The following is a 57,671-nucleotide window of genomic DNA, read 5'->3' on the forward strand; positions in this document are numbered from 1 at the left end:
GGGCGTCCAGTAGCTACGTCGTAAAGCGACAAGCCAATAAAATAAGTACCCTCAGGAAGTAGTCCGTTATAAGTCGCCTCATTAATACCGTAGAGGTTTTCGTAGCGCAGTAGGGTTTTGAAATCTATATTGGTAAGTGTGCGTCGTACGCCTGGGGATAGGTTTACCAAATAGGGGGTAATATAATCAGGTGTTTGGGCAATGACTTGTCCTTGGAAGTCCTCTAACGAGAACCGAAGCACAAAAGGGCGTCCGCCGGTAGAGAGGTCTTTAAGCAAAAAGTGTGCTTGTATCTTCTGTTCAAAGGTGTCGGCATACCCTCTCAGACTCTGTGGATAGGGCGGAGTGACAAACACTTGCACGTCCACAGGGTATTGCTGAGCTTGCAGAGTGAAACTCAGAAACGTTAAGAAAAAGAGTATGTAACGACGTAAGAACATTATTTTTAATGATTAACAATCATCTTCTGCACCATCACATCGCCACCTGCTTCTAAAATAACCAAATACTGTCCTGCTGATATTCTTCTGTTTTCAATAGGAATGTCGAAAGTTGTACCTTCTGGTTGCTCAATGGCAGGGAAAGCCTCTCTGCCTAAAATATCTATACAATACACCTTTATTGCAGAAGCTCTCTTGAGATTTACCTTTATACGGAAAGTTCCATTGTTAGGATTACTAAAAATACCAAAATCATCTATGAGTACTTCTTTAGATGTATTTTCCTTACCAATACCCAATCGATCTTTTTCTACCCAAAGCGTTTTGTATACGGTCTTCTCACAACCGTCCAAAAAGCCTTTTAAGCCTATGGTATAAGTTCCTTCGTTAGGAAAACGCACTTCTGCAGCTCCATTTTCTTCTTTGATAAGAGTCACTTCTCGAGGTAATACCCACTGGGTAGTGATACTGTGAGATAAGCTTACCAATTTTACTGTATAGTTGTAATATGAATTGGTAGCAGCCAAAAAGTCTACTTCTAATATCTTATCACTTTGTGAAACTTCAAAGGTTGTCGCCTCTTTACAGCCTTTCTGGTCAGTAATTTCTACTTTATAATTACCTTTTGTCGATACGGTAAAGGTAGGTTCGGTACTAAGGAGGCTACCTGTGCTATCTGTCCAACGGAAAGTAGCCGAAGGAAAAGCTGTACTTAAATCGAATGACCGACTGTCACCTTGGCATATCGTGATTTGTGAAGGAATATTAATAACCGTTTTTTCAGGTTGCAATACTTCGTAAAACTGCTCTAACGCCGGACAGTCGCTTTGGTCACGGAATACTGCTTTGTATTTACCTGCTTTTAACCCACTGATAGTTTTACCTCCATTAGTAGTGCCTTGTGTAATGAGAGTACCCTCAGCATCATACCACAAAACATTAACAGCTCCTTTTCCTCCTGAGAGTGTAAGAGCTATCTTACCATCATTCCCCTCATAGCAGGTTACGGGAGTGATGATAGTGCTTACTACCTCCACTTCCTCAGGATAAGAAAGCACCACCTTTTCTTGCACGGAACAACCACGACTATCACTTACGGTTACGAAATACTTCCCAGCCGATAGTTCTGTGATATGAGCGCCTGTATGCCCTGTATTCCAAAGATAGGTATAAGGAGGCGTACCTCCAGAGGCTATAGCTGTTGCTTGCCCCCCATTAGGAGCACTACAGGTCATTTCTGATTTAGTAACCTTCAAGTAAAGAGGGTCAGGATAAGTAAGAGTATAAGTTCCGACAGCTTTATTTTCATTAGCATCTATAACTTCTACCTGATAGATACCATCTACAAGATCTGTAATAGTCTTATTTCTTGTTTCAGTATATGGCTTGTTAAATCTTTTCCATACATATCTGTAAGTAGGTACTCCTCCTTTAGCATTTACCGTCAGCGTACCATTACTATTGATGCTCGAATTATTATTGGGGTCACTATTACGAGGGTTACAACTGATAGGCGTAGCTTCAATGCTATTTATAATAAGTTCATCAGGCTCAGTAATGGTAATTTTCTTAGTAAGCGTACAACCATTTCTATCTTTAATAGTAAGCGTATAAGTATCTGCCCCTAAAAAATAGTAAAGAGCTAAAAACTCCCCCTTTTTTTCTCCTGTCCCCATATGAAGAGTGTTAATAAATTCTCCATTACTTGCTTGCAACTGAGTTGTATATCTATAACTATCGATCGGAGTCCCTCCGGTAATAATTGCTGAGATCATACCATCTTTACGCTTATAGCCCTTAGCATGTGTGATGAAGTTTACTTTCCCTTCATTAACAATAGTAATAGGCTTTGCAGGCCCTCCTATTTTTACAACCACAGGAGATACTACCCCATTTTTAAGAATCTGGCAATCGTTCTTATCGGTAATAGTAAAGGTATATGTTCCAGAGGGTAGATTTGAAAGATAGAGAAAATTATCATCATAGACAAAATTATCATCAACGAGCACAGGTTCTTCTCCATTTTTAATATATTTATAAGGGGGTGTACCACCTGAAATTTCAAGAGTTATCACACCCTTAGACTCTCCGAAACATTGATTATCATTCTTATAATACAAAAAAGAATTTAAAGGTTCTGGGACAGCAACTGTAAATCTACCTTTATGTTGTGCATCATCTGTATATAAGGGAATATCTTTTCTTTGCCCATTATTATTTAGGTAGTAAAATTTTCCCATTATATCTATCTGATAATTAGTAGTTACAGAAGCAGTACGAAGTACTACATTATCTATGTGGTCGTGTTGTAAGAAATATTCTGTTAAATCTTTAGGCAGACCATCAATATCTCCTCCTTTTTCATTCTCCCCTGCTTTTATGAAAGAAAAACCATTGAATACTTCACCTAAATAAGCATCTCTATTTTTCTTATATTGTTCTAAACTACCTAATAATTTCCTACTGAGCTGGATAGTAACAGTAGCAGTAGTTTCATTACTATTACATAAAGGAGATTGGATATTTTTTATCGTAATGAAGGGAGCTGCTTGTGTGACAGTAAGAGGTAATACCTCAGAAGAAGAACATACTAAACCAGTATCTTTATCATAAGATACTACTCTGAAGTAAATAGGTTTACCTATCATCTCTTCTGCTTTGGTTTTACTCTCTAAAACATCTTCAGCAGAGACTTCTATGCTTTGTTTTTGTTGGAATTTTGCAGGAAGAGGTTTCCAATTATAATCATCTAACCAACTAAACCACCACCTCTTTTTCTCTGTTGCATATTCATAATGATATAAATCATTATCAAAAACTTCCTTAGCTATAAGAGGAACTTTGACATCAATAGGGAGAAATTTAGCACTATTGTTATCAGAGGTTTTCAAAGTATGAAGGGGAACGACATAAAAATCATAAGAGTAACTTAAAGATGCTCCATGTCCATCCCCTTCTTTGCTATCATGCAATATCTTACAAAAAACAACATTAATAGGCACATTAAAGTCCTCATCATCTCCATCACAATCATATCTATTCCAACCAAGTCTTTGTATGTGACCTTGATACCTTATTGTTAAGGGCTTTTCATTATAAAAATATTTAAGTGGGTTATAAAAGTTATTTTCAGTAGAAAAGTTTTTCTCTCGCTCATTTATAAAAATCCTATTCCATTTACCACACAACTTTCTTCCTCCTCCACTCCCGTAGAAGCCAACTCCCCCCGATATATAATAATTATTATTTTTTTTGATATTTAAATCTATATCAATTGTTCTGTCTTGAGCAAAAACACTTATACTGGCAACAAGAAATGATATAAAGTAAAGTAATTTATAAGCCATTGTCTCAGATCTTTAAGTTTTTTTCAATAAGGTAATCCTAATATTTGAAAAACAAAGGAACATTATTCCTTCACATAGACTCTTTTTTCAATTTCAGTTCCATTTCCCATATCATTTTTTTCACTATGAATTAGAGTTAATTTATTTTCTACAATTGAAAAAGTATAAGTATATGTCTTTTTTTCAGTATCAGATAATATAAGTTTATTATTAGATATAACATAGCTAAATGCATTAGAACTCTCTTTACATTCATCTATCTCTTTATTAAAATTAGTATTTACGTATTGCTTTTCTGTAAAGAGAATGTAACTTTTCTTTCTGCACTCATTTAAAACTATTTCTTCCCCTTCATCAGTTATAGATTCAATTTTCCACGTTCCAATTAATGCTTTTTTACCATCATCCTGAGGGTTAGGGTTGTCGTTATTGCTTTTTCCGCACGCCGTGGCTAATAATAATGTTAAGGCTACAAAAGCCAAAGTAAAGATTTTTTTCATCGTACATTTTTTTAAGCGTTATTAATGCGACAAAGGTAAGCTGTTTTTGTGAGATGTGCAAATAATATGTGAGATATTTTTCTTACAAATCTACTTATTCCCTTTCTGCATTAGAAAACTTATCTAAAAAAAATACTCTCTCCTTCTCTACTTTGTTTTTCTTTCGCTTTATTTCTCTAAAATCACTGTTAATTCTTCACTCTTAGTTATTCATTATCAAGTCTTTATACACCCTTTCTATACCAATCTTCCAAGATTCGTATAAGCTTCCTATAAGCTCTCTATAAGCTAAGCATAAGATTCCTTCAAGCAAGAAGTACCTTTCCCATTTATTTATATTTTCGTTTTCTTATCTTTTAAAAGTGATAAAGCTACTAAGTATTCTCTTTTGGCTTTCTGTTGGTTGTAAATTTAGTGATGACTGCATTTTGTTCAGGGCTATAGGTAGAAAGGTCGCCAAACTCGTTTTCTGTGGGCAAAGTGCCGTTTTTGAGTTGGTCGCTAATATCAAAAGGTTTTTCAATATGTCAAGGAACATTATTTGTTTTTTCAGAATTTTATAGCGTTAGACATCGTATCCATCTGTTTAGTGAGAAAGTCCCCGTAAAATTTATTAGAAACAGTCGTCAAATCATTTATATCACGAAAGCCATAGTTATCATTTGAGTGAATTAAAGTATCTATCATCTTGTCACAATCAAACTGAGCTATGATATAAGGATATTTTTTTTCTCTATCTCTTTCCTCATTAAAAAGCATTAAATGTTGAACTAAAAGAGCAATATTATTCTTTTTATCATAGATTCCAGAAAAATAATATAGATCTGGTGATACTTTTTTTATATCAACAGAATCTGTTTTTACAAATATACAATATCTATTCCCACTAATTTCTATAATTTTAAATATCTGACCTGATATATAATAAGAAGTATTTTCTTTATATGTATTCCAACTATTTTGTTCTTTTTCAGAATTATAACAACTTTCATAAAACATCAAAAAACATATTATCCCAAAAAAGGTTGCCATTATTATATTAGCTGTCTTACTTGTTTGTATTACCATAATTTTAAAACTCTATTCCATTAGGAATTGTGTCCATTTGTTGAAGTAAATATTGTGCTATAGTTGTTTTTTTATCAGTATCCCACATATCTTCATCCAATTCTAATTTATTATCAGAAAATGTAAAACCATATTTACCTATTTTAGGATTGCACGTATATGTTAGATAGGGAAGTGTATTGTTGTCTGTTTTAGCAATTCCTAATCGTGACTTAGATCTTGATAGAAAAATGGCTATTTTTCTATCTTCATCAAACACTCCCGAAATTCTATCTCTTCTTTTTTCTGATCTTAAAATGTTTACAGAATCTGTTTTGACAAAAAGAGCATAAGAAAAGTTCCCTATTTTTTCAATTTTAAAGACTTGACCTGATATATAAAAAAATGTATTCTTTCTATAAAAGTCTCTTCGCTCATTTTCGTACGTAGCGTCATTTATTGAGGCTAAAAAATTATTTACAAAGATAAAAAGAACACTAAGCATTATCAAACCTCCTATGAAAAATAATATAAACTTACGCATATTTCAGAATTTTATAGCGTTAGACATCGTATCCATTTGTTTAGTAAGAAAATCTCCGTAAAACTTATTAGAAACATAAATTAAATTGTTTACACCACGAAACCCATAGTCATCATTTGAGTGAATAAAAGTATCTATTTTTTTATCACTATCAAACTGAGCTATAATATAAGGATATTTTTCATTTTTGTATTGATGTTTTTTATCTATAAAAGCTAAATGGGCAACTACAAGAACAATATGATTCTTTTTATCATAAACTCCTGAAAAATAATATAGATCTGGTGAGATTTTTCCTATATTGATAGAATCAGGTCTTACATAAAGACAATATCTTTCTGATGAGATTTCAGTTGTTTTTAAGACTTGACCTGATATATAATAAGAAGTATTTTCTTCATATATACGCCTACTATTCTGTTCTTTTTCAGAATTATAACAACTTTCATAAAACATTAGAAAACACATTATCCCAAAAAAGGTTGCCATTATTATATTAGTTGTCTTACTTGTTTTTATTACCATAATTTTAAAACTCTATTCCATTAGGAATTGTATCCATTTGTTGAAGTAAATATTGTGCTATAGTTTTTTTAACACTTGCGTTCCATATTCCTTCATATAATTCTAATTTATTATCAGAAAATGTAAAACCATATTTACCTATTTTAGGATTGCACGTATATGTTAGATAAGGAAGTGTATTGTTGTCTGTTTCTGCAATTCCTAATCGTGACTTAGATCTCGATAGAAGAATGGCTATTTTTTTATCTTCATCAAAAACTCCCGAAATTCTATCTCTTCTTTTTTCTGATTTTAAAATGTTTACAGAATCTGTTTTGACAAAAAGAGCATAAGAAAAGTTCCCTATTTTTTCAATTTTAAAGACTTGGCCTGATATATAAAAAAAAGAGTTTTCTTTATAAAGATTACTTTGCTCACTTTCATATATAGTGTTATTTCTCGTCTCTATAAAATTATTTACAAAGATAAAAAGAACACTAAGCATTATCAAACCTCCTGTGAGAAATAATATAATTTTTCGTAACATTTTTAGTGGGGTATTATAAATTTAATGTAACTCTTCAATTTTTCCCATTTAGTTTTGGGAGTGTCAACAGCTTTTTTGTTAATAAAAGCTGTCTTTCCTATTCCTGCTGTAACACTTGGCGTTACTGGGGAAAGACCTCCTCCTACACCAACAGATGTAGAATATGACAAAACATTCCAACTCACCTCTTTTTCTTTTCCCTCTTCACTTTCTACTTCTCCTTGCGCATAAGTATAAGCTGTCCCTACTGAAATATCTAATCCTCCTAAAAGGAGTCCTGTACCAACACCAACACCTCCTCTTCCATATTTATATTTACCTTCAAAATTAATATGTTCCTTATATTCATCCGTTTCTGCAAAAGTCATAAATAAGCTTCCCCCTACATTAGCAGAAATACCAATATTCAATACTCCTCCCATTCCTGCTTCACCTCCTACATATGAATGAACATAACCACTATCATTACCTCCCATAAAGATGACATTTCCTAACACAACACTAGCCTCTTGTTTTAATCCAAATTCATTTTCTAATCCAGCAGATTTTTCTATACCAAAACCAACTTTTGAAAAGTCTATTTTATTATATACTAATTCAAACATTTTTCTAAACTCTTCTATTTTATCTTTAGGTAAAATAGTTTCTAACCAACTTTTATCCACAGTACCTCCTTGAAAAGTAGGTTCTAATAGAGCATCTTGATTGGTTGCTGAAAGTGTTATAATGTCTTGTTTAAACTCGTTGTTTTTCTTTTTCTTGTAAAGATAGTCATAATACTTTTCTAACAAACGAATCTCTAAACTTTGTCCTTCTTTTTCTTGATAGTCTTGAGGAGTGTTTATCAGTTTTTGGGTCATAGTGTTTATACCATAGGCACTTCCTATCACTAACTGCCCCCAATTATCCGTTGGGTCTGCATTCTCTAGCATTTTCTTCATTACACGTTTGTATATCTCAATATCTTGCTTTTTAGAGAAAAACCTATCACTATAATTAATTTTATATTTCAATTGATTTTCTCCTTTTGTGTAGTGCAACCAAATGGCAAATCCTTGAGTTTTTTCTAATTCTTTTTTCAGTTTCTCAAATTCTTCATCTTTAATATTTGATGTACTTACAATTATCTTAAATTGATTGTTAATTGTGTATATCTCAAACGAAGCATTATTAGGTACAGCAATAGTTTGTTTGCTCTTAAACTCTTTCTGGAAAGCGTTCTCTGTTAAAATAGCCCCTTGAGGAATAGTTGTACCATTAATAACACCATCAAAGTAAACGTCTTTCCCTACGTTGTTAATACTACCTCCTGTATTTTCAAAGCTATTTAATTTTTCTGTATATTTCTGTAATTCCTCTTGCAATAATTTAATTTCTTCTTCAACTTTTTTTACTTCATTAGAGGTAAAGTTTTTTCCTTTTTCAATAAGATTATCTGCACTCTTTTCTAAGTTCTCAAGAGATTTCTTGAGTTCATTATCATTATGTTTATCTATTTCTTCCTTTATCTGTTTTACCTGTTCTTTTAACTCTTTCTGTTGATTCTTTTTACCCTTATATTCTCTTAGAATTGACTTAATCCTTTCTACTTCATTCGTAATATTTATCACATTCCTCTCCGTCTCATCATAAGTGGTTACTAACTTCCCCTCTATGAGTTGCCGTTCGGTGTTGAGCTTGATGCCGTTAAACACTACCTTTATCTTAGTGTCTTGCAGATAAGGTACTTTCACATAGCCTTCACCTGAGTATACGCCATTGTTACCTGTAGCGTTGAGCACCGTTACCGGGAAATCACCTGCCGTAAAGGAGGTGTTAGGATACAGGTTATCCTGCAATGGCTCGGTGTTCTTGATGCGTATTTCGGGTTTTACCCCACATTGTACTTGGCTCTTTTCGTCTATCTGCTCAGTGGTGGTAAACTCTTGTTCGGTACTATACATATAGCTTTCTTCACCAAATACCGAGCTACTATAAGCTGTTTCTAAGCCACAGGCTACACCCACTTTGTAGATGTAAGTACGTCCCCGTTTGAGTCCTGTAACTTTAGCATAGGGCATACTCACCTTTTGCGATTTCCAGCTTTTGCCTTTCTCTCGGTACATCACCTTGTACGGGTATTCCTGATTAGGCATCATCGCCTGAGCACTCCAGCGCAGTTGTGCCGAGGTGCTTTCAGTTATCGCTGTAAGGAACTTCGGCGCTTCACAATGAGACACTAAATCAAAGTAAAAAGTCTCGGAGTTGCCGTTGTTTTTAAAGTATGACTGTTCGTTAGGGTTATTGGGGTTATTTGTAAAAGCCCGTACCTGCCATACGTAGCGCTTGTTTTCCAATAGGATTGGCATCATATTAGTGTATGCCAAGGCTGGTGAAAAGGTTTTAGTTTGGTACACCAATCGTCCCGTCATAAACGCCTCTTCTGGCACCAATGCCAAGTCCCATACTTCTTTGAGGGTGAACTCATACTGCATAAAGGGGGCTACATCGCGAGGCATCCATTGGAAAACAATATGCTGAAAAGCGTTCTTTTTGGTAAGCACTTCTCCTTTTTGGGGCATTGTAAGCACAGGGGGTGAATAGCGTCGCACTTGTATCATCGCGCGTCCTTTGTTGGATACGGGGCGTCCAGTAGCTACGTCGTAAAGCGACAAGCCAATAAAATAAGTACCCTCAGGAAGTAGTCCGTTATAAGTCGCCTCATTAATACCGTAGAGGTTTTCGTAGCGCAGTAGGGTTTTGAAATCTATATTGGTAAGTGTGCGTCGTACGCCTGGGGATAGGTTTACCAAATAGGGGGTAATATAATCAGGTGTTTGGGCAATGACTTGTCCTTGGAAGTCCTCTAACGAGAAGCGGAGCACAAAGGGGCGTCCGCCGGTAGAGAGGTCTTTAAGCAGAAAGTGTGCTTGTATCTTCTGTTCAAAGGTGTCGGCATACCCTCTCAGACTCTGTGGATAGGGCGGAGTGACAAACACTTGCACGTCCACAGGGTATTGCTGAGCTTGCAGAGTGAAACTCAGCAAGGTGAAGAAAAAGAGTATGTAACGACGTAAGAACATAATAATTATGGATTGTTAATTATTAATTGTTTTGACTTCTATTTTTTCAGTAGGGGTAGGTGAATTGTCTTTTAAAATGACTTTAAAAAGGTAGAGATAAGTGTTATCAGGTTGTATGTCGGTATCTTCAACTGAGGTAATAGGCGTAGTAAAACTGCGCCACAACATAGGTTTATCTCCATTGATAGCCTTGTAAATTATCATTTCATTAAAGCCATCTTTTATAGGTAACCACTGCAAAGTAACTTTTCCTTTTTTAACACGACTTTGAAGCCCTCGTAATACCCTATCATCAGTTTTAGATTTGTGATTGATTTGTATTACAGGCGAATAGTCAGAAAAGTTATTGCTATGGTCTTTTGCACGTACAGTATACTCATAAACTCCTGATACATTAGGAGGAACCGTATAAGTATAGGATTCTTTTTTGCTATTATTTTCAGAGTGAATAAGTTTCCAATCGGTAGCTCCTTTTTCTCTTCGGTAGAGCAAATATTGGGTTACATCGTCACTAAAGCTCTTACGCCAAGTAAGTTTCCAGCCATTTTTATCATCGACATACTGAGTGAAAATAGGGGTGGTAGGAGGAACTTTATCGGGTTTGGTGAGTTCTAACAATACGGAGGGAGTAGACTCATTCTTACGAAAATCGATGGCAGTTACCCAATAATATACTTTAGCGTTCAAACTTTTGAGAACTACGGTATCTTTAAGGGAGGTATCGGTGATATGAGAGCCTGTGATACGCATCATCTCTTCACCTTTTTGGTTACCTCTAAATACGTAATAGCCCATTAGGTCGGCATCGGTATTGGCTTTCCATTGCAAAGTTACGACCCCTAAAGTATCTATAGTCCCTGTGAGTTGTTGTACCCTTTCAGGAGGGGTTTCGTCATCGGGCTGTACTAAGATCGCGAATGAATCGAAAGTAATACCATTTTTGGCATACGTGCGCACCTTGTAGTAATTAGAGGGCATTGTAGGGGTTATAAGTATTTGTCTGTCACTTATAGCAATAGGAGTTTTTATCTCTTTATAAGTCTTGTCGTCAGGCGAGTGCAAGAGAGAAAAGTGTGTAATCTCATTCTCATTTTCCTTAGAGAAATCCCAACGCAAGCGGTATTGCTTTTCGTCTATAGGAACTACCTCAGTAAGTTGTGCTATTTGCGTAATAGCCTTAATACCTTTGCCTTTTATCTCTTGAGAATACGGACTATAAGTTCCAAAGATTGTTTTTCCTTTTAGGCGATAGCGGTACTCCTTATCATTCTGAGCTAATGAATCTACATAAATCATCGCTGAGGAACGACTATTCTGATTCATATTCACCACGGGGTGTTCGGTTATTGGAGCAAAAGGAGCGTCGCCTTCAGCCTTTTCAATAAAGTAATAACTATAGAGTTGGCTAAGGGTTTGATAGTCCCACGTGAGGGTTACTTTCCTATCTTCAAAATGTCCTCTAAAACCGAAAGGAGCTGGTAATTCTTGAAAATCTTTGAGCCCTGCTACTACCCCTCCTTCTTTTACGCTAAGCTTATCATTAGGCAATAGTTTTACCTTATAAAGATAATTTTCATTGGGTAACACCTCGTTGTCTACATATCCCCACCCTGCAAAGCAAGCTACCGAGAAGTCTAAATCGGCTGCCATTAAAGCAAAAGAAAAACGGTCATCTATTTCGCGCGCTTTATTAGCAATGCCTTCTATAGGATTTTGGTTATTAGAAATTTCCGTTTCAAAGGTTTCTCCATAAATAGCTTGTGCTACAATAGCTGCATTATCGTTCTTTTCTACCCATTCTTGCCACTTTTCTAACGGAGGGGTTTTGAATGTGCCTAACACTTTGGTTTCGGGGGTAGCGAGCACTTTACCATTGCGAAGATATGTAGTCCGTTCCAACTGAAAACCTATATTATTGGCTTTCTGCCACGCTACAGGAGCATCTACTGCCCAACGTAAGGCAATGCTGTTTTTTCGTACCTCCTTACTCATTTGCAAAGAAGGATTTTCTTGTGAAAAGGCAAGAAAAGTAATGCTATATATAACTATAAATAAAACTCGTTTCATTTTCTCTTAAAACTTATATTTGTAAGGTGTTTCGGAAGTAATCTTCCCGTCTGGCAATCGGTATTTTAACACTGCTTTGTAGTTCTTAGTAGGAAGCACAGGAAAATAGAGCTCCATAAACTCATTATACAAAGGATTTTTAGCCAGTTCATTTAAATGATTGGCAAAGTAATAATGCTGGGCATCCCAGTCTCTTTGATAATACATAAACACATCATATCGATAAGGGAATACCCGTTTTACATCATAACTATTCCATTTCAGTTCTTCGGGATAAAACGGAAAAACAGTGATAGCCTCTTTAGGAGGATAGCCTACGGTGTTAGTATCTCTGCTAAACCAAGGTTGTCCTTGAGGGTTATTGTATAAATATTTAGTAAATAAAGCGTCAAACTTATCGTCTAATACAGCTTCAGCTTTTATGAGAGGAATTCCTGAATAAATGGTGCCTATGAGTTCGCTCTCTTCAAAGGGTTCATCAGTATTCATATCGTTCTGTAGCAAGGCAACTGCCGAGTTGTATTTTATCCATAAGTGCTCAATTTTGAACTTCTTCATCTTGTCGCTCAGACGCTCGTATTTACTAGTGTTAAATTGGTACGACAAACGTTCAAAGCCTCCTCTATCCACATTGGCTTGTGCTTTCTTGTTTTCAAAGGTGTAAGAAGTTTCATCTTCTCCTTTGTCAAAATCACCTTCTGAAACTTTAATGTTATTTTTCTTCTGCTGTGTTTTACCTGTGGCACTTACTTTTGCCCCTTGCTTACTATAGCTCACAATAGAAAGCCCATATTTAGTAGCTTTCGAGAGTTTAGGCATTGTAAAGGAGACTTTATTCTCTGCTTTTAAGTAAGTCGGGTTGAGCTCAAGAGTTTTTCCTCCTCCTTCGGGCTCTATAAACAAGCGGGTATTCCAATGCGCATCCTCAAACAAATAAGACTGTCCTTGTTTTAACTGCACAAAGCCCTCATTACTTTCTCCTATGAAATAATTCTTTTGGTCTAACACAGGATAAGCGTATTTTATATTCTTATTAGGGATATACTCAGGTGCTTCGCCTGTAGTAAAGGTTCGCTCTTCGGTTTCTACGGCTTTTTTACCATCTACCATCACAGTCTGGTAACTTCCTCCTTTAAGTTCTTTAAAGCTTACACTTACTACTGCTTTTAGTTTTTGATGAGAAGGAAGCACCTCTCTTGGGGTAAAGTTAAGTTCATCCTGACTCTTCCCATAAGTTAGTTTTCCTTCTATGGTATTCCCTTGCGCATCGAGTACTTCAAATTTTTCTAAGTTCACGACATACGTATGGTCGCGGTCGTCTTCGGGAATTACAATAGGTTTCTCTAATTCTAAGTTGAAAGTAGCTTGAGGAGAGAGGAATACATCTACATTTTCACTACGGTCAGAAGGGGATACGTCTGAGATAATTTTCATACCTCCTAACACTTGATCGCTTGCCAATTCACATTGTTCACCAAATTCCATTTTCAAACGGAAGCGACCTTTTACCAATCCGCCGAGGACATTGTAGTAGCCACCTAAATAACCTCGTGCCCAGAAAGGATTAGGTCCTGACCCTTGTAGTAAAGCTGCTACCCCTGCACTAAGTATTGGGATGCGTTTGCGGATAAAGAACAGTTTTATTTTAATACCTAATTCGCCTTGCAGATATACATACGTTTGTCCGTTAGCATACCATCCGTTGATTCCTAGTTCTCCACTTCTGCCTTTGCAATGGGCATTGCCGTAATTTTTTAGCATCAAATCTGAACCAAAGCCAGCGGCGAAACTTGCGTAGAGGAAACCTACATCAAATTTAGTATCGAAGTTCAAATGCGCTCCAAAAGCAAACCCTTTGCCTTCTTTTATCTGGTTAAGACTCTTCATATAACCGATCTCGTCAGGATTGAGTTTTAGTATTTCGGCTACCTTCGCAGGAGGCTGAGGTGCTTCGCCTATTTTAGTACCCACCATAAAGTAGGTTTGCGCTTTGATATTTAGGAAATCACCAAAACCCACTTGTAATCCCATCATCTCACGAGTAGTCCCCAAGTGATAATACCAATCTTGTGGGTCTATATGTAATACCGCACGTCCTGCTAAGCCACTATTACCAGTCCCTCGTATCACTCCACCTGCTACATTCACGTATACTTCCATATTAGAGTGATAGGCTTTTTGGGCAAAGTCGTAACTCACATTTAGCTGTGCAAAGATAGGTGCTTTTTTGCTTTCATTGCTTTTATCTATGGTGAAATCATCAGGGATATCTGCTTTCCCTGAGTTGTCTAAATATTTGTATTTCTCATTTTTAGCCAACTCTTCCATTTTTACTACTTTTTGCACATTGTCAGCAAAGCCTTTTTGTACAGTAGCAAACGGATTGGATAGCTTATCTTGTAAAGCGTACATTACCGTTGCATTGCCATAAAAACCAATTTTTGAGAGACCTCCTCCTTTATAGGTTTGAATGTCTAACAAGGCTATAAAGGAAATCACTCTTTTGTCCTGAAAAGCCCCTAATACTCCTGCTTTGAGTCCTAGCCCTATCTTTTCATCGGGAACTAACGAAAAGGCTTCTAATGCTTCTTTATCTTTAGGATTCCCCAAAGGACGCATTTGGTAATACGCTCCTCCTATAAACCCTGTTATTTTTACGTATTGGGTGTTGATATTTAGTCCGTCTACCATAGCTTCAAAGCCCCAATAGCGAAAGTCTTTACTACCAAATACAGCATTAGCATTTACATCTACATCTAAAGATGTAATCTTGGTTGAAAGTTTTGCCTTAAACCCATTGCCGTACACTGGGTCGTTCTTCATTAGGTTTAACTCTCCACTCACTTTAGCTACTACTATATCTACATCCTCCAATTTGAGTCGGTTGATTTCAAATTTGTCGTAACTCCAGTGTTCATCAGTATTTTTAGCGTAGATATTAAAATCACCTTCGGCTGAAAACTTATCTTTTTGTAAGCCCACCCGTATACCGAAATGTAATTGAGCTCGTTCTTCTCTGAAAGCTACACTTACATCTTTGATACTCACAGGAAAACCGGCTATTTTCTGCTCTCCTTCACAGCCAAAATACTCAGCTGATATGTAAGGTGCTTGTGTTTGTAAGGTGAATTTTTGGAAGTTAATACCTTCTAATCTGTAAAGGTTTTTATCGCTCTTAGGAGCTTCTAAAACCATCGAGCCATCAAGTACTACTTTAGGAAGAAATTCCTTATTTTTTACTTGTAATTCAACATAAGAAGAAGGGAGAATTACAGCCTTTGCTTTCCACATATCAAAGGAAATAGAGTCCAATGACGAAACGCGAAGCATATAGTTATCTTCAGAAAAACTACCGTCAAAATGAATCCCGCGTGAATCGTCTTTCTCTATCGGAATCCGAAAAGCCCCCGAGAGAGCCCCTCCTTTGAGTTTAGAAGCTACAAAATCAGCTTGTATATGGTGTATAGCATATTTCCAACCTTTCTTTTTATCCTCTGACGTACGTCCTTCCTTAAAGCTAATGATATTGTCTGCCGATAAGCTCCCCGAAAAACCATAAGCGTCCAAAAGGAAGTTAGTCGCCTTTAAACTTACTCTCCCCTCCGTTTTTTTGAACTCTTCAGGCAAGGTAACCGTGAGTTCTTGTATATAAAAACCTCGCCAACTCTCTTGTCCTGCTACTAAATACTCGTCATATCCTTGAGGGAATACCATTGCTGGAGCATTACTAGTATCACTCATATCCAAGACCATTCGCTCAGGGTGAAAAATAAAAGCTCCTTTATCTTTGTTCTGTATCTGCCTTGTGAGGGCAAAAGCAGGTAGTTTAAGCTCTACTAACAAGTTGTTAAAATCTTCAGCTTCTATAGCTACCTCGCTTTCTACATAGCCATTGGCTATAGGTTGTAACTTATTGTCAACTGGTACTATAAGTTCATTAGATATGCGTATTATCCCTCTTAAAGCAATTTTTTTCAATCCGTTACAATCTACCTCCACGTATGTTTGGTCGTCTACCGTTTCCCCTTTTACATTTCTACCTCCTTTGAGTAAAAACGACCAGTTTTTGGTATTGCTAAGGGTTACATCACCCAATAACGACAAGTGTACATCGCCTACTAACTGACCTTCATACGAAAAAGGAATTTCAGTAGCTCCAAAGTACAGTTCCCGTTTGCCTGAAGGATTTTGGGTGTCGGGGAAAGTAATACGAGCGTAAATATTTACCCTCGTTTCGTTAGGAGAAAAAGTAGCTTTGGTAACCATCATTGCATACTCTATCCCATTCTTATTTTCTCTAATTCCCACAGGAAGTTCTGTAATATCTTGGATTTGGTTTACCCAATGGGTCTTATTTTCTAATGAAGTGAAATTTTCTTGCTCTTGTGCCATTAAACCAGTATAGCACAATAGCAAAAGTAGTAAATAAATGCTTCTTATCTTCATAGCAATAGTCATTTTAAAGCTACAAAAGTAAATATTATTTTTCGAATTAGCAACTTTATTTATATCAAAAGCAAAAATGCACTTATATCCATCAGTGAATAGAGGTTTATTTTAACATCATTTCGATATATAATACTGATTTATAATAGTTATGTTTACATTGTAATCTGTGCGAGACTTTCGGGTAGCTTGTCTCCTATTTGTTTGATTTGTGAAGATTTATAAGATTCCTGTAGCGTAAGCTACACTTTCCTTACGTCTAAATTAAGCTAATTAATAAAAAGCTAAAAGTCGTTTTTCAGAAATTACTAGCTTTGTATAAGCCATAGCGTATGAGCATAAAAAAAGCACCTTAAAAGGCGCTTTTTTTATTAATAGGGTGGAATATGGGGCTCGAACCCACGACCTTCGGAACCACAATCCGACGCTCTAACCAACTGAGCTAAGACCACCGTCTGTATTTTCGGGTGCAAAAGTAACTCCTTTTTCCCAATCTACCAAATATTTAGACAACTATTTTTTAGCTAAGTGTTAAGTGTTAAGTGTTAAGAACATTTAGCTCTTTGATTTTCAATCTCTTTTCACCTTTCACTCACATACCCTGTTACGAGCCCTCACTGGCTTTACCCTTTATCTTTTACCTTTTGCCTCTACCAGTAATGGCGCTTTCTTGTCTTTCTCCGAAAGTTGTATCACCTCAGCTGGTAGTCGCCAATCAATACCTATGGTAGGGTCGTCCCAGCGCACACTACCCTCACTCTCGGGAGCGTAGTAATTGTCGCATTTGTATTGAAAAATAGCTTCTTCGCTCAATACAGCAAAACCGTGAGCAAAACCTCTCGGGATAAAAAACTGGCGCTTGTTTTCTTCGTTTAGTATCACAGACTCATACTGCCCAAAGGTAGATGAGCCTTCTCGCAAATCCACTGCTACATCAAGTACTTCTCCTTTTACCACTCTCACCAATTTAGCCTGTGCAAAAGGTGGTTTCTGAAAGTGTAATCCGCGCAATACCCCATAGGTCGATTGCGATTCGTTGTCTTGTACAAATACAGTGGGGCTTACTAACTCATTAAATCGCTGTTGCGAAAACGACTCAAAAAAGTAACCTCTTCCGTCAAAAAACACCTGTGGCTCAATAATCACCACGCCTTCTATCTTAGTTCTGATTACTTTCATCGGTAGGGGTTTGTTCTTCTTGTGCAGGTGTTACCTCTTCTACTGGTTCTATGGGTTCTATTACTTTTGTGCGTTTACTCTTGCGTTTAGTAGCTTGCAAGCGCGTAATACGTTCGTTTATTAAGTCTCCTGTTATGAAATCTATATTAGGCTCAGTATAGGATTTCTGATAAGTTTTCAGTGCCTTTTTATCATCGCCCATCTTTTCGTAATATTCAGCTAAAAAGAAGTTGGGCATCGCTGTTTTTAGGTAGCCATTGCTCTCTACGTATTTCGCTAATTTCTTGAGCGATTCCCAGTCTTGCGACGAATTAATAGCTGTATAAGTAGCCATCACATCGTTTAGTATAGGCACTTTCTTTACGCCTAACTGTTTATAAATAGTGTTATATTTGTTCTCCAAATATTCATAAATCCCCGTTTCAAGAGTCTCCATTTGGGTCTTAAACTCCTTGCCTCCTATGGGTTTATAAATGTCAAAACACATATCAAGTGCCTGTGCTATCCCCTGCAATTTAGCAGCGTTTACTGAGCTCCCTTTAAAATCAACAAAGTGATATTCTACCGATTCGTGCACGGGCGCTGAGCGCATCGCTCTTTCAAACTGAATTGCCTTGTCGTACACCACTTTGTTTTCCACATCGGCAGTAGCCATATAGTAAAATAAACGGTTAGGCACTCCCGCTGCCAAAGCGTGCGAAAATTCTTCTCCCATACGTGGAAGAGCCACTGGATTAAGGCTTACTATCATATTAAAAGTAGGTTTCTTCTCGGCAAGCATATAGTAATTAGCCAAAAAACCCGCCTCTTCCGAAGCAATAACCCCTTTTAGGTCAGCTATCGGGTATTTCCCTTGTATGTAAGGCACTAATTCTGCCGATACAAACTCAAAGAAACGAGCCGACTCATTAATAGGGCGACCCACCTCTTCTACCACCGTTACATCTTCTTGTTTGGGTTCATACACACCCACCACTATACACTTAGGCATTTCACCAAACTGTTCGTAATAACGCACCATCGAAACAACAGGATCCATCAGCGTTTCGGCATTGAGCACTACTATTAGCGGATATGCCTGTCTATCCGTGTACTTTTCAGGCTTGTAGATACCTATCTTCTGTTTTCTATTGAGTCTCCCTGACGAAAAAGTCTCCGAAATAACCTGTGAAAATGCACTTTGTAAGGTTACCAAAGCGATAACGATTGTAAGATATTTCTTCATTTTTTTATAGTATTTACTTTATTTTAAACGCACAAATGAAACAAAAAAGCTCCATATAGCAAAATTTTAAGCATTTTTTAACGAAATTTTAACTTTATACCGATACCTGCGCTTTAATCGTAGGGTAAGGGTCATAGCCTTCTAAACGAAAATCGTCATAATCAAAGGCAAACAAATCCTTCACTGCCCGATTCAAGTGCATCGTAGGCAAAGGGCGTGGCGTCCTGCTGAGCTGTAAAGCTACCTGCTCACGATGATTGTTATAGATGTGCACATCACCAAAAGTATGCACAAAATCTCCTAGTTGCAAATCGCATACCTGTGCAAGCATCATCGTGAGTAAAGCATACGAAGCAATGTTAAAAGGCACCCCTAAAAACACATCAGCACTGCGTTGGTATAACTGACAAGACAATTTCCCATCGGCTACGTAAAACTGAAACAGTGCGTGACAAGGAGGCAATGCCGCTTTACCATTGGCTACGTTCTCCGCAAACGATTTTCCTGTATCAGGCAATACCGACGGATTCCAAGCCGAAACGATAATCCGTCGGCTTTCAGGATTTTGTTTAAGAGTCTCTACCACCGTTTTTATCTGGTCAATCGCCTCGCCATTCCAGTGGCGCCATTGCGCTCCATAAACAGGACCGAGGTCACCGTTCTCATCTGCCCATTCGTTCCAAATGCGCACCCCGTGGTCAGTGAGATATTTAATATTTGTATCTCCTTTTAAAAACCAAAGTAATTCATAGATAACCGATTTTAAGTGTATCTTTTTAGTCGTTACCAGCGGAAAACCCTTATTGAGGTCAAAGCGCATTTGGTAACCAAATACACTAGTCGTTCCCGTGCCGGTACGGTCATCTTTAGAATAGCCATTATCGAGGATATGGCGCAAGAGGTCGTGATATGTTTGCATTTTTAGTTAAGTGTTAAACCTAAGAAGTTAAATCGGTGCAAAGATACAACAATAATAAAAAATACCAATACCCTAACCCCTCTCATTCTATCAACCCACTTATTTCCAATTTTTTATATAGCTTATCTTTGTCTTATATATCACTGCGCTTCATCTTTCCGCCCCCACACTCCCACTAAACTTCTCCAACAAATTTGCTAATTTTCCAAATTCTCTAATTTGCTAATTCTCTTTTCTGTCATACTCCCCCCTAGTGCCTATGGCCTAAGGCCTATCACCTCTTCCTCTTTCTTTCGCCTCGAAACCCCGTTTTTAACATTTTTAGCACTGTTGTATTATATTATGAATCAACTATTTATATACCCTTTCTATACCAATCGTCCAAGATTCGTATAAGCTTCCTATAAGCTCTCTATAAGCTAACTCCACCCTCCTCACAGCCTTTTTTCACCAAAATCTCTCTCAACCCTCTTCCGAATTACTCCGATATCTTCCGAATACTCCTAACAGTATCAACACATCGCTTTTTCATCTCAAACTTTGTCAAAGTTAATAGCCTGTCGTGCTACGACTGCCTGTGCGGCTCGCACCTCATTCCCTCATTTCCCCATTTCCTCATTTCCAAATTTCCAAATTTCCTAATTCTCTCATTTTCTAATTTTCTAATTCGCTAATTATAGCTATCTTTGCATTTTAATTACTCAAAAAACTATGGCAGATAAACACCATTACAAAGGTCTTACCGATGCGCAAGTCCTTGAAAGTCGCGAAAAATACGGCGAAAACTCCCTCTCATCAGTAGAGGGCGAACCGCTTTGGAAACAATTCTTAGAAAAGTTCACCGACCCCATTATCATCATTCTTCTCGTTGCCCTCGTCTTCTCTTTTGGAGTATCCACTTATGAGTATATGGTGCACAATGAAGGTTTCGATGCTTTCTTAGAGCCCATAGGGATTCTCTTTGCTGTACTCTTGGCTACAGGTGTCGCTTTCTATTTTGAACATAAAGCCAATAAACAATTCGAAATTCTCAATCAGGTAAACGACGAGATTTACTACAAAGTCATTCGCAACGAACACATTACACAAGTGCTCAAAAAGGATATTGTAGTAGGCGATATAGTGATTTTGGAAACCGGTGAAGAAGTACCCGCCGATGGCGAGCTCCTCGAAGCCGTATCAATGCATATCAACGAGTCTACCCTTACCGGAGAACCTTTGGTACACAAAACCACCAATCCAGCCGATTTTGAGGCAGAAGCTACTTACCCTTCTAACTACGTTTGTCGCGGTACTTCGGTATCCGATGGTCACGGTATTTTTGAAGTGAAAAAGGTCGGCGATGCCACCGAATACGGCAAAGTGTTCGAGGGGGTTCAGATAGACAACACAGTGAAAACTCCTCTCAACGAACAGTTGGATAAACTCGCAGGAATGATTACCAAAATCAGTTACGCCATTGCAATTTTGGTGATTGTAGGTCGCCTTATCCTATATTTTACGCTTCCTGCTCATAACATAAACCAAATCGATTGGATTGATTTTGGTCACTATCTTCTCAATACAGCGATGATTGCTATTACCGTAGTGGTAGTTGCGGTACCCGAAGGCTTACCGATGAGTGTTACCCTCAGTTTGGCTTACAGTATGCGCAGTATGATGGCTACCAATAACCTCGTGCGCAAGATGCACGCTTGTGAGACGATGGGCGCTACTACCGTGATTTGTACCGATAAAACGGGTACACTCACCCAAAACCAAATGACTATCTACGAAACTTATTTCAATCGTTTTACAGATGAACAATTAGGTGAAAAACTCATCGCCGAATCGATGGCGGTGAACTCTACGGCTTATCTCGATTTTACTGATAAAGAAAAACCAAACGTGTTGGGGAATCCTACCGAAGGAGCACTCCTATTGTGGCTCTACGGCAAAGGAACCAACTACTTGCCCATACGCGAAGGGAGTGAAGTGCTTAACCAACTCACTTTTTCTACCGAACGCAAATATATGGCTACTTTGGTGCAATCACCAGCGTTGGGCAAACCGGTATTGTACGTAAAAGGAGCTCCCGAAATCGTGATGACTTTTTGCTACGAGGGTGGTAAATTCCTTTCCGATATTCCTCAAGCCGATTTCGAGGCAAAACTATTACAATACCAAAACCAAGCGATGCGCACTATCGGTTTTGCATATAAAGTAATCGACGACCCGAATACGGTAATATCCGAAAATGGTAAGTTAGTGATAAATGGTTTAAATTTTATAGGTATTACCGCTATTTCTGACCCCGTACGCCCTGATGTGCCTGCTTCTATTGAAGAGTGTTTGCACGCAGGCATTCAGGTGAAGATTGTAACCGGTGATACACCAGGTACCGCTCGCGAAATCGCCCGCCAAATACATTTGTGGGACGATACTTGCACCGAGCGCAACCAAATCACCGGCGTAGAATTTGCCGCAATGAGCGATACCGAACTCTTAGACCGCATTACCGACCTACGTGTGATTTCACGCGCACGTCCGCTCGACAAAGCACGCCTCGTGAACCTATTGCAACAAAAAGGCGAAGTTGTAGCCGTAACCGGTGATGGTACCAACGATGCACCAGCTCTCAAAGCTGCCCAAGTAGGTCTTTCAATGGGCGACGGAACCTCAGTAGCCAAAGAAGCTTCCGATATCACTATCTTAGATAACTCGTTCAGTAGCATCGGTAAAGCCGTAATGTGGGGGCGTTCTCTCTATTTGAACATTCAGCGTTTTATCCTCTTCCAGATGACTATCAATGTGGCGGCGTGTATCATCGTGCTCATTGGGGCATTCTTAGGGGTAGAGTCACCGCTTACCGTAACCCAAATGCTCTGGGTGAACCTCATTATGGATACCTTTGCAGCATTAGCGTTAGCGTCCTTACCACCGAGCAATCGCGTAATGAACGATAAACCTCGTGCGCGTGGTGCTAATATCATTACAAAGCCAATGATGAAAGGCATTTTTGGTGTAGGAGGATTCTTTGTAGTGTTGCTTTTTGGTTTCATTCAGTACTTTAAAAATGAGGATATCACCAGTCTCACTCAATTTTCAATTACTGATTATTTCAGTCATTTCTTTCACTTCGGAACACCCCAAAACGGACTATCGGCTTATGAACTTTCCTTGTTCTTCTCGATATTCGTGTTCTTGCAATTCTGGAATATGTTCAATGCCAAAGCTTATCGTACCGGCAAGAGTACTTTTTATAATATAGGCAAGAGCCAAGGTTTTATACTTATTGCTACGGTGATTGTCATCGGTCAAGTGTTTATCACTACTTTTGGTGGACAGATGTTCAATGTAACCCCACTCAAGCTCACCGATTGGACAATCATCATTGGCGCTACCAGCCTCGTACTCTGGACAGGAGAAATTCTCAGAGCCATAAAAACAGAAAAGTAATAGTTACATACTTAGCCGAATTTTCAAACTTTGGCTAAGTTGATTACCCTGATAATCAAAATCCTTTAGTTACATTGTAGGGGCGATTGGCAAATCGCCCCTACAAAACAAAACTTTCCAGATAAGCTCTTTTTTGTATTAAAACTTTGCTGATTTGCTAATTTTCTTCTATCTTTGCCCCAGTATTAACTCAAATAAAAAAATGAAAAAGGCATTTTACAGCCTTATTGCTATTGCGGTAACATTAGTAACCTTTACAGCTTGCTCCTCTGATGGAGGAGATAATTAAAACTTAAAAAATAATCATTAAAACATCAACAATATGACTTTTTTTAAAACTCTCTTAGCCACTATCCTCGGATTCTTTATCTCTATGGGGATATGTTTTATTCTTTTCCTCATCTTCATTTCTGTGATGATAAGCTCAGTGGTAGGTGGTGCCAAAGGTGAAGAAGTGAGTGTGAAGGACAACTCTGTACTCGAACTCTCTTTTGAAGAACCATTAGTAGACTACGGCGAACGCATAACTTTTAAGGATTTCGACTATACCTCTGAATCCTATAACGGACTTAATGCAACTCTCAAAGCCATTGAGAATGCCAAAACCGACAAGCGTATCAAAGGTATTTATCTCAAAAGTACGGGTAATATCGGCGGATTAGCTTTCGCTCAAGAACTTCGCAAGGCTTTGGAGGATTTCAAAACTTCTGGCAAATTCGTCTTAGCTTATAGTGATGAAATTTCCCAACTCGATTACTATCTCCAAACCGTAGCCGATAAGGTATATATTAGTCAGCTCGGAAGTGTTGCGCTCCGGGGTCTCTCTTCTGAAGTCCTTTTCTTCAAAGGGCTCCAAGAAAAAAGCGGTGTACAAATGGAAGTGATTCGCCACGGTAAATACAAAAGCGCTGTAGAACCTTTCTTAGACAATAAGATGAGCGATAACAACCGCAAGCAACTCACCGAACTACTCTCTGCTATGTGGAACGTCATCGTTACCGATATCGCTAAAAGTCGTAATATTCCCGTAGAAAAACTCAATGAAATAGCTACCAATGTAGGCGGACGTACTGCACAGTTAGCTAAAAACAACGGACTCATAGACGGCATTCTTTTCCGTGATGAATTCGAACAAATCATCTGTGATAAAACCGGTAGTAAAAGCATCGATAAAGTTGATTTTATCAATATTGAAGACTATGCCGAAGCCGTAGTAGGCAAAGCAGCGGGCAAACACTCCAAAAATAAGATAGCTGTTATCTATGCCGATGGTGAGATTATGCAAGGCGAAGGACGCGCCGAAATCGTAGGTAATGAAACCATTATCCGTGCCTTGCGCAAAGCCTCCGATAATAAAGATATAAAAGCTATTGTGCTTCGTATCAATTCCCCTGGTGGCGATGCCTTAGCCTCTGAATTGATGCACCGAGAAATCGAAGTTACTAAAAAGAAGAAAAAGGTATATGTTTCTATGGGCAACTATGCCGCTTCTGGTGGCTATTATATTGCGTGCAATGCTAATCGCATTTTTGCAGAAGCAGGTACTATCACCGGTTCTATTGGGGTATTTGGGGTAATTCCTAATGTAAATGCCTTAGCTACCAACTGGGGTATAAATGCCGAAACCGTAAGCACTCATCCCAACGCTCAGTTTTATAGTGTATTCCAAAAACCTACGGAACAATTCAAAAAAGAAATGACCGAATCTATCGAGCAAGTGTATACTGTATTTTTAGACCGTGTAGCCAAAGGGCGTGGTAAAACGGTTGCCCAAATAGACTCCATTGCACAAGGAAGAGTATGGAGCGGTAAAGAAGCTCTTGCTAATGGTTTGGTAGATGAAATCGGCTCGCTAAACGATGCTATCGCCTACGCTGCTAAAGACAACGGACTCAAAGAATATCGCACTGTTTCTTACCCCACTTTCGAAATGGACTTTAAAGCAATGTTCCGCCGTTTTGGAGCAAATCTCAGAGGCGAGAACTTGCGCAATGAGATGGGTGTAGAAGCTTATGAAGTCTATCAGCAGGTGAAACGTATCGCTCAGCAACGTGGAGTGCAAGCCCATTTAGAATACGACGTGAAACTGAAATAGTTATAAAAATTAACACAATATTAACACCTAAAAACTTGCTTAGTTCATTTTAAAGAAGTACATTTGTACAGTGAAATTCTAAATAGATGAAGTTATGAAACGAGCTACGTTTGAATATACCACAATGATTTTATCGAAAGTGAGTTTCGACCCTAACCTATTTTGTAAGGAACTAAAAAAAGCTATTGATAGGTTATTACCTTATGAAATAGAAGAACTGAAAGTTTGGTTAGATGACTACACCAAAAATAAGCCCGAGCTGATGCAATGTATGGTGCTTATGGATAAATGATAACAAAAGCTGCCTACTCTCGTAGGCAGCTTTTTCTTACTTCTTATCTCTTACCTAAAAATGAACATCACCAGTACTCAAAACCCCCTGATAAAGAAAGTAGTTCTTCTCAGCGAGAAATCGCGTGAGCGTAAAAAAGAAGGAATATGTGTAGTAGAAGGTGCCCGCGAGATACGCTTAGCCCTTGAAGGAGGCTACACCCTCGAAACTCTGCTATATCAGCCTGAGATTTTTGCAGAAGAACACTTGCAAAGACTCCTTAGCTATACAGCTCAAAAAGCGAATCCTATCGCTATTAGCAAAGAAGTATACCAAAAGATTAGTTATCGCAGTTCTACTGAGGGGGTTATTGCCTTAATACAAACTAAAAAGCACAGCTTAAATACGCTAGCTTTTGCAACCGACTCTCCTTTGTTATTGGTAGCTGAAGCACCTGAAAAACCAGGTAATATAGGGGCTCTCCTTCGCACTGCCGATGCTGCTAATATAGACGCTGTGATTATTGCCAATCCTAAAACTGACCTCTACAACCCTAATATTATACGTTCAAGCGTGGGTTGTGTGTTTACTGTTCCTATCGCAACGGGTAGTACTACTGAAGTGATTGCTTTTCTCAAAGCCAAAGGTATCAATAGCTATTGCGCTGCTCTTACTGCCTCTAAACCTTACTACGAAGTATCGTTTGAGGAAGCCAGTGCTATCGTAGTAGGTACGGAAGACCAAGGTCTTACAGAGGAATGGCTCACTCATAGCACTCAGAATATTATTATCCCTATGGAAGGGGTAATCGACTCTATGAATGTATCAGTAGCTGCTGCGGTGCTTATTTTTGAAGCGAAAAGACAAAGGGTAAATCTTAATTAATAAAATATTTATAGAGAACAAAGAGCTCCACTTAGCAAGCTAAGTGGAGCCCTTTATTATTATTATTTGTGTTCGTGTAGTCCGCATTCTTTTTTACTATTGCTTTCCCACCACCAACGACCTGCGCGAAAATCTTCACCCTCTTTGATAGCACGAGTACAAGGGGCACAGCCTATGCTCACAAAACCTTTGTCGTGTAGCACATTATAAGGAATGTTATGTGCTTTGATAAAGGCTTTGGTATCTTCAAACGTCCAATGGAGGATAGGATTGTATTTAAAGAGCTGGTAAGTATCGTCCCATTCGAGTATAGGGAGGTCTTTACGAGCATTACTTTGGTCGGCACGCAAACCTGTTACCCATACTTTCTTGCCTTTTAGCGCTCGGCTAAGGGGTTCTACTTTGCGTATATGACAACACTCTTTGCGCAGCTCTACTGAGCGATAAAAAGACAAAGGGCCATTTTTGTGTACATATTCTTCTATATCGTGTGTTTTGGGATAATAAGGCAAAATATGTGTATTGTAGCGTTGCTCAGTGCTTTCCCAAACTGAGTAAGTTTCGTTGAACAAACGACCGGTATCTAAGGTGAAAATACTAATAGGAATTTGGTTTGCAAGAATGAGGTGAGTAATAGCTTGGTCTTCTAACCCAAAGCTGGTTGAAAAAACTATCTCATTAGGAAATTGTTCAGCTAAAAAAGCGAGACCTTCTACTTCTGTTTTTTGTAAGAGAGCGTTATGTAATGTTGTTAATCGTTCTTTCATAGTGTTATTTATTGTCAGCAAAAGTGAGGTAAGGCATAATTTCTTTTATAGGTACTTTCACTTCAAAAGGAGTATTTACATAAGGAGCAATCTCAAAAGGTTCATAGAACAAAATGAGAGCATCGGCTGCTACGCCTATTTGGTTAGGAAGACGAAAGACTCCATTTTCAAAATCAAACTTCTTATCATCCAAAAGAGTGATGGAAGCGTTTTGTTGTGCTTTCTCAAAATAGCGTTTGGCTATTTGAGTTACTTTTTCTTCATCGGTAAAGAGGTTTTCATTGGTAATTACTTCGCCATTATCTAACGCAAAGTGAGTAAAAACTTTGGTTTGTATAGGTTGTGCTTCACCGGTAAAAGCATAACGGTTGGACACTAAAGAAAGCATCTTACTGTTTTGCCACATAATGCTATCAGTAGCGATAAACTCGAAAGCAGGGAGTTCAGGGAAATGTTCGTGAAGCTTATAGTAATCTTTTGTAAGGCTATCTAAAGCTTTTTCTATACTGATACCTTCCACTTGTAGAGAGTCGTCGTTGGAAAGGAGAAAATTGGAGAGTTGTAGCTCTATTTCTTGATTGAAATTCTTAGCAAACTCGCTATTACCGTTGCAATATAGATAGTTTAGGCTTACAGAGAAACAGTTATCTTCGCAATTCTCATCGCTACGTTCTATAGTTTTCTCTTCAAAACTGATTTTTTGAGTACGGGTATAGTGACGGTAAATGCAGTAACCGCAGTAACCGATTATTATAATGAATATAAGACCTAAAATAAGGCTTAATTTTTTCTTGTTCATATTTAATTATTTCTATATCTTATTTTCCTTTTTGTATGAAGAATATTGATAACATAGACCCTCTCTTTAATTTACTTCTTTTTGAATATCTTCCCAAGAGAAGTTGTTAGCTTCATTTCCTGTAAGTATATCTTCCTCAAGTTCTTTTAAATCCTGTGCCAAGATTTCTTTTTGCTTTTCTGAAATTTCATATACACTTTCAATATCAGCTTCATTATAAAGCATCTGATTGTACTGTTCAACAGGAATGACAGCTAAAATATCTTTTCCTTGCTTATCTTTGATGTATTGTACTGTTGTATTCATTTTTTTTAAAATTTCCATTGACATAGATATTTCGGCATACCATTGCTGATAGGTTGATTTGTTTGTCGTTTACCAGTAGAGTCATAGAGTTGTCGAAAGGTTCTTTGCTGAGTACTTCTATTTCGTCGCCAAGAGCTATATTCATTTTGTTGAGGTAAACGAGAAATTCCTTAGAGGTGTTCTTTACTGCTGCACATATACCTTTATCGCCTTGTTTGAGCTCGCTTAATAGGGTTTGAATAGTGGTGGTAAAAACGCCTTCTTTGTTAGGAATCGGGTCGCCGTGGGGGTCTTTTTTAGGGAAATCGAGGAAAGCATCGAGACGCTCTATAAGTTTTTCTGACTGTATATGTTCTAACTCTTCGGCTATTTCGTGCACTTCGTCCCAAGAGAAATTGAGTTTTTCGACTAAGAATACTTCCCAAAGACGATGTTTGCGAATGATAGCAATAGCTTTTTGCGTACCTTTTTTAGTGAGTGTTACCCCTTGATATTTCACATAGTTGATGAGCCCCTTATCGGCTAACCTTTTAAGCATATCGGTTACTGATGAAGCTTTGGTGTTCATCACTTCGGCAATAGCATTGGTATTCACCTCTTCTTTCTTTTCGTTATAAAGGTGAAAGATAGCTTTCAAGTGGTTTTCTTCAGATAAGGTCATTTTGCTTTGTTTTTAAGAGAAAAACCGCCTTTTACAGCGGTTCTATTACTAAATGCATCAGCTATTTTCTAATTCAGTAAAGAGAGCTTTTAGCTCGGTAGCGTCGTGCGGACTGAGTTTACCTGCAAGCACAAGACTCAGTTGGCGACGTTGTAGGGCACCGTTGTAACGTTCTTTTTCGAGCTGGGTTTCTGGTTCTATCTCAGGTACTTTTACGGGGCGACCGTTTTCGTCTACCGCTACGAAAGAGTAAATCGCCTCGGTAGCTTTGGTACGTTCGCCATAGATATTTTCCATCCACACATCGATATATACTTCCATAGAAGTAGAGAAAGCACGAGAGATGGCGGCTTCGACCGTTACGATGCTTCCTATGCGTATGCTGTGAGTAAAAGCCACGTGGTTTACCGATACGGTAACGGTTAAACGTCCAGAGTGGCGTTGTGAGGCAATACTAGCAGCTCTATCCATACGGGCGAGGAGTTCACCCCCAAATAGAGCGTTGAGGTGATTGGTTTCGCCTGGGAGTACGATGTCGGTGAGTATAGTACGTGAGTCAGAAGGTTTTTTCTTGAGTTTCATCATTATTTTAGGGTTGAGTTAGTATCCAGCCACCGTCGAGTTTTTTCTCTTCTTTAGAGTTTTGCACTTCTTTTTGTTGTAGTTTAGCTTCGTCCATAGAATCGAAACCGCCATAACTTACTTGGTACAAACCTCTGGCATTCATTCCTAATACGAAAGCATTTTTATACCCTAACTTTTGGAGTTGTTTCACTCGGGTTTCTGCGTTTTTCTCGTCTTTAAAAGCCCCTGCAATCACTTGATATTTTTTAGCTGCCATTGCCGAATTTGTACGTACAGGGGTAGAGGCTACACCTGAGGTATTGGTTTGAGCGGGCTTAGGTGTTGTAGTGGTTTGTGCAGGTTTGGGCGCGGTGCTGGTTTGCGCTGGCTTAGGCGTAGCAGTAGCTTGTACAGGCGTGTTAGCGGGCTTGGTTGTCGCTACCGTAGTGGCAGCTTGATTAGTGGACTGAGTAGGTTTTTGTTCAGGCTTTACTTGCTCAGGTTTTACTTGCTCGGGCTTTTTAGCCTTTACTTTTTCTACTTGCAAAGGAATAGCAGGGATAGTAATAGGCGGGGTGAACACGGCTGCTTCGCTGAGTTTTTGGTTAAGACGCTCTTGTACTAAGCTGTCAGTAATTGCAAACTGTTGTTCGTTATTGCCATCGTTTACTACTCTTTCGCCGAAGAGCAGATAAGCTCCATAAGCCAAAAAGGCTAAGCCTACTGAGGCTACTGCTGTATATTTTACATACGGCATTATTTTAGCAGGTTTCTTTTCCTTAGCTGGCGGTGGGGTAGTACCTCTGTGGGTTTTAGGAGTATTGGTTACCACAGGAGCTGTAACTTGGCTCACAGGACTTTCAGTAGGAGTTACTACGGCATCTTCTTCTTCTGGTGGAAGGTTAGGAATGCCGGTATCGGTACTTGAATGGTCGAGTGTAGGACGGATTTGATTTTCTTCTATTTTCAAATCGGAGGCGGTTACTTCGTGAGGTACGAAAGGCGCCATACCGAAAGAATCGGTAAGAAAATTCACGTCGTCAGCGGGTTCGAAAGAGATACGACCTTCGCCGACTAACCTAAGAGTCCCGATTTTTTCGAGATTTAAGGTTTGGTCTTGCTTCAAGATGCGTTTCCACCCTTCGACAGCTAAGTTTACGTAATCTTCTACCAAGTTATACTCGATACCTGTTTGTTCGGATATATACTTGATGAGCAAGCCGTCGTTAGAAGTGAGGCTTGCGTTGAAACTGAGCTCTCGTTTAGGAGGGTCGAACGTTTTATCTTCAGCCATTTGGGCTGATTTTCTATTAGATATAAATGCTCCGAACTTAGGGATAATCACGCATTGGTGTTTGTAGAGCAATTCTTCGATGTATACATTTAGGTCTTTCATAATTCCGATATTTTAAGTTATTAAAATGATGGATTTGCCTTTTGAAACAACAAAGGTACGATATTTTTTTATACCGACCAAGTTTTTTGATAAAAAAGTGGTCTTGCCAAGAATCGAACTTGGATCAAAAGTTTAGGAAACTTCTATTCTATCCGTTGAACTACAAGACCTGTGAGTAATTTTTTGCAAAGGTACGACTTTTTTTGAAACTACGAAAAAATGTGATGAAAGAAGAGAAAAGTGCGAGACATTAGGCCTTAGGCCATAGGCACTAGGAATGCGACGAAAAAGTGACAAGAGGGGTGGGAAATTTGGAAAATTAGGAAATGAGAAAATTAGGAAATGAGAAAATTAGAAAATGAGAGAATAAGTAGTGATAAAAATAGTTTTTTGATAGGTCGGACGTGTCGGACGGAGGTTAGGCGAGATTGAGGACTTTATTGGGGAGGGTCTTTGAGATTCGGAAGATATCGGAGAAGTTCGGAAGAGGATTGAGAGAGATTTTGGTGAAAAAAGGCTGCGAGGAGGGTGGGGTTAGCTTATAGAGAGCTTATAGGAAGCTTATACGAATCTTGGACGATTGGTATAGAAAGGGTATATAAATGATTGATTCATAATATAATACAACAAGGCTAAAAATGTCAAAAACGGGGTTTCGAGGCGAAAGAAAAAGGAAGAGGTGATAGGCCTTAGGGCATAGGCACTAGGGGGAAGTGTGACGGGAAAGAGAATTAGAAAATTAGAAAATTTGGAAATTAGCAAATTTGTTGGAGGAGTTTAGGGGGAGTGTGGCGATGGGAAACTTTCCTTATAATTAAGGTGTAATTGAATAAGAATTTTATCATTTTGGGCTTTGGGTTGTATTCATATTCAATTTTTGATTTATCTTTGCGTTTTAAAAACTAAAAATAAAATGGATTTTCTTTTTACTGCTGATGCCTTTGTGGCGCTTATTACTCTTACGTTCCTCGAAATTGTATTGGGGATTGATAACGTGATATTTATCTCTATCGTTACGGGGAAGCTGCCCGAACATCAACGTAAGCGCGCTACACGCTTAGGGCTTTTCTTGGCAATGTTTTTGCGCATTGCTCTTTTATTGGGTATTTCGTTTCTGATTAGGTTGAAAGACCCGCTTATCAGCCTTGACTGGGGGTGGTTTTCAGCTCATTTTAACGGGCAGGCTCTCATACTGCTTGCGGGGGGTATCTTCCTGCTCTATAAATCGACTAAGGAAATTCACGCGAAAGTGAATCATATAGAACACGTTACACAATCGGATAACCCTAAGGGGCGACAACACGCTTCTTTCGGGGGGACTATTGTACAAATACTACTGATAGACCTTATTTTCTCGATGGATAGTATTCTTACAGCGGTGGGAATGACCAGCGGGCTAACAGGGGCGATTTATATAATGATTACAGCGGTAGTGCTTTCGGTGGGTATAATGATGCTTTTTGCGAACCCTGTGGGCAACTTTGTAAACCGCAATCCTTCGATTCAGATATTAGCACTTTCGTTCTTGATACTCATTGGTTTTATGCTTATTACTGAGAGTATGCACCTATCGGAAGCGGTATTGGCAGGGCAAACGGTGGGCGCTGTGCCTAAGGGATACTTGTACTTTGCGATAGCGTTTTCGTTAGGGGTAGAGTTTCTGAATATGAGAATGAGGAAGTCTTCACCTTCAGCCTCTCTCCCAAGTAGAGAGGAGCAAAGTGAAAAAGAGGTAGAAAAATGATTAATGGTTAGTGATTAATGGTTAATGATTAATGATAAGAGGAAGTGTATGTAGCTCACGCTATAGAAATTCGATAAAAAAATAAGCAAAAATAAAGGCTTTGCTTTTTTAGAGTCAAACAAAAATAGATTGTAAATGAATTTTGATAGGCTATAAGTAAAAAAGCGTGGCAGTTTGAGACCTCAAGAGAGAAAGGGCAAGTGAGACTCTTTTGAGTGAATACTTTTGATTACGAATGGGAACTACCACGAGCCTACCGCAGAGGAAATAATGAATAAAATATGTGAATAACTATGGGAACAAATCGTATCAAAGGGAAAATAGCTTTTATCTCGGGTGCCAGTAGTGGGATAGGTAAAGCAGTAGCTGAAAAATTGGCACAAATGGGCGTCAATTTGATTCTCTGCGCTCGTCGGGCTGAGATATTGGCAGAACTGAAAGCCCAACTCGAAAAAGAACACGCTGTGGAGGTTATAACCTTAGCTTTCGACGTGAGAAACTACCAAGAAGTAGCGAAAAATATCCAGTCCTTACCCGAAAAATGGCGACAAATAGATATACTCATCAACAATGCGGGTTTGGCAATAGGATTGCAACACCTCTATACTTACGCCATAGAAGATATAGACCAGATGATTGACACCAACATCAAAGGGTTTACCTATATTGCCAACAGTGTGATCCCGCTAATGATTGCCACTGACAAGGTGGGCACGATTGTGAATGTCGGCTCGGTAGCGGGTGAGATAGCTTACCCCAATGGCAGTGTTTATTGTGCGACCAAGTTTGCTGTAAAAGCCCTAAGCGATGCGATGCGCATAGAGCTAATGGACAAGAAGCTGAAGGTAACGACCGTAAAACCAGGGTTGGTAGAGACCAATTTCAGCAAGGTGCGTTTCAAAGGCGATGAGCAGAAAGCCGAGAACGTGTATAAGGGTATCACGCCCCTATATGCCGAAGATATAGCCGACACCATAGCCTATATCGTCAATCTGCCAGATAAAGTTCAAATCACCGATATTACTGTTACCCCGCTCCACCAAGCGGATGCCTTACATATTTATAAATTAGCAGATTAGATAATTTGCTAATTGCTAATTAGTAAATTATACTTACCTTTGTCACAAAATAACATATGATGTGGTTCGTTTTTGCACTACTTTCGGCTATCTTTGCTGCTCTTACCGCTATTCTTGCCAAAATAGGCATTGAAGGGGTCAATTCTAATGTAGCGACCGCTATCCGCACAGTGGTAGTTGTGTTGCTGGCGTGGGCAATGGTTTTTATCACCCAAAGTCAGCATAATATTGTCCAGATAAGCCAGCGCAGTTGGCTCTTTCTTATCCTCTCAGGAATTGCCACAGGGGCATCGTGGTTGTGCTATTACAAAGCCCTGCAAATGGGAGAAACTACCAAAGTTGTTTCGGTAGATAAACTAAGTATCGCCATCACCTTTGTTTTGGCTATTATCTTCCTACACGAAGACTTCACCTTTAAATCGGTGGTAGGTGTCTCACTCATTACCATAGGTACCTTGGTGATGATATGGTGAGAGTAGGAACTAAACGCTTGCACTAGCAGGGCGGGCTAAATTATTAGTTGAAGGCCTTTAAAGAATTTAGGTTATTTACGATGGGTATAGGGTGTCTGTACCACACCTAAACCACGTATGTGGCACGAATATAAGAAGGAGATAGGAGAAAAATTTTTTGTTCGTTACGCCAAAAAAGACTACCTTTGCTCCCTAATTTAATTAAAAAAACCGTTATGAGAAAGCTGTTAATTTTAGCAAGCCTTGCTCTCATTGGAGTTGCTTGCCACAAAAGTGATGATGACAATAACAATAATAACAATAAAAAAACTCCTGACCCGTGGGAAGAAAAGACATTATTGCCTACTAAGTACATTATAGAGCGTTCAAAGGATGATATCTCCGAAATGGTTTACACCATAGAGGACGGATTTATTAAGGAAGCAAGAGAGTTTAAAACTTATCGTTCAAAGCGAAAGGAAGTCAAACATTTGATTATTAAGCCCCTAAAGGGTAAGAAACTTCCTGCCAGGATAGATATTGATAAAGACGGTATAGCTCAAGGAGTTGTAGAATTTAGTTTCAATGACCAAGACCAAGTTACTGAAATTAGAAAAAGTAGAATAGGAAAGCATCCTATGTCTATTACTTTTGGCTACAAAGATGGAAAACTAAGTGAATTTTCTCCTTCAATCGTTTACAAAATTACCTACCCAGATGCCCATACTGTGGTCGCAACGAGTGCTTCTGGACACGACAGAAAAACCTATACTTTTAGTCCAGAAGGCAACTTGACAAAGAAAGTAAAAGATAAACTCAATGACGGAGGAGAAGTTTTTCTTAGAGAGACCTGTCTATATGAGTATGACCTGCAGAAGAAAAACCCCAAGAGAGACTTGCAAATACAACTTGTCACGTTAGCAAGCACTCCTTTAAATAAGTACATCTTTTATGAGCTTTATGAAGCCACTAATAGCAAAAATCTTGTAGTGAAAAAAACTGAACAAACTCAACATCTAAAAGATCCTGACAACCCCAGTTTAGGACTTACTACAGGCATTCCATATTTAACTGAATATAAAAATGAAGCTAATAATCCGCAAGGTTACGCTACTAAAATTACCAAAGTGATGATGGGATATGATAGTGCTATTGAAAAATATGAATACTAATACAAGCTCTATCATACTTTATAGTTAGAAGAGAAGTATCACTAAACTCAATTAAAATGTTAATAATAAAAAATCTCCACGCAGGTGTGGACGGGAAAGAAATCCTCAAAGGGATTGACTTAGAAATAAAAGCAGGCGAAGTACACGCCATTATGGGACCTAATGGAGCGGGCAAATCTACCCTTTCGGCGGTGATTGCGGGTAACGAAAACTTTGAGGTAACAGAGGGTGATATTTTCCTCAATGGCGAAAGTCTGTTAGAAGAAGCCCCCGAAGAGCGCGCACATAAAGGCATTTTTATGTCTTTCCAATACCCCGTAGAAATCCCTGGAATATCGGTAACCAATTTCATCAAAACTGCTATCAATGAGAGTCGCAAGGCACAAGGATTACCCGACATGCCTGCTGCTGAACTTCTCAAAAAAATACGCGAAAAAGCAGCCCTTCTAGAAATCAACCCCGACTTCCTTTCGCGTTCCCTTAACCAAGGTTTTTCGGGCGGTGAGAAGAAACGTAACGAAATCTTCCAAATGGCAATGCTCGAACCTAAAATTGCTATTTTAGACGAGACCGACTCTGGTCTTGATATCGACGCCCTACGCATTGTAGCTAATGGGGTGAATAAACTCAAAAACGAAAACAATGCGGTTCTTGTTATCACCCACTACCAACGCCTTTTAGACTACATCGTCCCCGATTATGTACACGTGCTTTCCGACGGTAAAATCGTAAAAACAGGCGACAAAAACCTCGCCTTAGAATTGGAAGCAAAAGGCTATGATTGGCTGAAAGGATAAGCAAATTAGACTATGAATTTAAAAGACAAATGGGTAGCTACTTTTGAGCAGTTCCCACATAAAGACGATATATTAAAAGACATTCGCAAAGAAGCCCTTAATTTCTTTGCCGAAAAAGGTTTTCCACATAAGAAAGTAGAAGCGTGGAAATACACCTCACTCTGTAATCTCCAAGCTACTGATTACAGTTTGTGGCAACCTATTCACAATAAAACAACCCTCTCACCCGAAGTGTTACACAAGTACGCTATCGCGGATTGTTATCAGCTTGTATTTGTAAACGGGTACTACTGCCCGGAAATATCGAGCAAAGAGATTGCAGGCACTACCATTACCCCTCTATTAGAGGCGCTACACAAGGGCGGAGAAGCCTTTATCAAAAAATACTTCAACGCTAATACCGAAAAGGGCGATATATTCACAGCCCTCAACACGGCTTTTGCCTCAGAAGGGATATATATAGAAGTACCTAAGGGGAAAGTGGTAGATAAACCTATACAATTGCTATATTTTAATGACAGAAAAGAAACCACTTGCTACCAACCGCGCAATATTATTGCAGTGGGTGAGAATGCACAGCTCAAAGTCATTGAAGTACACCAAAACTTATCGGATACTGCTACGGCTATCCTTACCAATGCAGTAACCGAGGTATTTGTAGCCAAAGATGCTTTCCTCGATTATTACAAATTGCAAAACGACCGTTTGACGGCTTCCCTTATCGACAACACCTATATTTCGCAAGAAGCAAATAGTCACGCCAGCGTGCATACCTTCTCGTTTGGTGGGACACTCACTCGTAACAACCTCAATTTCTATCACCAAGGCGAGCATTTAGAATCTACCCTCAAAGGATTGAGCATTTTGCAAGGTACTCAGCATACCGACCATTATACGCTGGTGAACCACGCTCAACCTAACTGTGAGAGTCATCAGGATTATAAGAGCATCGTAAGTGATGAAGCGACCAATGTGTTCAATGGCAAGATAATGGTAGAGCAAATCGCCCAAAAAACGAATGCTTATCAGCAGAACGACAACATCCTCCTCTCCGATAAGGCAACGGTATACACCAAGCCCCAACTCGAAATCTTCGCCGATGATGTGAAGTGTTCGCACGGTTGTACCGTAGGCTCTCTCAGCGCAGACTCCTTGTTCTATTTGCAAACACGTGGGATAGGCAAAAAAGAAGCCTCTGCCTTACTCACTTATGCTTTTGCAAATACCGTATTAGAAAGCGTAAGCATTCCAGCCCTTTCGGAGTATATCAATGCGATTATTGCTGAAAAATTAGGGGTAGAAGTGGATTTTTAAAACTGTATTTATAATAAATTATGTATATGAATTAATCCTTTTCTACTGGTCTTTTAGTATCAATTTTTAGGAAGGCATCAATAATTTTTTGAGAATATTTTCCATTCTTATCATAAATATTGATTTGTTTTTTATGGATATATTTTTTTTGTAAATTTTTGGTTTTATAAATCCAGAGATGTTCTTCTTCATTATCATCATACATACCTAACATCTTATTAGAACTAACTGATTGAAAGAAACCTTCTTGTTTATTAAAAAGGAAGGTAAGAACTTCTTTACTATCATGGGTGATATATATAGTATAATCATCGCCGATAATTGATAATACCTCTTTAATTTTTTCTTCTATAGCTTTATTAGTAGTCTCTTTATTAGGATCCACAGGTTTTATATTTTCCGATCCATCCTTTGAGCCTCCATCATATTCAATTTTATTAGGCTTCTTTAAACCATCTTGTTTATCTGAATCCTTTTGGCAAGATGCGAAAGTTAAACCGAAAACTATTAAAACTAAAGCTAAAACTGATTTTTTTAAGATTGATTTCATGACTTATAATTTTATTTAATTGTTATTTTTTGTTTCTATAATATAATAGTTGTTATCAATTGCTAAACTATAAAATTAGACTTTGTATTTAGCATTAGAATGTTGTATTATTTGCAAAAGTTGTTGCAACTCAGCAAGGGTAAGAGAGACATCATTCATATCATCTTCTTGCCAAAGACCGCTTGCCTTAATATTAGGATTAGACGAGTGCTTACCTAACCAATTTTTTGATGCTTTTATAATTCCTTTTTTACCTGCTTGACCAAGGGTGGATATGAGTTTCTTTTCCCAGAATTTCCGCTCGTTTTCAGTTTCTACTTCAAAAACGACAAACGAAAAATTCTCTTTCATATAAGTAGATACTTCTTTTTCTATATCTGTGATAGAATGTTTAGCTTTGTTTTGCAAGCTATTCCCTACATATTTTCTAAAACTACTTGCTTTCATATTTCCTCTAAAATGCTGGTCTAAACGGCTAAATAGCTTATTACCTCTTTGAGAATCTTTATCACTATCTGTTGTGTGAATTCCCACTCTCACAATTCTATCTTGTGAATAGCCTTGTGGATTTGTGTATATTTCTCCTTTTTCAAAGAAGACATAGATACCATTACGAGGTACAATCCATTTTTTACCTCTTTTCTTTTGGTAAGGGTAAGAAAAACGTCTTAGGGTATTAAAGAAATCGTGTAGCGCAGAAAGGAAAGTTTCGCTTGCTACAGTAGTAGGGTTGAGGTTTGCAATCCTTTTGTTTATTTTCTGTAACTCAGCACCCATTAGTTTTTGTTCTGCTACCCATTGTTTTTCTTCTTCTTCATTGAGTATTTGGAGCATTTCGCCATTTCCTTTTACACCTTCAAAAGGAAGTTCAACCTTTTTTAAACTACCTTTGAGAGACTTTACATAATCCTTGCCAGCCAAGATGACAAACTTATCTTTTTGCAGGTCGGCTACTTTTTTGAGTCGCTCAATTACTTTAGCACCCCACGCCTCATTTTCAGCTTTTTTGTTGCTCACTCTTTGATCGTAAGGTTCTATTACCTTATCTAAAGGCAGTAGGTAATGCTTGGCTGAAAGAATGTAGATAGCATCAGGTTTTAGCTTTTTAGCATAAGCTAAACTTTTTACAAATAAAGGGCTTTGGTACAATTTTTCAGCTTGTACAGGTTCAGTTCCTTTTTTGGAAACACAAGAGATTAGTACTATTTTTTTCATAACCTAATAGTATCTATTACTTTAACTCATTTATAATTTTACGACCAAATTGCTGAGTATTCCAAGTATCTTGATAGTCTATTTCAAATTCCTCAGCGATTTTTCTTAAAGCTTCCTTAACTGTTCCCTCGTAGCGATGTCCACAAATAAGAGTATTATTTTTGTTTATATACAAACAATCTTCTCCTCCCACGATAGCCTTAGGGTCTCCCAATGTATCAAGTATCTTTTTAGCGAACCATTCTATGCCATTTTCAACGGCTGTATCTTGATGAAATTTAAGCCCGTTTTCACCTGCTATTTTATGCAAAATTGCGGTAGTTACTTTTTGTTTTACATATACTTCTACAGCATTATTGTCATACAAAACGACTACATACTTTCCTTTAGCTGCTATTTCTTTATATTTTTTCATTGTACAAATATTTATTTTTTCTTTCTTCCTTTCTTTTTGCTTGTGCCAAATAGGACTCCCAATAAGGTTGCTCCTATTTTGCGTTCTACCCCTTGGCGAGAAATAGGCACTCCTATTCTGCGAGAAGCTTTACTGCGGAGTGCTGTAAGTCCTACAGCACGTTTCCACGAAAAAGAGAATCCTGTTCCTTTTAAGATACTGCTAAATAGTCTCATAAGTTGATTATTTAATATTAACTTTGCCTAAGTTTGGAACTCAGGCAAAGTTGAAAAAAGTGTGTATTGCTATTATACTAATTTTTTAATGAGTCGTGACAATACGCCGCCTTTCTTTTTATTTTTTTCTTTGGCTTTACGGGCTTTTTCCATTCTTTCGGCTATAGCTTTTCCTTCTTTGGTACGAAGGTCTACTTTACCATCAGCTTTTCTTTTTACCCCGCTTGAAGCTGTAGTTTTCTTGTCGGATTTTTTAGCTGCCTTTTCTTTTTCTTTTTTAGCAGCTTCACGAGCTTTCTTTGCTCTTTCTACCATTTCTTTGTATTCGGTAGTTCTTTTATCTACTTTTCCAGTTGCTGTTTTTTTAAGTGCCATAGTTTTAATATTTAAGGTTATACATTAGGCTTCGATTTCTAAATCATCAGCTTCTTCTACAAAATCGTCAAACAATTCGCTTGCTTTTTCATCGTCTATGCCAAGTAGTTCAGCAAAAGCAAAATAGTTTTCCATCTCGTCGGCAGTAATCACACCATCGGATGCTAATACTTGCAAGCTAATAAGCAATGTAGCTTCTTTTTCACCAGCTTTCACAGCTTTAGCAGCTTCCTCGAGATAAGCATCGAAATCGTCATCACTGAGTTTTTCTATTTTTTTGAAAGCGGCTTCTACTTCTTTTTGTAAGTCGTTGAGTTCAAGCTCTTCAGACAAATCGGCTACGCATTCTTGCGCAATTTCATCGTAAGCTCCTTGTGCAGTTGCAGCAGCAGCGATGAAAGGAGCTATAGTTTTTGATTTAATTCCCATAATATTAAATTTTTTTTTAAGTGTTAAAAAATGTTTTATTTAAGTACGATAAACTCCACTCGTCTATTTTCATCGGAGTTGGGGGTTATTAGTGTTTTTTGTTTGCTACTTCCAAAACTTCATAGCTGAGGCGACTACTACAGCTTTTTGTACTTCTTCAGTAAGAGGGGTAGTTTGAGTAGTAGCGGGTTTTTCTTCTTTATTGGCTAATAAAAAATAGGCGATTCCTGCTAAGAGTACTAACAATACAATCCACACCCAAAAAGGAATTCCTTTTTTACCACCTTCATAAGTGATTGCATACCCTACTTTGTAGTTAGGGTCGGTTTTAGGAAGGTCGCCTACTTGAGCTGTGATGCCATATTGTTCGGCTTTTTGTTGTAGTTTAGCAAGGCTGGGAGCTGTCCACATTTTGCAGAAAGCGATTTTATTGCCTTTTACTTTTAACCATTCACCATCTTGGGTAAAGCAAGCTTGGTCTTTTTCAAACCATTCATTTCCTGCTTTTTTCTCAGCCTCAAGGTCTTTAGTAGTGTAGAACAGTTCACCAATACCTGCATCGGGACATACACTACTTTTTGCGAATATTTGTTTTAGCTCACTTAGGGTTGTACTGGGGTACATTTCTAAATAAGCAGCAATAATACCAAGGGCTGTTCTATTCTGTGTTCTTCCTGTTACAAGAGCTTTTTTTGCCATTTTTATTTCTTTATTTAGTGTTAGTATGTTTTAGTGTGTTTTTTTAAAGAGAGTGCCTAAAAATAGACACTCTCTTAGAAATCAGTTCTTATCGCAAAGCTTCAATTACTTTTTTCCCAAATTGTTGAGTGTTCCAAGCTTCGTCGTAGTTAATTTTGTACTTAGCAGCTACGGTGCGCAAACCTTCTTTAGTACTGCCTTCAAACTTGCTTCCACAGATAACGGTACCTTTGGCATCGGTATACACACAGTAAGTTTCATCGGCAATAGCAGGAGCTCCACCTCCAAGGGCATCAATTAATTTTTTACCAAACTGACGAGTATTCCAAGATTCGTCATACTTGAAGTTGTTTTCATCAGCGATTTGGCGCAATGCACCTTTAGCATTTTCGTAGCGGTCGTACACGTCGATAGACTTGTTGTCGTAGATAGCCACGATATACAAATCAGTAGCTACCAATTCTTTGTATTGCTTAATCATATTATAAAAATTTTAAATTGTTTACTTGTTTATTTTTTTCTTGCCTTTTCGCGAGCAAGACTTTCTTTAGAACGCTCTATTTGTTTTTTGAGACTTTCAATAGCACGGTCGTGAGAAGCGGCTTTATCTACTTTAGTCTTTTTATAAGCGGCTTTACTACTTGGAGAAGAAGCTTTCTTTGCCATATCACCGTAATAAGCATTGTCCTTTTTCTTATTTTCTTTCTCTTTGTCTAATCGCGCTCTGAGGTCGATGATTTGTTTTCTGTAATATTCTACTGACATTATTTATTGTTTTTTGGTTTCTGTTGTTATCTTTTTTCAGGGGCAAAAGTATAATCGCTCCAAAAAATACGAAAGTCCAATTTTGTACAATTGTGTATAAATTTTCTGTACAATTTTGTACAGTTTAGTGTTTTTGTGTATATTTGCGCCCCAATTATAAATACTTGACGTGGAAAATGACAAATGATTTAGCTACTGATAACGCTTACAAACAACACATTAACCGCTTACAAAACGAAGTAAACCGCTCCTTTGGAAAAACAGTTACTTCTATAGCCGATTTTGAAGAATTATCGGAAAAAACACGTCTATCTACCCAAACCTTGCGCCGCTTTTTTGGGAAAATTGACAAGGAGAAACAACTAAGTATTACAAGTTTAAACTTGTTGTGTAACTACATTGGTTTTGCTGACTGGCAGAGCTTTTGCAACAACACAACCCCTGCTACCCCTACACAACTGCGCGAGGTTATCAACTCTTTCTACGACACTATTGCCTTCTCGCGTGCGAGTTTTTTTGACGTTAAACTGCGTGACACTCACGAGGCTTACGCTCCTATCATTTTAAACGATTTGCCTTATGCCTATTCGTTTTTGGAACGCTATAAAAATACCCCAAAAATCACTCAGTCGCTTTACCCTTGGTTCCCATACTACGATTATATGGCACAAGCAAGCTATGTACATCTCATCGAAACCTATCTCGCTACTCAACCTTTGGAGCATTTGAGAGTATGCCAGAATTCTTTTTTTGCTTATGGGGTGTTCTGTAGTACAAAATGGGGGGGGGGAGCAGGTTTTGTAGAAAAATATACTAAAGAAGCTGATAAATACATTGAATCGGTATGGCGAGATTATCCTGATAGTTTCTTTCATTACCCCGAAACGCGCTATACTATAGCCAAAGTGGTATTGGCTTATTTAAAAAACAACGAGCAAGAAGCGATACGTGTGGCTGAAGCTGCCTTGCACCGCAACCTGCGCGCTAAACCGTTGCAAGTGTTCAACGAAGAATTTAACACTCCTGATATTCTCATTTCTAAACTGTGTAATGCCCTTATATGGATGGGGAAAGTGGATTTTGCAATAGAGATCTATAGTACTTTTAGCGAGGAGCTTTTTCTAGCAAAAGACCCTGTGGAAAATATGTCACAGCATTTTGTATATGAGCGGGATACTCAATTTGCTGCCCAAACAGTAGATATGTTGCGTTTGTTTGACCCTTCTATTCCTGAGCTTGTTTCTAAACGTCAGCCGCATTGGAAAACGAGGGTATATGAAGAAATTCAGCAGCTTCTCATTGATTTGAAGGGCTGTAAAAAAGGAGAGTTGAGCAAACGTTTGACCTTAAAAGAGCGCTTGCGCACCCTTGCTAAGCAAACCAACTTCGGGGTCATAGAAAATTTGATACAACTATTCCAATAAAAAATAAATCTGTTTGAAGAATTTTATTCGTGTAGGCGTTTGCAAAACGTCCCTACACAACATACTAGAAAAGCTATTGATTACCAGAGTAATCAACTTTGCCAAAGGTCGTAGCACAAGAGACTATTAAAACTTTGGCAAAGTATAGCATTTTTCTTACTTCTTATCTCTTGCCTAAACTAAACTCCTGTGTAGTTCTCGGGGGTGATGAATTTTAGTTCTGCCTTCACGTCTTCACTTACTTCCAAGGTATCGATAAAACTGCTGATAGTCTCGGCTGTGATAGCGGTATTGGTGCGCGTGAGGGCTTTGAGGGCTTCATACGGATTAGGATAGCCTTCACGACGCAAAATCGTTTGGATAGCCTCGGCTACTACTGCCCAATGGTCTTGCAAGTCTTCGCGGATTTTATCTTCATTTAAAAGAAGTTTATTGAGTCCTTTGAGGGTAGATTGCAGGGCGATGAGTATATGACCAAAAGGCACCCCTATATTGCGCAATACAGTACTATCGGTGAGGTCGCGTTGTAGACGGGAAATAGGTAATTTTGCCGATAAATGCTCTAAAAGAGCGTTGGCTATGCCTAAATTACCTTCGGAGTTTTCAAAATCAATAGGGTTTACTTTATGAGGCATAGCCGAAGAGCCTACCTCGCCAGCTTTTATCTGTTGCTTGAAGTAATCCATAGAGATATATGTCCAAACATCGCGATTTAAATCGATGAGAATCGTATTGATGCGTTTGAGAGCATCGAAAAGCGATGCAAGATGGTCGTAATGCTCAATTTGGGTAGTGGGGAAAGAATGGTGTAAGCCTAATATTTCCTCTACAAAGCGGGTGCCGAAAGCCTTCCAATCGATATTAGGATAAGCTACTTTATGAGCGTTGTAGTTGCCGGTAGCTCCCCCAAACTTGGCAGCATAAGGTACTGCTATCAGGGTTTGTAACTGCTGTTCTATACGGACGACAAACACCTCGAACTCCTTGCCTAAACGCGTAGGGGATGCGGGCTGACCGTGAGTGCGCGCCAGTAGAGGGATATCTTTCCATTGGGTTACTAAACTTCTCAGTTTGCTGAGCAATTGCTCCAAGGCAGGCAAATACACTTGTTGTACAGCTTCCTTGATGCTAAGCGGAACAGCGGTATTGTTGATATCCTGAGAGGTGAGACCAAAGTGGATAAACTCCTTGTATTTTTCTAATTGCAGTTTATCAAAAGCCTCTTTAATGAAATATTCAACCGCTTTTACATCGTGATTGGTAGTTTGCTCTATTTCTTTTACTTTCAAAGCTTCTTTTTCTGAGAATTTCTGATAGAGTTTTCTAAGGTCGGTGTATCTTTCCTTAGGGAAATCGGCGAGTTGAGGCAAGGGGAGTTCGCATAGAGCGATAAAGTACTCTACTTCCACTTGCACACGATAACGAATAAGTGCCATTTCGGAGAAGAAAGGCACAAGGGAGGTCGTTTTATCGGCATAACGACCATCGATGGGGGAAATTGCGGTTAACATAATTTCAAATTAGAAAATTAGTGAATTAACGTGAGTTTGATGTAAGAAAAGTGTAGCTTACGCTACAAAAATCTTACAAATCTTAAAAAAAAATCAAACAAATAGATAGCAAGCTACCTAAAAGTCTCGCACAGATCTCACGGATTACACAGATAGTCTTTTAATTGACAAATGTGATGGGCACGAATTGGCAACTGCGTTGCTGGATTTCACAGAATAGTAATGAAAAGACAATTGTAAATCAGTATTGTATATATAGAACTGACGTTAAATTAGAAAATTAGAAAATTGTCTCATTGCTTAGTGTGTAATAGCCGGGTGAGTTTAATGGCTAAATCGGTGAAAATAACTTTGCCATTGCCGTTGCGCTCCACGTGTAACTGGGCTTCTTCGAGGAGGTTGTGTATTGCCTCGATATTACCGCCGTGGATAAAAGGGGCAAATTTGGCAAGCTGAAAAGTAGGGTCGGAGAATTGTATATATACCAAACCAGAGGCGGTATAGTTCAGCAGGAATGCCTGACGGAATACCTCAGCGCAGTACTGCAAAAACTGTTTTTGCGCCTCACGCCCAACAGTATTGATTTCGTCACTCCACTGCAAGAGTCCTTGTATGGAGGCTTTGTTGCCACGTGCGCGGTAAGCTGTACGCACCCACGCAATAAACCAACGCTCAAAAATGGCTTCTTCGCTTTCTTTGTTGTTCATCAGTTGGAGGGCTTTGTTGAAGTTTCCTTGAGCGCGTAGAGCTATTTTGGTTGCTTCGGCATCAGTTAAACCACGTTCTACGAGGGCTTCTTTGATAGCATTCTCACTTAGGGGCGGGAAACGCAGGATTTGGCAACGTGATTTGATAGTGTCTAATAAAGCATTCTCATCTTCAACCACTAAGAGGAAGAGCGTTTTATCGGCAGGTTCTTCGAGGAGTTTGAGGAGCTTGTTAGAGGCTTCGGCATTCATCTTCTCTGCCATCCAGATAATCATTATCTTATAACCACCCTCAAATGATTTCAGAGCTAACTTATTGGTAATCTCTTTAGCCTCATTTACCCCTATGTTGGCTTGTTTCTTCTCTATACCTAAGAACACGAGCCAATCAAAAAGGGAACCATAAGGCTGTTCTTTTACAAAAGCGCGCCATTCGTCCATAAAGAGAGCACTAATAGGGTCTTTTTTCACCTTGTCATTAATAGCTGTGGGGAAAGCAAAATGAAGGTCGGGGTGAGCGAGTTGGGCGCATTGAGCCTTTGCCTTGGGGTTATCGTGCGAAAGAATGAGAGTTGCGTAGCCGATTGCCATTGGCAGAGCGCCTTGTCCTTCGCCTGCCACAAATAATTGAGCGTGTGGAATGCGACCTGCTTCCACACTGGCTTGCAAATAGTTCTTTATTGTATTGTATCCTAAAATATTGTCCATTGTTTAGGTGTTAGATGTTAGGAGTTAGTATATACTGATTTTAATAAAGCAAAGGTAATAAAAATAATACTGTTCCTAACAAAAATAGTACTGCCAAAAAGTGAATTACAAAACTATTTTTCCTCAAAAATATATATTGTTGTACCAAACGTATTGCCCAGAACAACGAGTTGCCAAGTAAGAAGACCTTACCTAAATCAGTAGTGAGAAGTTCGTTAGTAAAACAAAAACAAACTATTGCTACTGCTACAAAATAATAAACTATTTGTATATTGAGAATTTGGATAATTCCGCGATTGGCAAAACTAAGTTTGTGCACCTCTTTTTTCCACTTAAAAAGTCTCCAAAACAACAAATGGAAGAGGGCAAAGAGCAAATTATAAAATCCTAAAAAGATAATAACAGTATACATTCTATTTCTTATAAATATTATTCTCCCTATTGATATCTACACTTCTGTTATTAGGGTCTAATACTATACTCTGGATATTGTTCAATGGCATATCGAGTTCAAAAGTGTAGGTAAGGTTACCCCAACCCCAAGCAGGAACTACCGTACGGGGATAATTAGGGTAAGTGTTTGGTTTTTCGCCGTAAGTCATTCGCAAGGGCACATATACGTATTGGGTTTTACCAGCTTTATCGGTTACAAAAAGGTCGATAGAAAGAGGCAGGCGTTCTAAGCGTTTGAGGGTAATTGCCGTTTTATTTCCTTTGGCTTCTACCTTGTCGATAGCGTAATCGGCTACGTGGTCAGTTTGCATAAACTCATTGAGGAACCATTGCAATTGCATTCCTGATACTTTTTCGGCTATGCGAATAAAATCATTGGGGGTTGGATTCTTGAAAGCATATTCGCGATAGTAGCGTTTGAGAGTTTTCATCAGTGCTTCGTTGCCCATTAGATAATCTAACTGAGTGAGGAAGAGCTGCCCTTTGTAGTAAGCGGCAATACTATAAGCGTAGTTCGTCGCATAACGGTCGGAATGAGTGATGGTAGGTTCTTGTAACCCCGATTTCACTAAGTTTAGGTAACCGTTGTACGCTTTATTAAAGGGATAGTTGGTTGCAGGAATGAGGTGCAACACTTGTTGTTCGGCAAGTGTTTGGATATAGGAGGTAAACCCTTCGTCCATCCACGGATAAGCTGCCTCATCGGTAGCTAAGAGGTGTTGAAACCAAGCGTGAGCCAGTTCGTGAATGGCAGTGCCTACTAAACTCTCATATTTCTTACCGCCTTCCATAAGGGTACACATTGCATACTCCATACCACCATCGCCTCCTTGAATGAAAGAGTATTGAGGCCAAGGATATTTGCCTATAAGTGTATTGAAATAATCGAATACTTTGAGCATATCGGGCTGGATACGCTTCCAATTCTCTGGATATTTTTTATAGAAGAAGTGTATGGTCTTACCGTCGGTGAGAGTGTGCTTATCGTGAGTAAACTGAGGGTCGGCAGCCCAAGTGAAATCGTGTACACGTTCGGCTACAAAGTGCCACGTTTTGGTTTTAGCTTTGGTTTGGGGTATTTTTACGCCCTTGTCTTCATAACCACAGCCCATTTCGTTAGGATTTTGCAACACGCCTGAACCTGCTACCACATAGGTTTTGTCGAGGGTGATTTTTACATCGAAGTTACCCCAAACGCCGTAGAACTCACGACCTAAGTATTCGGTAGTATGCCAACCTTGATGATCGTAAGCTACCATTTTAGGGTACCATTGTGCCATTGAAAGCGCTACACCATCGGGGCTATTACGACCTGCACGACGTATCATTACGGGCACTTGACCTTCAAAGGTCATATCGAGTACTGTTTTGCTGTGAGGTAGAATAGGGGTGGGGAGGGTTACTTTTAGGATTGTACTTTCGTGAGAGAAGGTAGCTTTTTGTCCGTCCTGACTCATAGCCGTAATGCGCAATAGTCCGATTTCAGAAGGTGAGAGTTTGGCTATACGACTCTCGTAAATAGGGTTTTTATCGGTGCCGAGATTGTTAACCATACGTCTATCGGGGTCGGGGATGGATTGCAGTTTGCTATCCATTTCGCTATTTGGCTGAAAAGCGTTGAAATAGAGGTGGTAGAATACCACACGTAGGGTATCGGGAGAGTTATTGGTATACGTGAGTTTTTGGGTGCCTTTATACTGAAAGTTTTTCACGTCCATCGTTACGTTCATTTGGTAATCAGCTTGTTGTTGCCAAGGGTTTTCTTGGGCTATTGCATTCAGCGTAAAAGCGAAAATAGAGAGTGCTAAGAGTATTTTTCTCATTATTATATTCTATTGATAGTTATTGAAAGTGCAAAGGTACGAAGTAATTAGCAAATTAACAAGTCGTGGCACGACGGGTAGGTGGAAAATTAGGAAATGAGGTGCGAGCCGCACAGGCAGTCGTAGCACGACAGGCTATTAACTTTGACAAAGTTTGAGATGAAAAAGCGATGTGTTGATACTGTTAGGAGTATTCGGAAGATATCGGAGATATTCGGAAGAAGGTTAGGAGGAATTTTGATGGAAAAAGGGTATTAGATGGGTGGGGTTAGCTTATAGAGAGCTTATAGGAAGCTTATACGAATCTTGGACGATTGGTATAGAAAGGGTATGTAAATAATTGATTAATAGCGTGATACAACAACGCTAAAAATGTTAAAAACGGGGTTTCGAGGCGAAAGAAAAAGGAAGAGGTGATAGGCCTTAAGCCATAGGCAATAGGGAATAACATCCCCCTTTACACATACTCCGCTATTGCAGTGCACATACACAGCTGTTGCTGGGTTTCTTAAAAGGAGGTACGAGCTTGTAGCTCGTACCAGCGAGAACGTTAGTCGTTAGGGGTTAGTAGCCCCCGTTCCCCCGAAGGAGGACAAGCCGAAAAAGTGATTTGTCGATTTGCTAATTGATAAATTTATTAATTCTTATGGTTCATCTATTCCACTTGGGTTGAGCCCTTTACCGCCTCCTGCTGTATAGCCACGGCTTTCACCGGTTTGCCAAGGAGATACCCAAAAAGCGTAAAGGTCGCCATTGGTAAGGTAGAACTTAAAGCGTACAGGCTTGCCTTTAAGCGCTGTGAGGGTAGCATTGTTTTTCCACTGTACACGCACCTTAGTGCCGTCGGTTTTTTGCAATACTACACAATTTTTCTTAGTAAAACCTGCAATAGGAGAGCCGCTTTCGTCCAACACTTCTACTAATAGTTTTCCTTTCTTGACTGCCACATTTACAAAGAGGTAATCGCCGTCAAAACTCACTTTTTCGGTAGTGGCAAAAGCCTCTTTCTTGTCAGCTTTGAGCGATACAAAACCATCACGACGTAAGGTAGCCAAGCCAGTGCTCATACCGGCATCCCACCAGATATTGTTTTTAGAGCGACCACTACTGTAAAAATAAAGCGAGTCGCCTACAATAATGGGCACTCCATTCACCGACTGCATATTGCCGTAATTCCAAGCCCCTTCGGTGGGGTTTACCCCCATAAAGGACTGGTGAGTAGGGCGTGCAAAGTGAAAGCCATCACGACTATAACCTAACTGCACTTCGTTGCGCTTAGGCATCATCGCTTTTTTGCAAATGCCATTCTCAGGTCCTTGCCACTGACTGTAAAAGCCGAGTATGATACTCTCATAGGCAATAGCATCGAAATTATAGATACCAGGAGCTACTTCGGGGTGGTCGGGGTGGCGTTTTTCTTTATCATCGGGGGTGAACCAGAATACTTGATATTTCTCGTGTAGCTGTCGACTCATCATATGAGCAAGACTTACAGCATCTTCTACATTAACGTGCTCTAAATAAGAGCGCGAACGGTTAGATACCTCAGGCACCGAATAGCGCATACTAATAGCCCAGCGATTGGTAAAAGGATTGTAGAACGCCGAACAGCGGTCGGTAATACTACCTGAGTGTGCTACTCCTTTGTCCGTAAAGTGAATGCCATCGGGGGAATATTTCAACACGATTTGGTATTGAGCATAGTCGCTTTTGTACTCTATGTTATTCATCGCTTTGTATTCTACATTGAAGAACTTAAAGCGTTTAGCGGGGTCTTTTTCCTGTTTGTCGAGCCATACTGTGGCAGCATCGCGGTTGTTCACGTCTACGTAGTTAGTGCCAGGCACTATGTCTAACGAAGGTTTCATCCAATGTTTACCATCAACCGATTCGGCATAGCAGGTAGCTAAACCGTGTTTGGCACCATTTGCTTGAGAGGCACCTGCTAAATACCACATCTTAAACTTGTTATCTTGCTCGTCATACCACACTCCATCGCTAAAAGGAGCAGCATAAGGATAGCCTTCCTTAGTGTTTTCCCAAGGTTTATCAGCTTTGAGTACTGGATTCTGAGCGTAGAAGCGCGGTGTGTGATAGACCTTTTGAAGGTGGTTTTCACTGAGCAAAAAGTCGTCTACAAACAGTTGCCTGCCTATATTAATAGGAATAACCGCAGGCTTGTGCTGCAAATACGGCACGGGCATTTCTTTTCTCTCAGTAGGCTCTTCATAACGGGGTGGCCACTGTGAAGGTAACGTTATACCATTATGAAGTACCTGACCGAAAGACTTCATACATAAAGTAATTGAAAGTAAAAGTATTATTTTTTTCATTAGTTTTCAGTTGTTAGTATGTCCTTAGAGGCACGAGTTACAAGCTCGCGCTAGTGAAAGGCTAATTTGCTAATTGACTTATCGGTTCATCTACGCCACTTGGATTGAGTCCCTTACCGCCTCCTGCTGTATAACCACGACTTTCACCGGTTTGCCAAGGAGATACCCAGAAAGCGTAGAGGTCGCCATTGGTAAGGTAGAACTTAAAGCGTACGGGCTTGCCTTTAAGCGCTGTGAGGGTAGCATTGTTTTTCCACTGTACACGCGCTTTGGTACTATCGCTTTTTTGCAATACTACACAGTCTTTCTTAGTAAAACCTGGAATAGGAGAGCCACTTTCGTCCAACATTTCTATTAATAGTTTGCCTTTCTTAACAGCTGCATTTACAAAGAGGTATTCACCGTCAAAACTGACTTTTTCGGTAGTGGCAAAAGCCTCTTTCTTGTCAGCTTTGAGCGATACAAACCCATCGCGTCGCAAGGTTGCCAAGCCTGTAGAGGTATGGCTATCCCAGAACACCTCGCTAAGCCTACGCCCACTGGCATAGAAGTAAAGCGAATCGCCTACAATGATAGGCACCCCATTTACCGACTGCATATTGCCCCAGTTCCACGCTCCTTTAGTTTCGTTCACATTCATAAAGGGTTGGTGAGTAGGGCGTGCAAAGTGAAAACCATCGCGACTATAACCCAATGAAATCACATTACGCTTTTGTATCTTATCCTGCTCGCATACTTTGTTTTCAGGTCCTGCCCACGCACTGTAGAAACCGAGTATGATACTCTCGTAAGCAATCGCATCAAAATTATAGATACCAGGCTCTACTTCGGGGTATTTTTCGTGGCGTAGCTCTTTATCATCGGGGGTAAACCAATAGTGTACGTACTTATCGCGGTCATCTTTGCGTATACGGTGGGTTACCGATACAAGAGTCTCTGGGTCTGAATGTTCTACATAAGCACGTGAACGGCTTGACACGGGGGTGCCATAGCGCATACTAATGACCCATTTTTTAGTAAAAGGGTTGTAGAAGGCTGTAGAACGGTCGTATATATCACCTGACTGTGCTACCCCTTTGCTCCAATGCACACCATCGGGAGAGTATTTGAGGACAAACTGCCAACGGCGATCGGACGGGCGACGTTCTACATTAAAGAGTTTCCAGCGTTTGGCAGGGTCTTTTTCATTGCGGTCGAGCCATACGGTAGCCGCATCGCGGTTAGATGTTTCTACAATATTAGTATTGCTATAAACCCCCATTGCGGGCTTTATCCAATGCTTACCATCGGTTGATTCGGCATAACCGGTGTAGAAAGTCTGCGGGTCTTCTTTGTGCAACGTGCCTGCCCCAGTAAGGTACCACATTTTGTACTTACCGTCACGCTCGTCATACCATACCCCATCGCTGAAAGGAGAGGCATAGACTGCTCCTTGGGTGGTTTTCTCCCACTCTTTATCGGGTTCCAATACAGGGTTGCCCGCATAGTAAGTGGGGGTGTGATAGACCTTCTGTAAGTGGTTTTCGCTGAGGAGAAAGTCGTCTACAAATAGTTGTCTGCCCGTATTAATAGGGATTACAGCAGGTTTGTGCTGTAAATACGGTACGGGCATTTCTTTTCTCTCAGTAGGCTCTTCATAACGGGGAGGCCACTCAGCAGGTAGCTGAATGCCGTTATGAAGTTCCTGACCGAAAGACTTTACAAATAAAGTAATTAAAAGTAAAAGTATTATTTTTTTCATTTGCTAATTACCAGCCTGGATTATTATGTTGAATATAGGGGTTGCCTTCTACTTCGTCTACGGGTAGTGGTAACCACTCATTCTTGTGTTCTTGGAAGCCAAGGTAAGCTGAATTGTTATACTGTTTAAAATTGGGGTCACTACCCTCCAATTCGCGGAAACGTTGTACTACCTTGCCCCAGCGAAGGAGGTCGAAAAAGCGATGCCCTTCTTGGGTGAGTTCTAAGATGCGCTCGCGTTCTATCACGTTCATATCTACTGAAGCTACTGCAGGCATACCTACACGGGCACGCACTTGGTTTACAGCATCCAACGCACTCAATGAGCCTTGTGTTCCTCCATTTACTACCGCTTCAGCATACATTAGTAATACATCGGCATAGCGAATTTCTATTTGGTTTAAGCCATTAGCGCGATTTTGCCACATAAAGAAATTGTTACCAGGGTTATTAGTAGGTAGCGTCCAGTCGATACCCTTACGGCAAGCTGCTTTATATTTGTTGGCTTGTGCATTTACTGAACCAAAACCATTCGCACCATAAAATTCGGCAAAAGTCTTATTGTCGAAAACGCGGACTTGGTCTCCTGTACGGGCATTGATTTCAGGTTTGGTATCATCAAAAATCAAAGTGCCAAACATACGTGGATCAGTATGACCTGAAGCATCTTTAGAATTGACAAAGGTATTATATACCCAATCGTGAATCACACTACTACTAGCATTTTTATCGGTAGGAGGCAAATAGCCACGAGGGTCGCGCCATACCCCACTGTTAGACAAACCAGGGTTAAAGCCCGTATTGGTTACATCACCCAAAAATTGGAGTTCAAAAATAGACTCATCGTTGTTTTCGGTAGCTACCTTAAAATTATCGTTATAATCGGCTACTAAGCGATATTTACCACTAACGATAAGCTCATTGAACTCGGCAGCTGCCTCGTTGTAATAGGTAGTGGTGCTGTTGCCATAATAGCGTTCAATACCCGAACGGTACAAATAAGCCTTACCAAGCAGAGCAATAGCCGAACCTTTGGTTACACGTCCTACCGATTCACCTTTCCAAAAGCCTTTTTCGGGCAAGAGTTCTTTAGCACGTTTGAGGTCGGAGATGATTTGTTCCCAGACAGCCTCAGGGGTTGCTTGAGGTTTATAGTCTTTGGCCGAAGCAGGCATCTGGTTCATCAGCGGAATGTTGCGAAAATTAAGAAACAAAAACCAGTGCGTATAAGCCCTTAAAAAATAGGCTTCACCTAAATAAGCATTCTTTAGTTGTTGGTTAGTGAAACTAACGTTAGGAATAACCTCTATCATCTGGCAGGCTTGAGAAGCCGCTGTATAGAAGAGGGCATAAGGCTGTACTACCGTATACCACGACGAGGTAAGTTGTGCTGAATACTGCCCAGGAGCACCATAATCGGAGCGGTCGCTACTCTCATCACCACGATTGATTTGCAAGCGCCCCGCAGTACCCATCGCACGAGGAGTAGTAATATAGGCATAGATACCTATCACCCCTTGATCTATCTTCTCTGGCGAACTGTAAAACCCATTTACGTCTTGTTGGTTAGGGTCACTCGCCAATTCATCGAATGTTTTTTCGCAAGCCGTAAGCCCTATAAGACAGGCTACAAATACAGCTTTATATACTATCTTTTTCATTTTGTTTTTAGTTTAGAAAGTGAGTTTTAATCCCATATTATACACGCGGGCATTAATCGCAGGAGCTTGAGCTTCTAAACCGTCAATACCTTTGTTGAACAAAGCGTTGCTACTTACCTCAGGGTCGTAAAGAGAATAATTAGTGAGGGTAAAGAGGTTTTGAGCACTGCCGTAAATACGCAAAGAGCGTAAGCCTCCTATCTTTTTGAGCAATGTTTCGGGGAAAGTATAGCCTATTTGCACGTTTTTAAGGCGCAAATAAGAGCCATCTTCTATATAGAACGTACTGGGCAAAGCGTTGCCCCCGTTGTAATTGTCGGTTTTAGCGATAGGTAACTTAGTGTTACGATTGGTAGGTGTCCAAGAATTTAAGGCATCTACAGGGCTGTTCAGATTATAATTGAAGTACAAATCATACTTTTTAGCATTAAAAATTTCATTGCCTGCTACCCCTTGAAAGAAAGCAGTGAAATCCCAGTTCTTATAATTCAAATTGAGATTATACCCAAAGATAAAATCAGGAGTAGGGTTACCGATTACTTGTTTATCGTCTTCTTTTAGCTGTTTAGCCAGCTTAGCAGTGCCGTCTTTGGCTTGATAAAGAAAATCACCTTGGTCACTAATTCCTACTACTTTATAGCCCCAAAAAGAACCAATAGGCAAGCCCTCTTTGGTGATGGTAGGACGGTCGTTGAAATTGCTACTCATCAGTTCCCCGCGAATAGGTTGTACTCCTTCACCCAATGCCAATACTTTATTCTTCATATAGGTAAGATTGGTTTGGAAGTTAAGAGTGAAATCATCCCATTTCTTTCTGAATTCCAAAGAAAACTCCAAGCCTTTGTTTTCAACCGAAGCACTGTTGTACACTGGCAAATTTCCCTTGTTGATAGTGATGGTTTGTCCTGAAGAAGGAAGCGGTTCGAGTGGTGCCAACAAATTGTTATTGCGCTTGATAAAATATTCAGCCGTGAAGGTGAGCATATTATCTAGTATTCCTAACTCGATAGCGGCATTAGAACTGATAGAAGTTTCCCACGTAAGGTTTTGTTGCGCAAAGCGGGTAACATAGCCATACTGACGGCTACTACCGAAAATAGCAGGTACAGGACCATAAGCCAAATTTAAGAAAGTATAAGGGTCGATAAAGTTAGCCCCCAATTCACCATAGCTGGCACGCACTTTCAGTTTGCTGAGTAGTTCGGTGTCGAACCAAGGCTCAGAATGGATATTCCAACCCACAGAAGCAGAAGGGAAATAACCTACACGATGCCCTTTGGCAAATTTGGACGACTCATCACGGCGCAAACTAAGCGATAGCAAGTATTTGTTGTTGTAGTCGTAATTCAAACGACCGAAGAAAGAAAGTAACGCACTGTTAAGTTGGTTAGACCCTACTACCCCTTCACCATTATACGTTTTTACAGTAGGGGATCCTAAATCGTGAACACCTGAACTGATAGAGTTTTTGCGGTAAAACTCACGCATCCAGCTGGTACCTAATAGCACATCGAAATTGTGTTTTTTCCACGAACCATTATAGGTAAGCAGGTTGTCGATGGTATAATTGAAGTTTTCGGCTCTGCTTTCTGAAAGTGAAGTATACGACTGACTGAATTTTGAATCGGCGGTACCATCGGCATTCCAATAAGTAGCATACGCTGGAGTATGTGTATAACTATTAGTATGCACATAGTTTCCTGCCAAATTGAGCTTGTACTGCAAGCCTTTCATCAATTTAAAAGCAGTACCTAAGCTACCTGTCACATTAGTATTGCGGGTATAAGCGTCTTGCGCATAGATTTGTGCTAAAGGATTGGTAATATCGCGATTGATAACCGAATAACCTTCACTTTGTGGCGTAGAAACATAGCGCCCTAAGTCATCTTTTACAGGTATGGTAGGAATTTCAAGCGGACGTATACTAGGAGGCGATATTTTTTTAGCAGTGGAAATACCCAAATTTTCCTGTATAGATACTATCCCTTTTTTGAAAGTGGAGTTGATACGAGCGTTGTACTTGTCGTATTCCGATTTGATGATAATCCCCTCTTGCTTTACATAGCCCAAGCTGGTGTTGAAAGTAGAGTTTTCGCCACCACCCGATACGCTGGCATTGAAGCTACTCATTGGCGCATTGCGGTAGTACAAATCTTGCCAATCGGTGCTACGGTTAGGGTCGGTAGGGTTTACGTTTTGAGGGGCACGGTTGTAAGCCGGACTGTTGTCGGCAACTTGGTTAGCAAAAGTGCGCCATTGCTCGGCATTCATCATATCGAGCATTTTAGAAGGCGTTTGGTAAGAATAAGAAGCATCGACCTCTACTATGGTTTTACCACTCTTACCATTTTTGGTAGTAACGAGTACCACCCCATTGGCAGCGCGCGAACCATAGATAGCTGCCGCTGAACCATCTTTGAGAATCTCTATCGATTCGATATCGGAAGGGTTAAGTGCCTCGAGTCCATCGGCTATTGCTCCATCGATTACATAAAGCGGTGCGGTAGCTCCAAAGGAACCGGCTCCACGCACTACGATATTTACTTCGGCACCCGCAATACCTCCGCGTTGCAAGATTTCCACCCCAGGTGTACGCCCTTGCAAGGCTGAAGCCACATTGGCAGTTACCTGCTTTTGCACCTCTTTAGCCGATACCGAAGATACAGCAGCCGTCATACTCGATTTCTTTTGAGTACCATAGCCTACGACTACCACTTCGTCGAGCTGTTGGTTTTCGTCTTTCATCTGTACGTTGATAAGCGAGCGTCCATTGACAGCAATGTTCTGGGTAATCATACCTATATAAGAAATCTCCAAAGTAGCCCCACGGGGCACATTAGCAAGGGTATAATTCCCCTCCATATCGGTACTCACTCCTTGGGTAGTACCTTTCACTACTACACTCACCCCCATTAAGGGCTGATTACTGTCATCGGTGACTCTCCCCTTTACCTCGAGCGTTTGTGCCCATAAAGAAGAAGTACCCAAACATAGCAACCATAGGGTTACTATATTTCTAATTGTTAATAAATATTCATTCATACTTCCTACAGTTTTAAATCACAAGGTCTGTTTTTACAG

General features: G+C 39.5%; 47 protein-coding genes and 2 tRNA genes. 11 read left to right on the forward strand and 38 right to left on the reverse strand.

Going from position 1 to position 57,671, the window contains the following annotated elements; genetic code table 11:
- The 14 genes from ACSQ7D_RS09735 to ACSQ7D_RS09800 form a co-directional block, all read right to left on the reverse strand.
- The coding region (locus tag ACSQ7D_RS09735) for a hypothetical protein (protein WP_437136117.1) at nt 1-440 on the reverse strand (440 nt) is incomplete at its 3' end.
- Between the two features lie 5 nt (nt 441-445).
- The gene (locus tag ACSQ7D_RS09740) at nt 446-3,787 is read right to left on the reverse strand and encodes a hypothetical protein (protein WP_437136118.1); all 3,342 of its coding nucleotides are present in this window, start codon (nt 3,785-3,787) and stop codon (nt 446-448) included.
- Between the two features lie 62 nt (nt 3,788-3,849).
- Complete coding sequence (locus ACSQ7D_RS09745) at nt 3,850-4,287, reverse strand: lipocalin family protein (protein WP_437136119.1); 438 nt, start codon at nt 4,285-4,287, stop codon at nt 3,850-3,852.
- A 549-nt stretch (nt 4,288-4,836) separates the two neighbouring features.
- Nucleotides 4,837-5,355 carry a hypothetical protein gene (locus ACSQ7D_RS09750; RefSeq protein ID WP_437136120.1) on the reverse strand — a complete coding sequence of 173 codons (519 nt, stop codon included), beginning with the start codon at nt 5,353-5,355 and terminating at the stop codon, nt 4,837-4,839.
- A 4-nt stretch (nt 5,356-5,359) separates the two neighbouring features.
- Complete coding sequence (locus ACSQ7D_RS09755; RefSeq protein ID WP_437136121.1) at nt 5,360-5,878, reverse strand: hypothetical protein; 519 nt, start codon at nt 5,876-5,878, stop codon at nt 5,360-5,362.
- A gap of 3 nt (nt 5,879-5,881) precedes the next feature.
- The gene (locus tag ACSQ7D_RS09760) at nt 5,882-6,403 is read right to left on the reverse strand and encodes a hypothetical protein (RefSeq protein ID WP_437136122.1); all 522 of its coding nucleotides are present in this window, start codon (nt 6,401-6,403) and stop codon (nt 5,882-5,884) included.
- Nucleotides 6,404-6,407: 4 nt separating this feature from the next.
- Nucleotides 6,408-6,929, reverse strand: coding sequence for a hypothetical protein (locus ACSQ7D_RS09765; protein ID WP_437136123.1), 522 nt, complete (start codon nt 6,927-6,929; stop codon nt 6,408-6,410).
- Nucleotides 6,930-6,931: 2 nt separating this feature from the next.
- Nucleotides 6,932-9,991, reverse strand: a complete 3,060-nt coding sequence (locus ACSQ7D_RS09770; RefSeq protein ID WP_437136124.1) for a hypothetical protein — start codon at nt 9,989-9,991, stop codon at nt 6,932-6,934.
- Between the two features lie 15 nt (nt 9,992-10,006).
- The gene (locus tag ACSQ7D_RS09775) at nt 10,007-12,058 is read right to left on the reverse strand and encodes a fibronectin type III domain-containing protein (RefSeq protein WP_437136125.1); all 2,052 of its coding nucleotides are present in this window, start codon (nt 12,056-12,058) and stop codon (nt 10,007-10,009) included.
- A gap of 6 nt (nt 12,059-12,064) precedes the next feature.
- On the reverse strand, nt 12,065-16,516 hold the full coding sequence (locus ACSQ7D_RS09780; RefSeq protein WP_437136126.1) for a hypothetical protein: 4,452 nt from the start codon (nt 16,514-16,516) through the stop codon (nt 12,065-12,067).
- 365 nt (nt 16,517-16,881) lie between these two features.
- A tRNA-His gene (locus tag ACSQ7D_RS09785) sits at nt 16,882-16,957 on the reverse strand.
- A 177-nt stretch (nt 16,958-17,134) separates the two neighbouring features.
- The gene (rfbC, locus tag ACSQ7D_RS09790; protein WP_437136127.1) at nt 17,135-17,683 is read right to left on the reverse strand and encodes a dTDP-4-dehydrorhamnose 3,5-epimerase; all 549 of its coding nucleotides are present in this window, start codon (nt 17,681-17,683) and stop codon (nt 17,135-17,137) included.
- Nucleotides 17,664-18,908 (reverse strand): alpha/beta hydrolase-fold protein, encoded by a 1,245-nt coding sequence (locus ACSQ7D_RS09795; RefSeq protein WP_437136128.1) that lies wholly within the window; start codon nt 18,906-18,908, stop codon nt 17,664-17,666. Before ACSQ7D_RS09795 ends, rfbC begins: the two co-directional genes overlap by 20 nt.
- A gap of 94 nt (nt 18,909-19,002) precedes the next feature.
- Nucleotides 19,003-19,827, reverse strand: coding sequence for a thymidylate synthase (locus ACSQ7D_RS09800; protein ID WP_009410566.1), 825 nt, complete (start codon nt 19,825-19,827; stop codon nt 19,003-19,005).
- A 711-nt stretch (nt 19,828-20,538) separates the two neighbouring features.
- Here ACSQ7D_RS09800 and ACSQ7D_RS09805 point away from each other — a divergent pair.
- From ACSQ7D_RS09805 to ACSQ7D_RS09820, 4 genes are all read left to right on the forward strand, one after another.
- Nucleotides 20,539-23,265, forward strand: coding sequence for a calcium-translocating P-type ATPase, PMCA-type (locus ACSQ7D_RS09805; protein ID WP_437136129.1), 2,727 nt, complete (start codon nt 20,539-20,541; stop codon nt 23,263-23,265).
- A 322-nt stretch (nt 23,266-23,587) separates the two neighbouring features.
- Nucleotides 23,588-25,360 carry a signal peptide peptidase SppA gene (gene sppA, locus ACSQ7D_RS09810; protein WP_437136130.1) on the forward strand — a complete coding sequence of 591 codons (1,773 nt, stop codon included), beginning with the start codon at nt 23,588-23,590 and terminating at the stop codon, nt 25,358-25,360.
- 94 nt (nt 25,361-25,454) lie between these two features.
- Complete coding sequence (locus ACSQ7D_RS09815) at nt 25,455-25,652, forward strand: hypothetical protein (RefSeq protein ID WP_002675145.1); 198 nt, start codon at nt 25,455-25,457, stop codon at nt 25,650-25,652.
- Nucleotides 25,653-25,712: 60 nt separating this feature from the next.
- On the forward strand, nt 25,713-26,516 hold the full coding sequence (locus tag ACSQ7D_RS09820) for a TrmH family RNA methyltransferase (RefSeq protein ID WP_437136131.1): 804 nt from the start codon (nt 25,713-25,715) through the stop codon (nt 26,514-26,516).
- Between the two features lie 62 nt (nt 26,517-26,578).
- Here ACSQ7D_RS09820 and ACSQ7D_RS09825 read toward each other — a convergent pair whose 3' ends face one another.
- The 7 genes from ACSQ7D_RS09825 to ACSQ7D_RS09855 all read right to left on the reverse strand — a co-directional run bounded on the left by ACSQ7D_RS09825 (nt 26,579) and on the right by ACSQ7D_RS09855 (nt 31,179).
- Nucleotides 26,579-27,283: a phosphoadenylyl-sulfate reductase gene (locus ACSQ7D_RS09825; RefSeq protein WP_264860959.1), complete on the reverse strand. Its 705-nt coding sequence runs from the start codon at nt 27,281-27,283 to the stop codon at nt 26,579-26,581.
- Nucleotides 27,284-27,287: 4 nt separating this feature from the next.
- Nucleotides 27,288-28,082 (reverse strand): DUF3298 and DUF4163 domain-containing protein, encoded by a 795-nt coding sequence (locus ACSQ7D_RS09830; RefSeq protein WP_437136132.1) that lies wholly within the window; start codon nt 28,080-28,082, stop codon nt 27,288-27,290.
- Nucleotides 28,083-28,148: 66 nt separating this feature from the next.
- On the reverse strand, nt 28,149-28,388 hold the full coding sequence (locus tag ACSQ7D_RS09835) for a hypothetical protein (RefSeq protein ID WP_048746534.1): 240 nt from the start codon (nt 28,386-28,388) through the stop codon (nt 28,149-28,151).
- Nucleotides 28,357-29,049, reverse strand: a complete 693-nt coding sequence (locus ACSQ7D_RS09840; protein ID WP_314785132.1) for a metal-dependent transcriptional regulator — start codon at nt 29,047-29,049, stop codon at nt 28,357-28,359. Before ACSQ7D_RS09840 ends, ACSQ7D_RS09835 begins: the two co-directional genes overlap by 32 nt.
- Nucleotides 29,050-29,106: 57 nt before the next feature.
- A complete protein-coding gene (locus tag ACSQ7D_RS09845; RefSeq protein ID WP_437136133.1) occupies nt 29,107-29,634 on the reverse strand; it encodes an acyl-CoA thioesterase in 528 nt (175 codons plus the stop codon).
- A 4-nt stretch (nt 29,635-29,638) separates the two neighbouring features.
- Complete coding sequence (locus tag ACSQ7D_RS09850; protein WP_053581485.1) at nt 29,639-31,009, reverse strand: SPOR domain-containing protein; 1,371 nt, start codon at nt 31,007-31,009, stop codon at nt 29,639-29,641.
- Nucleotides 31,010-31,107: 98 nt separating this feature from the next.
- Nucleotides 31,108-31,179, reverse strand: a tRNA-Arg gene (locus tag ACSQ7D_RS09855).
- A gap of 743 nt (nt 31,180-31,922) precedes the next feature.
- Between ACSQ7D_RS09855 and ACSQ7D_RS09860 the strand changes: the two genes are divergently transcribed.
- The 6 genes from ACSQ7D_RS09860 (at nt 31,923) to sufD (ending at nt 37,567) form a co-directional block, all read left to right on the forward strand.
- A complete protein-coding gene (locus ACSQ7D_RS09860; RefSeq protein WP_437136134.1) occupies nt 31,923-32,753 on the forward strand; it encodes a TerC family protein in 831 nt (276 codons plus the stop codon).
- Between the two features lie 293 nt (nt 32,754-33,046).
- Nucleotides 33,047-33,832 (forward strand): SDR family NAD(P)-dependent oxidoreductase, encoded by a 786-nt coding sequence (locus ACSQ7D_RS09865; protein ID WP_437136135.1) that lies wholly within the window; start codon nt 33,047-33,049, stop codon nt 33,830-33,832.
- 56 nt (nt 33,833-33,888) lie between these two features.
- Nucleotides 33,889-34,305 (forward strand): EamA family transporter, encoded by a 417-nt coding sequence (locus tag ACSQ7D_RS09870; RefSeq protein ID WP_128091608.1) that lies wholly within the window; start codon nt 33,889-33,891, stop codon nt 34,303-34,305.
- Nucleotides 34,306-34,520: 215 nt separating this feature from the next.
- On the forward strand, nt 34,521-35,456 hold the full coding sequence (locus ACSQ7D_RS09875; protein WP_437136136.1) for a hypothetical protein: 936 nt from the start codon (nt 34,521-34,523) through the stop codon (nt 35,454-35,456).
- Nucleotides 35,457-35,512: 56 nt separating this feature from the next.
- Nucleotides 35,513-36,253, forward strand: a complete 741-nt coding sequence (gene sufC, locus ACSQ7D_RS09880) for a Fe-S cluster assembly ATPase SufC (protein ID WP_308766809.1) — start codon at nt 35,513-35,515, stop codon at nt 36,251-36,253.
- A 12-nt stretch (nt 36,254-36,265) separates the two neighbouring features.
- Nucleotides 36,266-37,567, forward strand: a complete 1,302-nt coding sequence (gene sufD, locus ACSQ7D_RS09885) for a Fe-S cluster assembly protein SufD (protein WP_437136137.1) — start codon at nt 36,266-36,268, stop codon at nt 37,565-37,567.
- A 31-nt stretch (nt 37,568-37,598) separates the two neighbouring features.
- Here the strand turns inward: sufD and ACSQ7D_RS09890 are convergent, their stop codons facing one another.
- The 9 genes from ACSQ7D_RS09890 to ACSQ7D_RS09930 form a co-directional block, all read right to left on the reverse strand.
- Nucleotides 37,599-38,117, reverse strand: coding sequence for a hypothetical protein (locus ACSQ7D_RS09890; protein WP_437136138.1), 519 nt, complete (start codon nt 38,115-38,117; stop codon nt 37,599-37,601).
- A gap of 75 nt (nt 38,118-38,192) precedes the next feature.
- Nucleotides 38,193-39,332, reverse strand: coding sequence for a DUF6884 domain-containing protein (locus ACSQ7D_RS09895; protein ID WP_437136139.1), 1,140 nt, complete (start codon nt 39,330-39,332; stop codon nt 38,193-38,195).
- 16 nt (nt 39,333-39,348) lie between these two features.
- A complete protein-coding gene (locus ACSQ7D_RS09900) occupies nt 39,349-39,747 on the reverse strand; it encodes a hypothetical protein (protein ID WP_278636517.1) in 399 nt (132 codons plus the stop codon).
- An 11-nt stretch (nt 39,748-39,758) separates the two neighbouring features.
- On the reverse strand, nt 39,759-39,962 hold the full coding sequence (locus ACSQ7D_RS09905) for a hypothetical protein (protein WP_437136140.1): 204 nt from the start codon (nt 39,960-39,962) through the stop codon (nt 39,759-39,761).
- A 72-nt stretch (nt 39,963-40,034) separates the two neighbouring features.
- Nucleotides 40,035-40,337 (reverse strand): hypothetical protein, encoded by a 303-nt coding sequence (locus ACSQ7D_RS09910; protein ID WP_095901894.1) that lies wholly within the window; start codon nt 40,335-40,337, stop codon nt 40,035-40,037.
- Nucleotides 40,338-40,361: 24 nt separating this feature from the next.
- On the reverse strand, nt 40,362-40,766 hold the full coding sequence (locus tag ACSQ7D_RS09915) for a hypothetical protein (protein ID WP_437136141.1): 405 nt from the start codon (nt 40,764-40,766) through the stop codon (nt 40,362-40,364).
- A 105-nt stretch (nt 40,767-40,871) separates the two neighbouring features.
- The gene (locus tag ACSQ7D_RS09920) at nt 40,872-41,465 is read right to left on the reverse strand and encodes a hypothetical protein (RefSeq protein ID WP_437136142.1); all 594 of its coding nucleotides are present in this window, start codon (nt 41,463-41,465) and stop codon (nt 40,872-40,874) included.
- A gap of 88 nt (nt 41,466-41,553) precedes the next feature.
- On the reverse strand, nt 41,554-41,946 hold the full coding sequence (locus tag ACSQ7D_RS09925; protein ID WP_437136143.1) for a hypothetical protein: 393 nt from the start codon (nt 41,944-41,946) through the stop codon (nt 41,554-41,556).
- 29 nt (nt 41,947-41,975) lie between these two features.
- Nucleotides 41,976-42,230 (reverse strand): hypothetical protein, encoded by a 255-nt coding sequence (locus tag ACSQ7D_RS09930; RefSeq protein WP_095901890.1) that lies wholly within the window; start codon nt 42,228-42,230, stop codon nt 41,976-41,978.
- A 176-nt stretch (nt 42,231-42,406) separates the two neighbouring features.
- Here ACSQ7D_RS09930 and ACSQ7D_RS09935 point away from each other — a divergent pair, with 176 nt between their 5' ends.
- Nucleotides 42,407-43,654 carry a hypothetical protein gene (locus tag ACSQ7D_RS09935; protein ID WP_437136144.1) on the forward strand — a complete coding sequence of 416 codons (1,248 nt, stop codon included), beginning with the start codon at nt 42,407-42,409 and terminating at the stop codon, nt 43,652-43,654.
- Between the two features lie 179 nt (nt 43,655-43,833).
- Here the strand turns inward: ACSQ7D_RS09935 and purB are convergent, their stop codons facing one another.
- The 8 genes from purB to ACSQ7D_RS09975 form a co-directional block, all read right to left on the reverse strand.
- The gene (purB, locus tag ACSQ7D_RS09940) at nt 43,834-45,165 is read right to left on the reverse strand and encodes an adenylosuccinate lyase (RefSeq protein ID WP_437136145.1); all 1,332 of its coding nucleotides are present in this window, start codon (nt 45,163-45,165) and stop codon (nt 43,834-43,836) included.
- Between the two features lie 293 nt (nt 45,166-45,458).
- Complete coding sequence (locus tag ACSQ7D_RS09945) at nt 45,459-46,580, reverse strand: ATP-binding protein (RefSeq protein WP_437136146.1); 1,122 nt, start codon at nt 46,578-46,580, stop codon at nt 45,459-45,461.
- Nucleotides 46,581-46,620: 40 nt separating this feature from the next.
- Nucleotides 46,621-46,992, reverse strand: a complete 372-nt coding sequence (locus ACSQ7D_RS09950) for a hypothetical protein (protein WP_111973394.1) — start codon at nt 46,990-46,992, stop codon at nt 46,621-46,623.
- Nucleotide 46,993: 1 nt separating this feature from the next.
- Nucleotides 46,994-48,856 carry a M1 family metallopeptidase gene (locus ACSQ7D_RS09955; protein ID WP_437136147.1) on the reverse strand — a complete coding sequence of 621 codons (1,863 nt, stop codon included), beginning with the start codon at nt 48,854-48,856 and terminating at the stop codon, nt 46,994-46,996.
- 644 nt (nt 48,857-49,500) lie between these two features.
- Nucleotides 49,501-51,189, reverse strand: a complete 1,689-nt coding sequence (locus tag ACSQ7D_RS09960) for a hypothetical protein (RefSeq protein WP_437136148.1) — start codon at nt 51,187-51,189, stop codon at nt 49,501-49,503.
- Between the two features lie 61 nt (nt 51,190-51,250).
- Nucleotides 51,251-52,930, reverse strand: a complete 1,680-nt coding sequence (locus ACSQ7D_RS09965; protein WP_437136149.1) for a hypothetical protein — start codon at nt 52,928-52,930, stop codon at nt 51,251-51,253.
- A 7-nt stretch (nt 52,931-52,937) separates the two neighbouring features.
- Nucleotides 52,938-54,590, reverse strand: a complete 1,653-nt coding sequence (locus tag ACSQ7D_RS09970; protein WP_437136150.1) for a RagB/SusD family nutrient uptake outer membrane protein — start codon at nt 54,588-54,590, stop codon at nt 52,938-52,940.
- Between the two features lie 12 nt (nt 54,591-54,602).
- Nucleotides 54,603-57,632, reverse strand: a complete 3,030-nt coding sequence (locus ACSQ7D_RS09975) for a SusC/RagA family TonB-linked outer membrane protein (protein ID WP_437136151.1) — start codon at nt 57,630-57,632, stop codon at nt 54,603-54,605.
- Nucleotides 57,633-57,671 lie beyond the last annotated feature (39 nt).

It is taken from the genome of Capnocytophaga sp. G1920, assembly GCF_051417515.1.

Excerpts from the sequence above, each read along its gene's own strand:
- ACSQ7D_RS09945 (WP_437136146.1), bottom strand. The coding sequence starts at position 46,580 with ATGGACAATATTTTAGGATACAATACAATAAAGAACTATTTGCAAGCC.
- sppA (WP_437136130.1), top strand. The coding sequence starts at position 23,588 with ATGACTTTTTTTAAAACTCTCTTAGCCACTATCCTCGGATTCTTTATC.
- ACSQ7D_RS09755 (WP_437136121.1), bottom strand. The coding sequence starts at position 5,878 with ATGCGTAAGTTTATATTATTTTTCATAGGAGGTTTGATAATGCTTAGT.
- ACSQ7D_RS09825 (WP_264860959.1), bottom strand. The coding sequence starts at position 27,283 with ATGAAAGAACGATTAACAACATTACATAACGCTCTCTTACAAAAAACA.
- ACSQ7D_RS09925 (WP_437136143.1), bottom strand. The coding sequence starts at position 41,946 with ATGATTAAGCAATACAAAGAATTGGTAGCTACTGATTTGTATATCGTG.
- ACSQ7D_RS09970 (WP_437136150.1), bottom strand. The coding sequence starts at position 54,590 with ATGAAAAAGATAGTATATAAAGCTGTATTTGTAGCCTGTCTTATAGGG.
- ACSQ7D_RS09960 (WP_437136148.1), bottom strand. The coding sequence starts at position 51,189 with ATGAAAAAAATAATACTTTTACTTTCAATTACTTTATGTATGAAGTCT.
- ACSQ7D_RS09930 (WP_095901890.1), bottom strand. The coding sequence starts at position 42,230 with ATGTCAGTAGAATATTACAGAAAACAAATCATCGACCTCAGAGCGCGA.
- ACSQ7D_RS09780 (WP_437136126.1), bottom strand. The coding sequence starts at position 16,516 with ATGACTATTGCTATGAAGATAAGAAGCATTTATTTACTACTTTTGCTA.
- ACSQ7D_RS09750 (WP_437136120.1), bottom strand. The coding sequence starts at position 5,355 with ATGGTAATACAAACAAGTAAGACAGCTAATATAATAATGGCAACCTTT.
- ACSQ7D_RS09850 (WP_053581485.1), bottom strand. The coding sequence starts at position 31,009 with ATGAAAGACCTAAATGTATACATCGAAGAATTGCTCTACAAACACCAA.
- ACSQ7D_RS09875 (WP_437136136.1), top strand. The coding sequence starts at position 34,521 with ATGAGAAAGCTGTTAATTTTAGCAAGCCTTGCTCTCATTGGAGTTGCT.
- ACSQ7D_RS09805 (WP_437136129.1), top strand. The coding sequence starts at position 20,539 with ATGGCAGATAAACACCATTACAAAGGTCTTACCGATGCGCAAGTCCTT.
- ACSQ7D_RS09870 (WP_128091608.1), top strand. The coding sequence starts at position 33,889 with ATGATGTGGTTCGTTTTTGCACTACTTTCGGCTATCTTTGCTGCTCTT.
- ACSQ7D_RS09845 (WP_437136133.1), bottom strand. The coding sequence starts at position 29,634 with ATGATGAAACTCAAGAAAAAACCTTCTGACTCACGTACTATACTCACC.
- ACSQ7D_RS09920 (WP_437136142.1), bottom strand. The coding sequence starts at position 41,465 with ATGGCAAAAAAAGCTCTTGTAACAGGAAGAACACAGAATAGAACAGCC.
- ACSQ7D_RS09840 (WP_314785132.1), bottom strand. The coding sequence starts at position 29,049 with ATGACCTTATCTGAAGAAAACCACTTGAAAGCTATCTTTCACCTTTAT.
- ACSQ7D_RS09910 (WP_095901894.1), bottom strand. The coding sequence starts at position 40,337 with ATGGCACTTAAAAAAACAGCAACTGGAAAAGTAGATAAAAGAACTACC.
- ACSQ7D_RS09765 (WP_437136123.1), bottom strand. The coding sequence starts at position 6,929 with ATGTTACGAAAAATTATATTATTTCTCACAGGAGGTTTGATAATGCTT.
- ACSQ7D_RS09950 (WP_111973394.1), bottom strand. The coding sequence starts at position 46,992 with ATGTATACTGTTATTATCTTTTTAGGATTTTATAATTTGCTCTTTGCC.
- ACSQ7D_RS09800 (WP_009410566.1), bottom strand. The coding sequence starts at position 19,827 with ATGCAAACATATCACGACCTCTTGCGCCATATCCTCGATAATGGCTAT.
- ACSQ7D_RS09820 (WP_437136131.1), top strand. The coding sequence starts at position 25,713 with ATGAACATCACCAGTACTCAAAACCCCCTGATAAAGAAAGTAGTTCTT.
- ACSQ7D_RS09795 (WP_437136128.1), bottom strand. The coding sequence starts at position 18,908 with ATGAAGAAATATCTTACAATCGTTATCGCTTTGGTAACCTTACAAAGT.
- ACSQ7D_RS09860 (WP_437136134.1), top strand. The coding sequence starts at position 31,923 with ATGGATTTTCTTTTTACTGCTGATGCCTTTGTGGCGCTTATTACTCTT.
- rfbC (WP_437136127.1), bottom strand. The coding sequence starts at position 17,683 with ATGAAAGTAATCAGAACTAAGATAGAAGGCGTGGTGATTATTGAGCCA.
- ACSQ7D_RS09955 (WP_437136147.1), bottom strand. The coding sequence starts at position 48,856 with ATGAGAAAAATACTCTTAGCACTCTCTATTTTCGCTTTTACGCTGAAT.
- ACSQ7D_RS09935 (WP_437136144.1), top strand. The coding sequence starts at position 42,407 with ATGACAAATGATTTAGCTACTGATAACGCTTACAAACAACACATTAAC.
- sufC (WP_308766809.1), top strand. The coding sequence starts at position 35,513 with ATGTTAATAATAAAAAATCTCCACGCAGGTGTGGACGGGAAAGAAATC.
- ACSQ7D_RS09895 (WP_437136139.1), bottom strand. The coding sequence starts at position 39,332 with ATGAAAAAAATAGTACTAATCTCTTGTGTTTCCAAAAAAGGAACTGAA.
- ACSQ7D_RS09915 (WP_437136141.1), bottom strand. The coding sequence starts at position 40,766 with ATGGGAATTAAATCAAAAACTATAGCTCCTTTCATCGCTGCTGCTGCA.
- ACSQ7D_RS09775 (WP_437136125.1), bottom strand. The coding sequence starts at position 12,058 with ATGAAACGAGTTTTATTTATAGTTATATATAGCATTACTTTTCTTGCC.
- ACSQ7D_RS09760 (WP_437136122.1), bottom strand. The coding sequence starts at position 6,403 with ATGGTAATAAAAACAAGTAAGACAACTAATATAATAATGGCAACCTTT.
- ACSQ7D_RS09770 (WP_437136124.1), bottom strand. The coding sequence starts at position 9,991 with ATGTTCTTACGTCGTTACATACTCTTTTTCTTCACCTTGCTGAGTTTC.
- ACSQ7D_RS09890 (WP_437136138.1), bottom strand. The coding sequence starts at position 38,117 with ATGAAATCAATCTTAAAAAAATCAGTTTTAGCTTTAGTTTTAATAGTT.
- purB (WP_437136145.1), bottom strand. The coding sequence starts at position 45,165 with ATGTTAACCGCAATTTCCCCCATCGATGGTCGTTATGCCGATAAAACG.
- ACSQ7D_RS09900 (WP_278636517.1), bottom strand. The coding sequence starts at position 39,747 with ATGAAAAAATATAAAGAAATAGCAGCTAAAGGAAAGTATGTAGTCGTT.
- ACSQ7D_RS09835 (WP_048746534.1), bottom strand. The coding sequence starts at position 28,388 with ATGAATACAACAGTACAATACATCAAAGATAAGCAAGGAAAAGATATT.
- ACSQ7D_RS09740 (WP_437136118.1), bottom strand. The coding sequence starts at position 3,787 with ATGGCTTATAAATTACTTTACTTTATATCATTTCTTGTTGCCAGTATA.
- ACSQ7D_RS09745 (WP_437136119.1), bottom strand. The coding sequence starts at position 4,287 with ATGAAAAAAATCTTTACTTTGGCTTTTGTAGCCTTAACATTATTATTA.
- sufD (WP_437136137.1), top strand. The coding sequence starts at position 36,266 with ATGAATTTAAAAGACAAATGGGTAGCTACTTTTGAGCAGTTCCCACAT.
- ACSQ7D_RS09905 (WP_437136140.1), bottom strand. The coding sequence starts at position 39,962 with ATGAGACTATTTAGCAGTATCTTAAAAGGAACAGGATTCTCTTTTTCG.
- ACSQ7D_RS09965 (WP_437136149.1), bottom strand. The coding sequence starts at position 52,930 with ATGAAAAAAATAATACTTTTACTTTTAATTACTTTATTTGTAAAGTCT.
- ACSQ7D_RS09865 (WP_437136135.1), top strand. The coding sequence starts at position 33,047 with ATGGGAACAAATCGTATCAAAGGGAAAATAGCTTTTATCTCGGGTGCC.
- ACSQ7D_RS09975 (WP_437136151.1), bottom strand. The coding sequence starts at position 57,632 with ATGAATGAATATTTATTAACAATTAGAAATATAGTAACCCTATGGTTG.
- ACSQ7D_RS09830 (WP_437136132.1), bottom strand. The coding sequence starts at position 28,082 with ATGAACAAGAAAAAATTAAGCCTTATTTTAGGTCTTATATTCATTATA.
- ACSQ7D_RS09815 (WP_002675145.1), top strand. The coding sequence starts at position 25,455 with ATGAAACGAGCTACGTTTGAATATACCACAATGATTTTATCGAAAGTG.